Here is a 57,671-nt window from a genome sequence, read left to right on the forward strand (position 1 = left end):
AATATGCAAGGTCTATGGTTGACCACTCGCTTTTGATTACGATTAATTCAATTAAATTGCTTGATGGGGACGAAAAACTCCGAGATGCAAATTTGCCGCTGCTGCTTGACGATAAAGCATATTTTGAAAAATTGTCGGAGCGTTTTGAGGACGGTTCGTGGGATGAAATAAAAAGATTTGCCGAAACTTTTGTGAAAGGCAGACTTAAAACTCCTAAAGGATATAAGGATGACCCGATAAAAAATTCGATAGCAAATTCCCGTGAGGATGTCAAGAAATCGGTTGAAAGTATTTGCAATATCTTTATGTGGAGCAGTGAAGAAATAAAAAACGAGATTGGTTATTTAAGCAAAACAGTTGCTGAGCTTTTTGAGGTAGTGAAAGCGTATTTAAGCAAATTTTCTGAAATGAAGTATGCAAAGAATATTCTTTCCTTTTCGGATGTAGAGCTTTTGACCGTAAAATTACTTGCCGAGCCTTGCGGTGACGGATATACAAAAACCGAGCAGGCAAAGGAAATTTCAAAGCGTTTTGACCAGATTATGGTCGATGAATTTCAGGATGTAAACGATGTTCAGGACCTTATCTTTAAATGCGTAAGTACGGACGAAAACAATATGTTTGTTGTCGGCGATGTAAAACAGAGCATTTACGGATTCAGACAGGCAAAGCCCGAAATTTTTATTGACCGCAAGGATAAATACAATAAATATGACCGAGAAAAAGAGATTTTCCCTGCGGCTATAATTCTTGATATGAATTTCAGAAGCCGCAAAGAGGTTTGTTCGGCAGTCAATTTTATCTTTAAAAATCTTATGACGAAAACTTCGGCAAAAATGGATTACGGTACTGACGAATATCTGAATGTCGGTGCGTCATATCCGCCGAGTGACGGCTGTAATTTTGAAGTTGACTATATTCAATATGAAAGTTCGGACGAAAGCGTAGAGAATGAGGCTGTATTTATAGCAAACAAAATTCTTAAAATGAGGGCAGAGGGATTTACCGTAGGCAAAGATAAAAAGCCTCTTGAATACGGTGATTGTGCAATTCTTTTGAGAAGTACAAAGAGTACGGCGACTGACTTTGTAAATATTTTAAACAGCCTTGGTGTGCCTGCAAGTTCAGAGATAAAAGAGAGCTTTTTTGATGCGAACGAAATAAAGGTTATGCTTAACTTTTTGCGCTGCATAGACAATCCGTCGCTTGATATTCCTTTGCTTTCTGTAATGTGCAGTCCTGTTTACAGCTTTACCGTTGACGAACTCGCAAAAATCAAAGGCAACAACAGGCATACTAATTTGTATTCGGCAGTTGCCGCTTACGCTAAAAATGACAGTCGCACAGCCGAATTTTTAAGGGAACTTAATTTGCTCAAAACATATTCCTGCACCTGTTCCGTTGATGAACTGTTGGACAGAATTTATGAGCTTACTTCTTTTTCTGCAGTCATTTCCGCAATTGACGGTTCAAAAGGCATAAAAAATCTTAATCTTTTAAGGGAATATGCCCGTGGCTTTGAGTCGGGCGGTTACAGGGGATTGTCGGCATTTATAACATATATGGATAAGCTGATTGAAAACGGTGCCGACCTTGAATCGTCATCGGGTGCAAACGGTGAAACCGAAAACACAGTAAAAGTAATCAGTATTCATAAATCTAAAGGTCTTGAGTATCCTGTCTGCTTTATTGCCTGTTCATCAAAAAAGTTTAATAAAACCGATTTGAGCGCAGATGTGCTTATTGACAGTAAGGCAGGTCTTGGCATAAGGAGAGTTGACGGATTTTGCAGATACAATACATTGCCGAGAATGGCGGTGGGAGTGGAAATATCGGAAAACGAAATTGCCGAGGAGATGCGTGTTCTTTATGTTGCGCTAACCCGTGCAAAAGAAAAGCTGATTGTAATATCATCGCAAAAAGACCCGAAAGATTATCTTGTAAAATTAAATTCAAAACTTGCAGGCGGTGTAATTGACCCGTATGCGGTTATGAAAGCAAGGTCAATAAGCGACTGGGTGAGTATGTGTGCGCTTGTTCATCCGCTGCATAACGAATTGAGAATGAAATTGCAAATAGGTGAATCGGATTTAATGGGCACGGCATCGGAAGATTTGCCGTGGCAGATTAATTTTATAAGTCCGTCTGATTTTGTAAGTGAAACAGATGAACGAAGTAATGATGCAAAAAATAATTCCGATAACGAAATATACGATAATTCCGTAATAGATTTATTAAAAGAGAGAACAGGTTTTGTATACAGAAATCAAGCTGTTCTAAAAATTCCTCAAAAAGTCAGTGCCTCTGAACTTGCCCATAATGAGGGCGACAGCTTTGATAAAATTTTTCTTAAACCTGCATTTATGTCTAAGGGGAATACATCGGCTGTTGAAAGAGGTACGGCTCATCATAAATTTTTGCAGTTTTGCAATTTTAAAGATGCTAAAAATGATTTGCAGGCAGAACTTGACCGACTTTTATCCGAAAATATTTTGACGCAAGAGCAGTTTGACGCCATTAATAAAGATGAAATTCAAAAATTCCTTGACGGCAGTCTTGCAAAGCGAATTACAGCTTCGCCGTTAATTATGCGCGAAGAACGCTTTACCGTAAATATCAAAGCAGGTATGCTCGACAGCACGCTTGAGGGCAATTCTGCCGACACAAGAGTGGTAATGCAGGGAGCTGTTGACCTTATTTTTAAAGAGGATAACGAACTTGTTGTGGTTGATTATAAAACTGACCGTGTTCGTGATATAAGCAGATTGAAAGAGCTTTATGCTAAGCAGTTAAATCTTTACAAACTTGCGGTAGAGGAGTTTACCGACTATAAGGTAAAAGAATGTATAATTTATTCAATTCACCTTAACGATTATATTTCGGTCGACTGCTAAATAGACAATTAACGGGAAATATGGTATTATTTTACAGGGTGATATTTTGAAACTGACAATACTCGGCACAGGGTGTGCCAGCGTAACCGACTGTTACAATACTTGCTTTGTGCTTTCGGATAACGGGCAGAATTTTATGGTTGACGGCGGTGGCGGAAATACGATTTTTAAACAGCTAAAGTCAGCGGGAATCAACTGGAAAAGCATAAGACATATTTTTATTACACACAAGCATATGGACCATTTATTTGGTATAATGTGGTTTGTACGAATGATTTGCCAACATATAAACCGCAATACATATGAGGGAGAGGCGTATATTTACGGTCATGACGAAGTAATAAAAATCATCGGAGAAATTGCAAATCTGCTTTTACTTAAGCGTGAGCTTGATTTAATAGGAGATAAACTTCATCTTGTAACCGTTGAGGACGGAGAAGAGCTTGATATAATAGGGCACAGAGTGCGTTTTTTTGATGTTAGGTCAATTAAGACAAAGCAGTTTGGTTTTACCATGTATTACGGCGACGGTAAAAAACTTACCTGTTGCGGTGACGAGCCGTTCCACGACTGCGAAAAAGAATATGTCTATGGCAGTGAATGGCTTTTACACGAGGCTTTTTGCCTGTATTCGCAGGCGGATATTTTTAAGCCGTATGAGAAAAACCATTCCACCGTTGCAGACGCCTGCAAACTCGCAGCAGAGTTAAAAATAAAAAATCTTATTTTATATCATACGGAGGATAAGAATTTGCAAAACAGAAAAACTTTGTACTATAACGAGGGCAGAGAGTATTTCAGCGGAAATCTGTATATTCCGAATGACCTTGAAGTGTTTGATATTTTGTAAAGTGTTGGTTTGGAATGAATTTTGAAAAACAGTAAACTTTTATAGTTGCTTTGCGAAGTATTCTGCTAAACAATAATTTCAAAAAACTTTTAACTAAAAAGACATTTAAAATCAAAGCAAAAATAACGGCTGCTGCAAATTTTGCAACAGCCGATTTTGTTATCAGTTAGCTTTTTGTGGGAGTTTTACTCGTGACATTATCTTACCGCAGGCAAGAATAAGTAAAATTTCAGGAATACATTTAACAGCCTGACTGATAAGTCTTGCTGAAAGGTAAATGAAATATGACTTGCCCGAAGAAGTGCCATACAAGAAGAAGAGCCAATATGCGGAAAGGAAGATTTCAACAGCAATGCAGTTGATAACCCAAGCAATGACTACCTTTGGAACAGTTACTTCGTTCTTATAGAGAAATAAACCGTAAATAAGGCCTGTAAGAATACCGTTGATTGTAAAACCGGGGAAGTAAGCACCGCCTGTCGGATTCATAATGAATGAAAGAACATCACCAAGCATACCGACAATCATAGCAGGTACAGGGCCAAACATCGAGCCTGTAATTGCTATCGGCAAAAATGCACCGCTTAATTTTACATTGTTGCCAAAGAAAGGCAAGGTGCTGTTGCCGATGAATCCGAGGATGATTCTAAGAGCAAGCAGCATTGCAATCATGGCAAGTGACTTAACTGACTTTAGTTCTGTAAAAGAATTATAGAACTTTTTAGAAATTGACATATATTTTCCTCCTAAAGATTTTTTCGGTGTTGCTTTAGGAGAAAAATAAAAGCGGACAGAAATTCTGCCCGCTATCAGTCCCAAAGTAACAGCGGGATGCGAAACTTGTACCGCAGGATACCCTTTCGTTTTTGTGGCAACTCCCCGTCCACAAAACACTTTACGCACAAATTTCTACTCTGTTAAGCAAAAATGCTTACGAAGTACATTATATCACTATGTCGAAAAAAGTCAAGCCTTTTCAGCTTTTGAATTACGCTTTTTTGTAAAAGCCGTATTCATACGAACAATCATATTTGAAAGCGGCTTGTAAATAATCATAGCTATAACTGCATCAACTATACCTTTAAATAAGGTAAAAGGCACATTAAAGATGATTAAAGATTTGAGCAATGTGTCTGAAGACGGAAGAAGTAATTTGTACATATTTACAATTACATTCATATCACCGCCTGCCCATAACTCGGCATAAACAGGATAAACTATAAAGTAGTTTGTAACTACGCTTAATACAGCCATTGCAAATGCACCTGCTACGCAACCGATTAAAGCGCCTTTTTTAGTTTTGTTATACTGATAAATAATGCCTGCAACAAACACAAAAATAGCACCGAGTATAAAGTTTGAAAATTCGCCGACAAACATTGAACTTGATACAGGTAAATGAATAAGATTTTTAAGCAGGCAAATAATTATGCCGTACTGCGGGCCCAACACAAATGCGCCGATGAGTTCGGGCAGATCCGAAAAATCAAGTTTTAAGAATGACGGTACAAGCGGAATAGGAACTTCAATGTACTGAAGTGCAATGGCAACGGCAGTTAAAAGTGCCGTTACGGTGATTTTGGTTGTCATAATTTTTTGACTGTTTTGTGCTGTTCTCATAGAACACACTCCTTAGAAATAAATTCAGATGTCCCGAGAAAATAAAAATCCCCGCTACTGCCGTAACGGGGAAATTTTCTGCACAAAAGGTTCAACAAAGCTAAAGGCAATGTTGATTGTTTGCGTTTCTTCTTTCATCCGGACTATACCGTCGGTGTCTGAATTTCACAGACTCGGCAAGCAAATTGCTTGTTCGTGGACTTTTACCACCGGTGGAGAATTTCACTCCGCCCCGAAGACAACTGTTAATTATATTATAATCCTTATGTTTGATTTGTCAATATGAAATAAGATTTGTTTATGTAATGCACAATTTATGAAACAATCATTTATTATATTAATTTATATTGACAATGAATTATTTATACCTTAAAATAAAATTAACATATTGTGAGGTGAGTGTATGAAAAAATTTCTGATTTTTTTAATTTCAACTCTTATTATACTTGGCGGCTGTCAGAGTAACAAGGTTAATAATGATGTATATTTTGATAAAATTGCAAGTGTTTTTTGGCTAAAACCTGATGAAAATGAAGTCAATTTTAATAAAGAAGATTCAGAGAAAATACTTGATATTCTCTCTAAAGCCGAGTTGTCATCGGATAACGAAGAAAGGGACGGCGGGTTATGGCTTAAGGCATATACTGATGATAACGAAAAATACAGTATTACGATATGCAGTTATAAAAATATCAGTTTTAGTTTTGATTCGGAGCACAAGTACAAAATATCCGAAAGCGATTACGATACTATAAACAATTTAATAGATTTATACAGGTAATATTAAAGCCAATTAATCAATATGCGATTAATTGGCTTTTGTTATTAATTATTTATGCCTTTTAAGAGTTCTTAAAAACTTTTTTTCATCATCTGTAACCCGTCTGCTTTCAATGCACTTTTGAATAGCTTTATTAAAAGTAGCGTCATTAAGGTTATTGTTCAGAAAATATTTATGAGTTTTTTCTTTTTGCTTTGCATATGCTGTTGCAAGCATCCATGCTTGCGCCATTAAAATATAATATTTATCACTGTTTACGCTGTCACAACGAGCAAGCACATCGTCTATAAATTCACTCTCAAGGTAATAATTAAGCATAATTACAAATGCAAAGCGAATGTACCACTCATTTTTGCTTTCTAAGTAATTTGAAAGGAAGTCAAAAAATTCCTTTTTATATTTATTGACCTCCTTAAGTCCCGCACAAAAGCCGTCACAAACTGCCCAATTATTTATTTTGGGGACAAAAGCATTTACAAGAGAAACAAAATCGTCAAAACTTTCGGTTTTTATCAGTCCCATAACAAGGGCGGAGATAATACGCTGCTCATAATATTCTGTTTGAGAAATATCAAGAAATTCCCGTGCATTGCCTTTTGAAATTTCTTTTGCAATTTTGCGCATAATCGGCATACGAATTCCAATAATGCTGTTGCTTTCGGTATCGGGAACAAGCGAAGAATGAAAATCTCTGTATTTTAAATCTGCATTGCTTTTAAGGTACTCGGTAAGATTATCGTAGTCATCCGCTGACCAATTGTCAAGTGTAAACATCAGCGTTCCTCCGGTTTCAGGGTATTCTGAATTACCTTGCGTCTTACCTTTTCAATCTTTTCTTTTGCATTACTGTTTTTTATGCTTTTCTGCCATGACGGAATCTGAATTAAGCCGACTATTGTGCCTATTCCGTATGCAATATGGAGCATAGGGAAGATGAACGGCAAAAGTACAAACTGCGGCTGAACATTTTTCATTGTACAGCAACCGACTGTATTTACAATGTCAAACATTCCGTAAACTGCAAGCAAAACATATAAAAACAGCGGAAGTCCGAGAAATGCGAGGATAGAACAGGACAGCAATGCCATTACGAAAAGAAACGGAGCAAAATGAAAATAGGAAAGACAACCCGGACATTCCGATAGGGTAAGTCCTATCCACCTGCCGTTTGAATATTTTTGATGAACCATATATTTAAGGTTGTTTCTTGCGTGCTGATATGACACGATGTCAGGGCAACAGCACATCTTATAGCCTGCTTTTCTTATGCGGTAGTGAAACTCATTATCCTCTGTTCTTCCGAGATTTTCGTTAAAACCGCCGACTTTTGCGATTACTTCTCGTCTGTAAGCAGCGTGAAAAAGGCTGTCGAGGTATTCTTTTTGTGCAGACGGTCTGCGATATGAGGCTACCGAACTGCCGAAAAGCGAGTCTTCGGCAGCAAGTAAAGTGAGTTTCCATGAAGAGATGTCGGATGTAATGTTTGGTCTGCCGCCGCCGACTACATTCTCACCGTCTTCAAGATTCATAATATTTCGTGATACAAAATCTTTTGGAATACGGGCATGGGCGTCAACTCTTATTATTACATCGCCACGGGCAGTCATCAAAGCGGCATTCCATGAACTCGCCTGATTTTTTTTCATACACTGTACAATGGAAATATTGCGGAATCCGTAACCGGTTTCTTTGAATTTTTCCATCATTTCATAGGTTTTGTCGGTGGACATACTGTCAACAAATACAACCTCTATTTTGTTGTGAGGATAGTCCTGTAAAGAAATATCCTTAAAAAGTCCGCTAAGAGCGTCCGCCTCGTTGTAGGCTATCATACACAGAGAAACTATCATAGTTAATTCCTGCCTTTTTCAATTGATATAAGCCACTTTGCAGAGGTAGCAAAGGAAGTTGAAATATAAGGTAATACATAAAATGCCGGAACCACAAAAAAGCAAAGTGCAATCCAGCCGGCAAAACCGAAATACAATTTCATTGTGTTGCCAAAGTTTTTAACAAACATTTTTACGCCTTTGCCAAAGCAACAAAATACATTTGAATTTGAATCGTCAATAAATAAAAACATAGCATAATTTATGAAGAACAAATAAACAAATGAAATCAAAAGTACCGATACAGCGCCGAATACAATATTTAATACGGCAGTTATAAGCGTAGTAAGAGCGGTATTGCTTGTTTTAAGCGAATCTGTAATCATAGTTACAAGGTAACCGAAGTCAAATGCGAAAAACGCCAAAGACAGAATTACAACAAAAATAAGATTAAGCAAGATAGTCTTAAAATACAATTTAGGTGATTTAAAAAAGCTGAATATTTCCCAAAAGCTCGGTATTTCATTGTGAGCAACAGTATAAACAGATTTAAAAAATCCGTTTATAAGAGGTGTTAAAAAGAACATTACAACCAAATCTATTATGCTTATAAGAGTAAAAGTAAATTCTTTTCCCGATTTTGCCATACCTGTGGCAGTATCAAGTGACTTTGTAATTAACTGAACTATACTTCCCATACTGTATATTGCAATCATTACGGCAGATATTGTAAGAACCATTGCAATCAGAATTATCCATGAGCCTTTTAAGGAGGTCAGCGCCTGATTTTTTATAAGTTTTTCTTTATTCATAAAAAAATCCTTTGTTAATTAAAGTGTGTCTATACAACAATATAATTTATTAATTTTCGTTGTCAGAAATACCGCAGTACATTCTGTACATTGCCTCAAGGCAGATTTGTGCGTGGGTAAAGAATTTTTCTTTATCAATGCTTTCGTCTGCATTGTGCATATTAACCTCATCATCTTTAAAAGCAGGGCCAAATGCAAGACCTTTACCGCCGAGTTTTCTTGCGTAAGTTCCGCCGCCTGTGGTGTAAAGTTCGGGTTCTTCGCCTGTTACTGCTTTATATGCGCCCGAAAGGAGCTTAACAAGCTCACTGTCCTTTTCAATGTAAAGAGGTTTTTCGTGGTTAAGTACCTTAACATCTAATTTATTATGTTTAGCTGCATATCTGAACTGTCTGTAAACACTGCCGCCTGTAATTGAAACGGGATAGCGAATGTCGAATGCGGCTCTTGCCTCATTACCCTCAATATGAATATAACCGAGGTTTACGGTAAGGTCACCGGAAATACTGCAATGAGTTTTAAGTCCGAGGGAACAACCGTCGGTTTCGTTTCCGAGGGCAATATCAATAAAGTCACAAATCGTACCGATTTCGGTTGATGTATATGCCTTTGCAAGAAGTTCAACAAGCGCTGCTGCGGCATTAAATCCTTTATGCGGTTCGCAGGCATGAGCGGCTTTACCGCGGCTGATTACCATAAGACCGTCAATTGTTGAGTTGAATTCAAAATTACCCTCTGTCTTTTTTGAAAGTTCAAGAAGATTTTGCTCATCATAGTTTGAAGAATCAAGCAATGCATAGGCAATATCGGGTACGGCGTTTATTGCTTTTCCCGAATGTAGCTGTGAAAGTACGGTTGCGAGGTTTCCTTTTGTGCTTACTTCAATCTGTAAAATACCTTTTTCGGCATAGCAAATACCGTAATCGCTGTCGGGAGTGAAAGAAAGGTCGGGAACAGGCATTTTTTCAAAATAGCCGTCAATATCTTCCATACCGCATTCTTCGCTTGTACCGTAAATGGCACGGAGAGTATTTACACCGTCAATACCCTCTTCTTTTAAAGCTCTAAGACAGTACAATGTAACGAGTGCGGCACCTTTGTCATCGGCTATTCCTCTGCCGTAAAGTCTGCCGTCCTTTTCTGTCAGAGAATAGGGGAGTACGCTCCAATTATTGCCTGCGGGTACAACATCAAGATGGCTTAAAACACCGCAAAGTTTACCCTTGCTGCCAAGCTGAATGTGCATACTTTCGTCGGTAACCTGTTCGCCTGTAAGACCAAAGTCATTTGCTCTCTTGAGCATAAAATTTATTGCATTCTGACATTCTTCGGGCTTTTCGTTTGCAACCGATTCAAAGCCTATGAGCGTGTTGAGATCTGCAAGAAGTTCGTCTTTATATTTTAATATTTTGTCACCAAACATCATTTTAAAATCCTCCGAATGTAATTATTTCCTCTTTTTTATTAATCTGAATATAATTATTGATAAAATGTAAACAGCAAATGCTGCGGCTGAAAGTACAGAAATAAGAATACCTGTGGAAAGTCCCGGAGTTTCGTAAACAAACTCAATACTGCATTTTGTATTTTCGGGAATATAAACAGCCATAAGTCCGTTATTTACTTTTTCTATATCTGTTTTGTTACCGTTTACATATGCCGTAAAACCGTCACTGTAAGGAACGCTGAAGAAAAGTAAATTTTCGTTGCCGTCCGTATTATCAAACTCGGCAGTAAAGCCGTTATTAGTGTATTTAAATTCCGAACAAGAATTATCGGCGTGGCTTTTACAAATCTTTGTATAGGTGTCTTTATCGTAAGAATAATCGTTAACCTTACTTGTAAATTTTTCGGGTGTTTTACTGTACAAATATTTATAATCTTTATCGGAATATCCTGTAACAGAGGCATATTTTTGCATCTGCTCACGGCTTAAAACCATTGAGTACAGAATAGCCTCGGTTTTGTGAGAATTTGTAATAAGGTCAAATTCTTCGTTTGTAATGAAAGAATCATAGGTAAAGCCCATCGGAATGTAGCAGGTGTTTTCGTAAATTCTGAAACCGTTTTCCGCTTTTAAGAATTTCCAGTAAGGCATTTTTGTTTTGCCGTCTTTTTCTGTAAATGACTTTGAAATATCGGCATCGTCACCCATATAATCAAAAAGATATTTACAGCTTAATAAAGAGCGTATGCCGTACATATTTGTTTCGGGGCGTGAGGCAACATCTCTGGTCATTCCGAGAGAATCGTAGAACTCCATAATTGAAGGTGAAACCGAACTTTGGAAACAATTGATGGATTTAATCCGCCAAAACATTGCCGTGTTATCGGGACATTCGTAAAAATCACTTCTTACGCTGTCATCGTCAAGGTCTTCGATATGAATAGTGTCACGCTTGTTTATTATATTTTCTTTTATCGGCTTTATGGTAGAACTGTATGCGGTTCCTGAGCCGATAATAAATCCGCTTGTGAGCAGAATTGTAAAGCAAAGTGTGATGGTTGTTGTAATATAAAATGCTTTTGTATGGAAACCGAATTTTTTAAATATAAGCACAAATCCTAAAATGCAAACAACTGCAATGAGTGCGTATATCCAAAATCTTCGTGTGTCGCCCGCAATACCGATTGACCATTCATCTGTTTCGACATCGTTTGTTGTAACGGTGGTAATTTTGGGCATAAATCCTATAAGAACCGTCATAGCAAGGGTGATTCCCGTTGACCATCTTACAGCCCTGCCCCAATCGGACTGATGACTTTCAAATGCACGGATTGTGGCAAGTGTGAGCATCAGTACAAGCATATAGTACCATCTTGCATAGTAAATTGAGCTGTTGAGCATTTGGAAAGCGGAGTTTAAAACAGGGACAAATGCCATAATTATAAGCAGACTGATTATTTTCTTTATCCAGTCACGCTTTTTTAATTGCAGATAAGCAATTGCTCCCGTCATACCGACAAGCGGCAGCCAACCTGCGACAGAAGCCCATTTACAGTTTGAATCGGGCGTAAATGTCGGGAATGCAGGCATATCGGCAGGGAAGAAAAAGCTTGCAATCGACAGCCAGTACCGTTGCGGACTGCTGTGAACAAGTGCGTCCCAACCGTTTGGCAGAGTGTTGAGTCGAGGATTGCCCATAATGCCGAGAACCGACGGCAAAAGTATGAAAGCAGACGCAAGAAAACCTGTTAAAACCTCTACCGCAAGAAGTAAAAATTCTTTTATAGAAAATTTATATGTTTTTGTAAACACAAGCATAAGGAAGTAGATAATCACAAACAGAACTTGTCCCGTAAAGAAGTAGTAATTAACTACGCAGGCGCAGAACACTGCCGGAGCAAAAATGCCACGCTTTTTATCAAATAAAAATGAATCCAATGCCGCAAGCAGTAACGGAAACATTATCATAGGTTCATGAAAATGGAAAAAGAATATATTATAAATCGAAAAACCCGAGAATGCATACAGAAGTCCGCCGATAACGGCAAATTGCCCATGTCTTACATATCTTTTCAAATAAAGATATGCCGAAAGCGAGGCGAGCGATAATTTCAGAATTAACAACGGGCCTATAAGATAGGGAACAGCCTCACTCGGAAACGGAATTGTCAGCCAAAAGAACGGACTGCCCAACAGATAAAAGCTGTAACTTGAAATTAAATCGGAACCTAAGTCCGTAGTTGTATTCCACCCGAGATTACCGCTTTTTATCGCATCGTGTACCATTTGGTAAAACGGAATTTCCTGTACATTAAAGTCGCCGTAGTAATAAAACACTCCGCCGTCAAAAATAATAAACGGAATAATAAGCACACAGGCAGTTACCAAAGCTATCAAAAAAGCCTGTAATCCAAAGTGATGATTTTTATTTGTGTGTCTTTCAAGTTGCCTGCCCATATTATCCTCCATAAAGGGTTAATATTAAAATCAAAATTCTTTACAAAGCCTTTAAATACGGCTATAATTATATTAAAATTTATACTTAATATTTATTATACCACATTGTATGGCAATTTGCACTATATTTTTGGAAAAAACAGGAGAAAACAGCTATGGAACAGTCGAATTTTTATGCTATGATGTCAAGAATGAAATACATAAATCGCTGGGGACTTATGAATAATACAAAATATGAGAATTTAAGCGAGCACAGTTTGCAGGTTGCAATGATTGCGCACTGTCTTGTGCTTATTCATAACAAAAAATTCGGCGGTAATCTGAATGCTGAAAGAGCAAGTATTCTTGCGATTTTCCACGATACCACAGAAATTATTACAGGAGATATGCCGACACCGATAAAGTATTTTAACAATACAATAAAAGATGCATACAAAGAAATTGAAAATGCCGCCGCCGACAGACTTTGCTCACTTTTGCCCGAAGATTTCAGAAAAGATATGGAAGAAATTATAAAACAAAGCGGTAAAGATGACCTAAAACTCAAAAGGTTTGTTAAGGCAGCCGACCGATTTTCTGCTCTTATAAAGTGCATAGAAGAACTGCGTATGGGAAACGAAGAATTCAGAGAGGCTAAAAACGGCATAGAAAAATCAATTTCCGATATGAATATGCCTGAAGCAGATGTGTTTACAAATGAGTTTTTACCTGCATTTTCACTTTCTCTTGACGAAATGCAGTAAAAAAACCTCTGATATTTACATAATTTTACAAAATTATAAAATATCAGACATAAAATTCTTATTTAGAATTAATTATTGTGCTTATATGGTATAATTATTAAATTAGTTATGCTCGGATTGTAACATAATTAAATCTTTGTTTTTCGGAGGAATGTTATGGCAAATCACGATAACAATAACGAAATAAAAGAAGGTTTTGTCGATATAAGCTCTAATAAGCAGGTAAATAAAATTTACAAAAAGAGGGGCAGAGCAATCAGAATAACATCAATTGTTCTTTCAATTCTTTTGCTTATCGGCGGCAGCGGACTTCTTTATTATTATTCGGTTCTTAATTCCCTTAAGTTTGTTGATATTTCGGATAATAATTCAACGAAAGCCACTTCAAGTACATTGCCTACATCTGACGGTACTTTCAGTAAATCGCAGCTTAGCAATGACGAATTGCTTGAAGATTCAAAAGTCCTCAATGTTATGCTGTTCGGTGAGGATAATGCAAAGGGAGAGAAATTCGGCCGAAGCGACTCAATGATTATGTTGTCTATTGACAACCGTCACAAAAAGCTTAAGATGACTTCTTTCCAGCGTGACAGTTATGTATATGTTGACGGTTACGGTTATGACAAACTTACAAATGCCTATGCTTACGGCGGTCCGAAACTTACAATTCAGACTATTGAATCGAACTTCGGCGTAAAGGTTGACCGTTATGCGGTTGTTGACTATGCAAGTTTTATTGATATTATTGATGTTCTCGGCGGTATTGACCTTGAGCTTACTCAGGACGAGATTGATTACATCAACTATCAGCTTTACAAGAACAAGCAGTCGGATACCCGTACAACAATAACTGACGCACCGGGCAAGGTTCACCTTACAGGTCAGCAGGCTCTTTGGTATGCAAGAAACAGAGGTCTTGATTCTTCCGAAGAAGGAATCGGTATTGCCGGTGATGACTGGGACAGAACATCACGTCAGCGTAAGTTACTTGAAACAATGTTCAACGATATGAAAGACGCTGACTTAACTCAAATAATTTCAATCGTAGGTAAGGTTGGCCCTCTTGTTACAACAAACCTCAAGAAAGATGAAATTACAGCGCTTGTATCACATTCAATGACATACCTCACATATTCGGTTGAACAATACACAGTACCTGAAGAAGGTCAGTGGTATTATATGAATGATACTCCGGTAGGTTCGGTAATTGCATTCTCGGATCTTGAAACCCAGAGAAAACTTTTTGCGGAGTTTATTTATGAGGAGCTTATAACAGGAAATACAACCTCAACAAGTTCAAATTAATATCTAACATAGGTGCTGCATCCTAAACGGGTGCGGCACTTTTTAATTTATAGATTTAAGTTTACATATCTGTCCGGAAGAAATCTACTAAGCAAAGCACTTGCGTATTCATTGCACTGTACAAAAAACGCTTTAGCAACAATTAAGCTTGCTAAAGCGTTTTCTTTATTAAACTACCGAATAAATTTTGTAACCGTCAATTTCGGTTTCAAGTTTATAGAAATAACTTTTGTTTTCTTCTGTCGAGTAATATTTCTTTAAGTAGTTTTCTTTTTTATAGGTGATGTAGTTGTCAATAACATAAACATTTTTTATACTTATAGCCGCCCGGTACACACTGTCTGCTCCCTTTTTGTTGAGCACCGAATTATGATGCATATATCCAAAGCTGTCAACATTGCTCAAATATGAGGATTTAAAGCCCCACATAGGATGGACATAGTTTGTTGAATATTTTGTGTATTCAATTGCAGTCTTTGTATCAAGTATATAGAATCTTTCGGGATGTCTTTCAACCTCAACATACAGTCTGCTAGGTCGGCTTTTGGTATCTATGTTGTTGTGCAGGTGTGACTGATAAACAAGGCAGTTTACAAGCAACAGTGTTACAACAAGCATAGCCGATACAAAGAAAGTTCCTTTTCTTGCGGCTTTCAGCATTGCATTACAACCGTCTTTAAACGCTGTAAAATCTATGCTGTACAAAAGTACGCAATAAGCCATTATCCACGAAATATATACAGTGTAATAGTAACTGTTGAACAAATATCTCAGTAAAGAGTTTGAAACAATGAGCTGTAAAGTTATCAGGATAGGGAAGAACATATGAGTTTTCTTGTGAAAAACAAGGAACAGTGTAACGAATATAATGTAGATTATGATAAGCATTGCGTCATTATCAAACGAGGCAAGACTTACTCCGCTTGATGAAAGGAAATCCACAAAGCTGTCCCAAATTGTAAGATTGTTGTTCTGCTTTTGCAGTGAATCAACAAGTTTTAACGCATCAAGATTAATCGGTGTGCTTTCATCGTAATAACCGTCTTTGAGAAGTTCGTACTCTGTTTTTGTTATTCCCACATTGCTAAAAGCCTCTTTGTTCTTGCTGTAATCGGGATAAGGAAAATTAGCGATTTTCTCTGTCAGTTGATGGTATTCATAGTTGCCTTTTAAAGTATCGTTTTGAGTATTGACTGCTACGGAGTAGTTATGCAGAGCAAAAGTCAAAACCGTAATAAGAACGAATAAAATGAGAAAAGGTCTGAAATACCACATAAACTTATGAAATTTGATTTTATATTTACCTTTTGCAATAAGGTCGGCAATAAGATAAACAATCGCAAACGCCAATGCAACAAAGAAAAGTTCAAAGCAGTAGAACGAGCCAATCAAAATTTCAATTGCGCCAAGCAGGCACATAAATCTGTATCTTTTTCGTCTGATTGCATTAAACATAAGCAGAAAACCCGCAGTAAGCATAATAGCGGATGTCTTTTGACTTGCTATGTCTGCATAGTGGTTAAGTGCAAATAAAATGTTTAAAAATACAGAAAATACAATTCCTATTTTGTATCCGAATTTATCGGTCAGCGCATAGGTGATGGATGAAAAGGCAAGCCAGCCGAATATTACCTGTGCAAATACAAAAATATTGATTGTGGAAAAAATATATTGAATACTGCTTACAGCAAATGCGAGTAAGTAGTTGACTGTATTGTTGTACGGTATGTGATAATGTGAAATAAGCAGAGAATTTTCATAGTCTTTGTAAGAGTCGTATGAAAACGAAGAAACATATATGCAAAAAACCATTATCAAAGCATTTACTGCAAAGGAAACAAATAATTTATTTTTAAATAATTTAATAAAAAATTTTTTCATAAATGATTTATCCTTTTAATGTTTTTGTGTCTGTGGTTATCAGCGAATACCCCTGCTCTTTTGCTCATTTATAATAAGCTGAATGTTAGCCTGCTCATATTCGTTAAATGTTACATTCTTAGAAAACTCCGAAGAAGTGTAGCGTGGTGTGTACCATGACTGTGAATTAAAGTAAGCGGAAAGCTCCGGGTCGGAGAATATCCAGCCTCTCTTAGCGTAAATTTCATTGAGTGCAAGCTCAAGATCGTTGTCGCTAAGGTCTTTTACTTCTGACTGACTTATATATGAAGAATCGCTGTTTGCAAAGATAAAATCGTTTTCGGTCGCAGAACTCTGACTTGATTCTTCGGGTGCTGTGGTTTCGGGTTCAACATACTCTTCGCCGAGTGAAATATCAAGTGTAATTACAGTGCCCGGTTTTGCCTTTGTGCCTGATTCGGGACTTTGAGAAATTACATATCCCTCGCTGTAAAGTGTGCTGTAAAGGTGATTGCCCTCCGCAACCTTAAAGCCTTGCTCCTCAAGTTTATTTTTAGCGCTTTCGTAGTCATATCCGATAACTGAAATAATCTCTTTTTCCGCAACGGTTGTAGGTTGAGTAGTCGGTGCAACCGTCGTAGGGGGCACGGTAGTTGCCGCTGTTGTTATCTCGTCTGCCGTGGCAGGCTTTGTATTATTGATTTTTTCAGCAAAAATCTCATTGTAAACAATGTATCCGACAAAGCCGAGAACTGCAAGTATAATAATTACGCTGACCGTGATTATTGCAATTGTAGCGCCCTTTTTGCGTGGCTTTTCGTCCGTCTCTGCATTTTTTGCGTTTTTAGATTTATAATCAATCGGAATACTGCTTTTGATTTCATTCTTTTCGGGTTTCTGCTTTACAGGTTCCGGTTTCTTTGTTTCGCTTTCCGAAACGGTATTTTTTACAGGTTCTGCCTTTTTGCTGTCTGTATCGTCAATGTCATCAAAGAACGAACCGTAATCCTTAGTAGATGCTTTTACTTGGGTATCGGGCTTTTTTGTTACCTCGTACTCGTCAAAAACATCGTTTGAAATAGGAACATCGGGAGCAAACGAATTTTCTTTTTCAGCAGTCTGCGGTTTAATTTTTGCGGTATCTTCCGAATTTGTTTCCGTAACCTTTGCTTCATCTTCCTTAACAACAGGTACATCGGGTTTATTTTCAACAGGTTCTTTTGTTTCTTCCGGCTGTGTGGATTTTTCTGTATTGTCTTCTGCTTTTTTGTCCTTTTCGGCTTTTTCTGCCTGTTCAAAAAGCGTCGGCACTGCGCCCGTTACTGCGGGAGTTTCTTTTTCTTCCTGTTTTTCCTGTGTTTTTTCGGGTTCTGCAGTAAGTTTTCCGCAAGACGCAAGCAAAGCGTTTTTCATATTAACGGCATTTTTCCATCTGCTTTCGTTTTTCGGCTGAATAGCTATAACGATAATACTTTTCAGCTTTTCGTTGCCGTTTTTAGGAGCGGTAATTGCCGTACCGTCGGTACGCATTTTAACAGCTTCCGATTTAGTTGTAAGACCGCCCTCGAAAGGTAAAGCCTTATTGTTTGCAAGGCAGTACATAATAAGACCTACGGAGTAAATATCTGTAGTAAGGTCAGGATTTCTGCCTTCTGCAACTTCGGGTGCTGAGAAGTCAAGGTCAGATGCTTTACATTCAAAATCGGAAAAACCTCCGAGCTTGTACTTACCGTCTGCGGTTACAAAAATATTTTCCGGGCGGATATTGCCGTGAAAAATATTTTTTTCTTCGAGAAACATAAGAATTTCAGCCATCTGCAAGCCGAAATCGGTAATTTCGTCGTCAGTAAAGTTTTTACTGCGCATTACTTTTGAAAGAGGTTCAAGTTCCTCTGTAGCAATATACATATCTGCTTTTTCTTTTGACGGATTATCATAAAGATAAGCGCCAAAGCAGGTGAAATATTCTTTTTTATCAGCTATGGAATTGAGAAAATTAACTTCATCTTCAAAAAAATCGGCTTTCTCATTGCTGTAGTGATTACCGTATGCAAAAATATGGAACAGGTTAGCGAAAACCTCGCCGCTGCTGTCTTTTTTTACAATTCGATATTTATTTTGCCCTTTCTTTTCGGAAACAAGCGAAGTAATTTTCCAATCTTTTAATTCTTCCGGTAATTTAATACCTCTGGCCATTTTTACACATCCTATCTATTACACAAATGTATTGTTTTCATATACCTTCAATACGGCACACTTCCGTATTATGCTATTATATCATATTACAGGATTTTTTTCTATATTTTTTTCTGAATAGTTTATGAATATTTTGTAAATAAACTTGTAAATTTTTACAAAAAACAGAGCTTTGATTCAAAAACTCAAAGCTCTGTCATATTTTGTATAAAGAAAAATAATTAGTTCTGTTCTAAATGTTTGGATAATATTAATAAATTATGGTTTATTGCACGAGTTAAGCAAAATAATTTAAAAATTTAGGTCAAGCCTTTTTAAAGGCTTGCGGGTTTGGACAGCGCACATAATATTTTCAAATATAGCAATTTATCGGGCACAAACAGCGTAGCTGTTTGCGTGCTAAGACTAAGTTTGTTAAAAGAGGCGATAGCCTTTTAGAAAATAAATGATTAACTTTTTCATTATATAACAAGTGCTTTTTCTTGTTGCTGTCGCATTTAAAGGCTAACGCCGTTGTGTTTAAGCCGCCAAACAGCAGGCTGTTTGGCTATCGTTAGATTGCGTAAGCGAAAAGTATTTGTGGGCTTTGCCCACACCCACGACCTTTGAAAAGGTCGACCAAACTTTTATAATTGTTTGGTAAATTATTGCAAAAGAACCAAATAATTTAAAATCTTTAAAATTACATTTTTATTTTATAAATACCTTTTCTTTTTGATTAACTCCCAATACACCGCCCGCACAGCCGCAGATAAGCATTGCGCCGAGTTTAATCAGAGAAAGAGGGGTAAGTACGGCTTCGCTTTGCAAAAGCCCGATTACGGTAATAATTACAAATACCGCCGCTGCTGTGAGTAAACCGCATATTAATCCGGAAGATTTATTGACTTTTGCACAGATAAATCCGCCGCAGAATACCGACATAGCTGTGACTGCCACCATTATGTAGTCGGTAATATCGGCAGGCAGTAACCCCGAGGTTATTATCAGTACGGAGAACAGCGACATAAGTATAATTTCCGTAAGTGCGGATGTAAGTACACCTACAAAAACCGATTTTATGAGTTGTTTTTTATCAGACATAAAAATTCCCCCGAATAATATAAATATTAATATACTCATATATATTCGAGGGAAAGTTATTTAATTCAAAAACTAAGTGAATGAAACGAAAAGATTAGATTACTTGTCCTCTTCGTCCTTTTTCTTTTTACCGAAAAGGCCTTTTTTCTCAGTCTTTTCTTCTTTATCAGAAGATTTCTCTTTTGCGGGAGCTTCCTTAACTGTATCAACAGTAGAGATGCACCACTTTTTAAATTTCATTTTAACTCTGTCGGAACCTGTTTCAATAATGATAGCGTCCTCATCATCTTTAATTGCAACAACTCTGCCCATAATGCCGCCGATTGTTGTAATTTCATCACCGATTTCAAGAGAGTTTCTCATCTGTGCTTCTTCTTTTTTCTTCTTTGAGCTTGGGCGCAAAATAAAGAAGTACATTGCAGCGAATACCAAAACCCAAATAAGAATCATACCGTATGTACCGAAAGCGTTGCCCGAAGCAGCGTCAGCAAGTACAACCTGATTTAAAAAATTCATAGCAGTCATTCCTTTCATACATTACATTGATTATAACAGCTTTATATTAATCTTGCAAGAAGTTTTTTAAAAAATATCGGTATTAAATTCTTACTCCGAGAATATTGCGATATTTATTGTAAAATTCTGTGAAAGTGCCGTTGTCAAGCTGTTCTCTGATAACTGCCGTAAGATTATTATAAAAGTACAGATTGTGAAGAACGGCAAGGCGCATACCGAGCATTTCACCGCTTTTGAGGAGGTGTCGTATATATGCTCTTGAAAAGTTTTGACAAACAGGGCAGTCGCAATGCTCGTCAATCGGGCGTTCGTCAACTTCGTATTTTGCGTTGTTAATGTTGCGCACACCATCCCATGTAAACAGCTGTCCGTGTCTTGCGTTACGGCTTGGCATTACACAGTCAAAAATGTCAATGCCTCTTGCGATTCCCTCAAGAATGTTTACGGGAGTACCTACGCCCATAAGGTATCTCGGTTTGTCTTTCGGTGCATAAGGCTCAACTGCTTCGATGATTTCATACATTTTTTCCGTAGGTTCTCCGACAGCAAGACCGCCGATTGAATAGCCCGGAAGGTCAAGGTCTGCAATTTCTTTCATATGGTTAATACGCAAGTCTTTGTAAATGCCGCCCTGATTTATGCCGAAGAGCATTTGCTCACGGTTGAGTGTATCTTCAAGCGAGTTAAGACGGTTCATTTCTGCTATACATCTTTTAAGCCAGCGTGTTGTACGCTCAACGCTTTTCTTTGTATAGTCATACGGAGATGGGTTTTCTACACACTCGTCAAAAGCCATTGCTATAGTAGAGCCGAGGTTTGACTGAATACGCATACTTTCTTCGGGTCCCATAAAAATTTTTCTGCCGTCAATATGAGAGTTGAAGTAAACGCCCTCTTCTTTAATATTTCTTAGCTTTGCAAGTGAGAAAACCTGAAATCCACCGCTGTCGGTGAGGATAGGACCGTCCCAACGGGTGAATTTGTGAAGTCCGCCCATTTGTTTGACTTTTTCGTCACCCGGCCTTAGGTGCAGGTGATATGTGTTGCAAAGCTGAACCTGACATTTAATCTGTTTTAAATCAAGTGCGGAAACAGCGCCTTTGATTGCTCCGCAGGTGGCAACATTCATAAATGCAGGAGTTTGCACGGTGCCGTGAGGTGTAACAAATTCGCCTCGGCGAGCGTTTCCCTCTGTTTTAATAATTTTTAACATATTATAGAAATCTCCTTTTAATTCGCAATAATAATGTTTTTGATTAAGAAATGAACATTGCATCGCCGAATGAGAAAAATCTGTATTTTTCTTTAACGGCGGTTTTGTACGCATTCATCACATTGTCATATCCTGCAAATGCGCTTACAAGCATAATAAGTGTGCTCTCCGGGAGGTGGAAGTTTGTGATAAGTCCGTCAAGCACTTTAAACTCATAACCCGGATAAATGAATATATCCGTAAATCCCTCGCACGGCTTAATTTCTCCGTAGAATGACGCAACACTTTCAAGAGTACGGCAGGAAGTTGTGCCGACTGCAATTACTCTGCCGCCGTTTTTCTTTGTTTCATTAATAAGTTTTGCGGTTTCTTGCGGAATTTCGTAATGTTCGCTGTGCATTTTATGCTTTGTTACATCATCTACCTTTACGGGACGGAATGTTCCCAGACCGACATGCAGTGTAACATAAGCAATATTTACGCCTTTATCCTTTATTCTTTGCATAAGCTCTTTTGTAAAGTGAAGTCCTGCTGTGGGAGCGGCGGCAGAACCCAATTCGTGACTGTAAACTGTCTGGTAACGCTCTTTGTCTTTAAGTTCCTCCGTAATATAAGGAGGAAGCGGCATCTGACCGATTTTGTCAAGTGTGCTGAAAAAGTTTTCGTCACATTCAAAGTCAACTATTCTGTTGCCGTCATCTTTTACTTCTGCAACGGTAGCTTTTAAAAGTCCGTCACCAAAAGTAAAAGAAGCGCCCTCTTTGGCTTTTTTACCAGGTTTGCAGAGAGCTTCCCAACGGTTGCCTGTAATCTGTCTTAATAATAAAAACTCGACTCTCGCACCTGTTTCGTCCTTGATACCGTAAATTCTTGCAGGCAAAACCCTCGAATCGTTTGCCACAAGCAAATCTCCGGGGTTTAAGCTGTCTATAATATCGTAAAAATGCTTGTGGTCGATTTCACCTGTGTTTCTGTCAAGCAGCATAAGTCTTGAACTGTCACGGGGTTCGACGGGGGTTTGAGCGATAAGTTCTTTCGGTAAATCGTAATAAAAATCACTTGTTTTCATTTTTAGTTCCTCTCAAGAAAAAACCTCGAAAATGAGGCTGAAAATTTATAAAAATTGTGTTTGTGATTGCAAAAATAATTGACATTATAAATATTAAATGATATATTATAATTTAATATGAGCAGTTTGTGCGTTTGTTCGACAAAGCTCGGCATTGCAAAACACACTGTCTTAATAATATAATATTTTATCAAATAAGGCAACTGCTTTTTATAAAAAATATTTCATTCGGAGGAATTGTTGTGAATCAGAAGAAATTTAAAGTTGGTATTATCGGTGCAACAGGTATGGTTGGTCAGCGTTTCGCTCTCCTTCTTGAGAATCACCCATGGTTTGAGGTAAAGGTTCTTGCGGCAAGTGCAAGAAGTGCCGGTAAAAAATACGGTGATGTAGTTGAGGGAAGATGGCATATGACAAAGGATCTTCCAGAGAAATATAAAGATATGGTAATTGTTGACGCAGAGAATGTTGAAGAGGTTGCTTCACAGGTTGACTTCTGTTTCTGCGCTGTAAATATGAAGAAAGACGAAATCAAAGCTCTTGAAGAGAGATATGCAAAGGCAGAGTGCCCAATCGTTTCTAATAACTCGGCACACAGATTTACTCCGGATGTTCCTATGGTTATTCCTGAGATCAATGCAGATCACCTTGAGATTATTGACGCTCAGAGAAAAAGACTCGGCACAAAGAGAGGCTTTATTGCAGTTAAGTCTAACTGTTCACTCCAGAGCTATGTTCCTGCTATCCACCCACTCAAGGAGCTTGGCGTAGATAAGGTTCTCGCTTGTACATATCAGGCAATTTCAGGTGCAGGCAAAACATTTAAGACATGGCCTGAAATGATAGATAATGTTATTCCTTACATTGGCGGCGAGGAAGAGAAGTCAGAGCAGGAGCCACTCAAGATTTGGGGTCACATTGAGAACAACGAAATCGTTAAGACAGACGATATTGCCATTACAGCTCAGTGCATTCGTGTACCTGTTTCAGACGGTCACACAGCTGCTGTATTTATGTCATTTAAAGACGGCGTAAAGAAACCGTCTGTAGAAGAAATCATCAAGATTTGGAAATCATACAAGGGCAGAGCACAGGAGCTTGAGCTTCCGAGCGCACCAAAGCAGTTCTTACACTACTTTACAGAGCCTGATCGTCCACAGATTAAGAGTGAGAGAAACCTTGAGAACGGTATGGCTATTTCTGTAGGCAGACTCAGAGAAGACACACAGTATGATTACAAGTTTATTTGTATGTCACACAACACATTAAGAGGTGCAGCAGGCGGCGCAGTATTGCTTGCGGAACTTCTTTGCGCTGAAGGCTATATGGACTGATTTAAGCCGTCAGCTTTATAAATTTAATTTTAAATTAAAAATCTTAAATGGAGGTAAATTATGGGAAATCACATTTTCACAGGTTCCGGTGTTGCTCTTGTAACACCTATGAATTCTGACGGCAGCGTAAATTATGATGTACTTGAGCAGTTGCTTGAATTCCATGTTGAAAACGGTACAGATGCCATTATCGCTTGCGGTACAACAGGCGAGGCAGCAACTCTTTCGGAGGAAGAACACTGCAAAGTGCTTTCTTTCGTGTCAGAGAAAATCAACGGAAGAATTCCTGTTATTGCAGGCACAGGCAGCAATGATACTTCAACTGCCGTTATGCTTTCAAAGTCTGCCCAAAAGACCGGTGCAGACGCACTCCTTTGTGTAACTCCATATTACAATAAAACTTCACAGGCAGGTCTTGTAAAGCACTTCAATGTAATTGCGGATGCAGTTGACCTTCCTATCATTCTTTATAATGTTCCTTCAAGAACAGGCTGTAACATTCAGCCAAAGACATATGAGGAGCTTTGCAAGCACCCTAATATTGTTGCTGCAAAAGAGGCAAGCGGCAATATTTCACAGGTTGCGCTCATTCGTTCACTTTGCGGAGATAATCTTGACATTTATTCGGGTAATGACGACCAGACAGTTCCGTTTATGTCACTCGGCGCTTTGGGTGTAATTTCAGTATTTGCAAACATTTGCCCTGCCGAAATGCATAAGATTTGTCAGCTTTGTCTTGAAAATGACTTTGCAGAGGCTCAAAAGCTCCATTTCCACTATCTTGAGCTTATGAACATTATGTTTAACGATGTAAATCCTATTCCGATTAAGACAGCTATGAACCTCTTTGGTTTTGACTGCGGTGAGTGCAGACTTCCGCTCGTTCCTATGAGCGCAGCAGGCTATCACGATCTTAAGGATTGCCTTGCTAAGTACGATCTTCTCGGCAAGCACGCACAGTAATTCGTACAAAAGGGGAAGTTTAAAATGGTAAATATAGCTCTTGTAGGCTGTAACGGAAAAATGGGTAAGGCCGTTACTTCGGCTGTTCAGTCAAGAAATGACTGTGAAATTGTTTTCGGTGCAGATCCTTTCGGCACACCTGCATACGATTATCCTGTATTTGAGAGCCTTGCCGTATCAGACAAAAAGGCTGATGTTATTATAGATTTTTCAAATCCTGCATCTCTTGACGATATTCTCGCATATGCGCTTGAGAAAAAAATTCCTTGCGTACTTTGCACAACAGGTTATTCACCGGAGCAGGTTGAAAAAATAAAAAAAGCGTCTGAAAGTGTAGCTGTTTTCTATTCGGGAAATATGTCGCTCGGTATCAATCTTCTTATTGAGCTTTCAAAAGAGGCTGCAAAGATTCTCGGTGCGGCAGATTTCGATATTGAAATCATAGAGAAACACCACAATCAGAAAATTGACGCTCCAAGCGGTACTGCACTTATGATTGCAGACGGCATTTCCGACACACTTGCAGAAGAACCGCAGTATGTTTATGACCGCCATTCTTACCGCAAAAAGCGTTCTAAGAATGAAATCGGTATTCACTCTGTAAGAGGCGGTACTATTGTTGGCGAACACGAGGTTATTTTTGCGGGTCACGATGAGGTTGTAACTATTTCACATCAGGCTCAATCAAAAGAGGTATTTGCAGTCGGCGCAGTAAATGCCGCTGTTTATCTTGCAGATCAGGGCGCAGGTATGTACAATATGGGTAATCTCCTTGCCGCAAAGCTCGGCTGATTATTTTAACTTTAAAACGGCACTTTTTATCAGTGCCGTTTTTTTGGCTTTTTATAGTTGGGGGATAATTATGGTTTAGCTGATTGCTTGTCGAAACAATTTGCTAAACCATTATTTATTATTTTTACCCCAACATTTAGAATATAACAGGTTTGTTTTTTAAGAAACTGTTATCCGATTGCAATTTTGCAAACTTGCAGATTGTAATAATGTTATAAAATTTACGATAACAGGGAAAAATCTGTCGAAAACACTTTACTTTGCTAATGTGATAATGCTATAATATAGTGTAGCTTTTCGCTAAGTTAAATTATGGAGGAAAACATTTATGAAAAAGATTTCAGCTTTATTACTTGCAGGTGTTATGGCGGCAACTGCTCTTGCAGGTTGCGGCGGTTCAAATTCAACAACCGCTAAAGGTTCTTCGGAAACTGAAAACGATTGGACTTATATTCAGAATAAAGGCGAATTTGTAATCGGTATTACATATTTTGAGCCGATGAACTATATGGACGAAAACGGCAATCTCACAGGTTTTGAAACAGAGTTCGCTACAAAGGTTTGCGAAAAGATGGGCGTTACACCTAAGTTCCAGAAGATTGACTGGGATTCAAAGGAAGTAGAGCTTAATGCAAAGACTATTGACTGCATCTGGAACGGTCTTACAATTACAGAAGAGCGTCAGGAAAATATGAGCATTTCAACTCCGTATATGGAGAATAAGCAGGTTATGGTTGCTAAGGCAGACATTGCGGATCAGCTTACATCGGCAGATGCACTTAAGGGTAAGACTGTCGTTGCAGAGAAGAAGTCAGCAGGTGAAGAGGTTGCCCAGAGTGATGAATTCTTTACAAGCGCCGATTATGTTTCGGTTGACTCACAGGCAAAGGCTTTGCTTGAGGTTAAGTCAGGCACAGCTGATGTTGCGGTTATCGACTATGTAATGTCAATCGGTACACTTGCAGAGGGTTCTGATTATTCAGACCTCAAGGTAGTTTCTGACAAGGCTTTCTCACCTGAACAGTACGGTATCGCACTCCGTAAGGACAGCACAGAAACTCTTGCAAAACTCAATGATGCTATTCAGGCTTGCGCCGACGACGGTTCACTTGAGCAGATTGCAGAAAAATATAATCTTCAGGATTTACTCCTTGTAAAGGCAAAATAATTATGAACCAGTTTATAAATGTTACAAACAGCCTTTTAGAGGGTTTTGGACAAAACTGCCTTATCTTTATAGTGACAATTCTTGCGGCTATGCCGCTTGGACTTATTGTTTCTATGGGTTCAATGTCAAAATTTAAACCGATTAAGTGGATTACAAAAACTTTTGTGTGGATAATCAGAGGCACACCTCTTATGCTCCAGCTTTTTGTTGTGTTCTATGTACCACCGCTTATGACAAACGGCGGATTCAATTTTTCGAGAATAAATGCGGCGCTTATAGCATTTATTATTAACTATTCGGCATATTTTTCTGAAATATACCGTGGCGGTATTGAGTCTGTGCCAAAGGGACAGTATGAGGCAGGACAGGTGCTTGGTATGACTAAGCCGCAGATTTTCTTTAAGGTTGTGCTTATGCAGGTTGTAAAGAAAATCACAGCACCGATCGGCAACGAAATTATTACGCTTGTAAAGGATACATCACTTTCAAGCGTTATCGCTATTCCTGAAATTTTGATGATGGCAAAAGACTTCTCAATGCAGGGACTTATTTGGCCGTTGTTCTACTCGGCGGTATTTTACCTTGTGTTCTGTGGTGTTTTAACAATTCTTTTCTCGTTTATAGAGAAAAAGCTCGATTATTACAAAGGTTAAGGAGGGGCAGTTATGTCATTGTTAAGCGTTGAAAATATCCGTAAAAGCTACGGCAAAACTCCCGTCCTGAAAGACATCAGTTTTTCGCTTGAGAAAGGCGAGGTGCTTGCAATTATCGGTTCTTCCGGTTCGGGCAAAACCACACTTTTAAGATGTCTTAATTTTCTTGAAACTCCGCAGTACGGCAAAATCAGTGTAGGGGATAAGGTGCTTTTTGACAGCAATGATTCCGGCAAAAACAGTGAGTCGCAAATTCGTAAAAACAGACTGCATTTCGGACTTGTGTTTCAGTCTTTTAATCTTTTCCCGCAGTACAGCGTAATTGACAATATTATGCTTGCTCCACACCTTGCGGCAAAAGAACAGATAAAGCAGACAGGCGAATATATGGGTGCGAAAAATTATAAAGACGCACAAAAAATTATCCGAGAAACTGCATTGACCTTGCTCGAAAAAGTGGGACTTTCGGAGAAGAGCGAATCGTATCCCTGTAACCTAAGCGGCGGTCAGCAACAGCGAGTTGCCATTGCAAGAGCGCTTGCTCTTAATCCTGATGTTTTGTGCTTTGACGAGCCTACATCGGCGCTTGACCCTGAACTTACAGGCGAGGTGCTCAATGTTATTAGAAGTCTTAAAACTTCTGACAGTACAATGATTGTTGTTACTCATGAGATTGAGTTTGCAAGAGATGTTGCAGATAAAATTATCTTTATGGCTGACGGTGTAATTGCCGAGCAAGGTACACCCGAACAAGTAATCAATAATCCGCAAAATCCGAGAACACAGGCATTTTTATCAAGATTCAATCATTAATCTACCTATTATAAAAACGCTCCGACTGTTTAATTGCAGTCGGAGCGTTTTGCTTTGCAAGTTATGGGGTTAGTACACGCTTTTACTTAAATGATTATAAAACATTTTGAACAGAACTACTTTATAAGTAATTAAATTCAATTTCAAGCGGAGGTTCTTCTATACTGCATATGGCAAATGAATGATTTTTAAATTCAAAGTGGGTGATATAGCAATTCTTCTCCTTGTTATTTTCCGAAACGGTAATGGTATCTTTATTTATATTAATTTCAAAACTGTTGAGAGGTGTTCGCAATCCCTTGCCGCTCTGCTTTATATAACTTTCTTTAATCGTCCAAAGTTTGTAAAATGCATTGCTTGTATTTTCCGAATGAATAATATAATTGTATTCATTTTCGGTGAAAAATCTTTTTGCAACGTCAAGGCGAGGTTCTTTAATGATTTCAACATCACAGCCTATCTCCTTATCGGAACTGACTCCGAAAGCAAAGTTACCGGAGTGAGCCGCATTAAAGAAAATTTTATCAACATACGGTTTGCCGTTACTGCCGTAATAAATTGAATTTATGTCAATATTATTCTCATTGAGAATTTTATTTATAATTAAACCTGCTCCGAGCGAGCGTTTGCGATCGTCGGCAAGTTTATATCTTAGTATCTTTATTTGCCTTTCTTTAGGTAAAAGAGAAATTTTACCGTTATCATTCAAGGGGTCGCAAAGAACTGAAATATCAGCTAAATAGAGCTTTATCAATGTTTTCACCTCATCTTTTAGTGTAATTATAGTATTATTTTTGTTTTTAGTCAATCGTAATAGATATATTATTCTGTTTATGAAAAATACAACTTTGTTAAAAAAGTCAAAATTTTGTTCTAAGCATCCTTTTATAATGGTAAAGATGATTAACTAATGCAAAAAGCAAATGAAGAAAATGTAAACATATGTTCTAACTATTGTGATATATAGACAAAAATATCAACTTTAAATTAGTTGATATGTACATTTGAGTAGCATATTGTACAAATAAATATTTTAAAAAATGTTGACTTTCACGAACTTTTGAGTATAATAATAATTGTCAAGTAAATAGTCCGCTTGACTATCGGCTGATTAAACAGTCACATTACTCGAGTAAAATTAATTAAGTCGAATTTAAGTCTAGATTTTGCCAAATGGTAAATGGCGCACGAAAAAATAAAAATTGATATTTTTAAAGGAGGAAATTTTTATGACACCAATCCTTAATTTACACGACATTGATGTAACCAAATTCCTCGCCGTGCTCGATACCTGCGAGGGCAATGTATATCTCGTTACAAGCGAAGGCGACAGATTAAACCTTAAGAGCAAACTTTGTCAGCTCGTTGGCTTAACAAAGCTTATTGAGGGCGGCAGAATTGCAGAGGCAAGCATCATCTGTGATAATAAGAATGATGAAAGCAAACTTTTCAGATTCAATTTCTTTGGTGATACAGCAGATGCCAAGGTTGGCTGATAACCCGAGTTACATTGATAATACCGTGTTTTCACGATAATTTCAAAACTTCATAAAAACTGAGGACAGCCGCAGCAATGCGGCTGTTTTTTGGTATATAAGCAAATCGGGCAAAACAAGCATAATGTTTTGCCCATGATTTTTATTTTTATCAAAAGTTGGAGTAAATATCAGTCAGTGAAAAATTTGACGAACTTTTATAATTATTTAATAATAACCGTGCGTTAAACACTAATCTTACTTATTAAAGAAAAGTTTTATATCGTCCTCTACAGAACCGATACCGCTTATTCCGAAGTTTTCTACAAGTACATTTAATACATTTGGAGAGAGGAAAGCAGGGAGTGTAGGACCGAGATGGATGTTTTTGACTCCGAGGTAAAGCAAAGAGAGAAGAACGATTACGGCTTTTTGCTCATACCAGGCAATATTGTAGATAATTGGAAGTTCGTTAATGTCATCAAGACCGAACACTTCTTTTAGCTTAAGTGCAATAACCGCAAGCGAGTAGGAATCGTTGCACTGACCTGCGTCGAGAACACGGGGAATACCGTTTATATCGCCGAGATTAAGTTTATTGTATTTGTATTTTGCACAGCCTGCGGTGAGAATTACCGTATCTTTTGGCAATGCTTTTGCAAATTCGGTGTAGTAATTTCTTGATTTTGCTCTGCCGTCACAGCCTGCCATTACAATGAATTTCTTGATGTCGCCGTTCTGTACAGCCTCTACGATTTTATCGGCAAGAGAAAGTACCTGATTATGAGCAAATCCGCCTACAATCTCGCCCCTTTCAATTTCAACCGGAGGTTTGCATTTTTTTGCAACTTCAATGATTTCCGAAAAATCTTTTATTTCTCCGATTTCGCCGCCGATGTGTTTTACACCCGGATAGCCCGCTGCGCCTGTTGTAAACATTCTGCCTTTGTAGCTGTCCTTTGGCGGTACAATACAGTTTGTAGTCATAAGAATTGCGCCGTTAAAGCTCTCAAATTCCTCTTTCTGTTTCCACCACGCATTGCCGTAATTGCCGACAAAATGGCTGTATTTTTTGAAAGTAGGGTAGTAGTGCGCAGGCAACATTTCCGAATGAGTGTAAACATCTACTCCTGTATCTTTTGTCTGTTCTAAAAGCATTTCAAGATCTCGAAGATCGTGACCCGAAACAAGAATTGCAGGGTTACTGCGTACACCGATGTTGACTTTTGTAATTTCGGGATTACCGTATGCGGAAGTATTGGCTTTGTCAAGCATAGCCATTCCGTCAACGCCGAATTTACCTGTTTCAAGTGTCAGTGCTACAAGGTCGTCAACGGACAGTGTATCGTCAAGCAACATTGACAGCGCTCTCTGTAAGAAAGCGTCAAGCTCTTCATTGTCTTCCATAAGAACATTTGCGTGTTTGCTGTATGCCGAAAGTCCCTTTAAACCGTAGGTTATAAGTTCCCTAAGACTTCTTATGTCTTCGTTTTCTGTGGCAAGTACGCCGACTGTAGCCGCTTTTGCCGCAAATTCACTTTCATTTCCGTTCCATAAAGATGCGCTTGGAAGTGCTGATTTATCGGAAACTTCTTTTAACAAATTCTCTTTTACTTTGAGGGTTGTTTTAATGCGTTCAACGATAACATTTTTGTCAAAATTTGCGTTTGTAATTGTTGTGAAAAGGTTGAGAGTAATAAGATGATTTATGCTTTTGTCAATCTGTTTTCCCTCTGCTCTGATTTGTGTGGTAACTGCCGAAATGCCCTTTGTAACATATACGAGCAAGTCCTGCATATTTGCGGTATCAGGCTTTTTGCCGCATACTCCGCTTACTGTACAGCCTGAACAATTAGCTGTTTCCTGACATTGATAACAAAACATTTTATAATCCATAGTTGCCTCCAAAATATTTATTTATACAGTTGTAAGTTGTTGTAATTACTTACCTTGTGGTATAAGTATAATATTTTTCGGTCGGCAAATATGTTGTTACGGCAACGAAATTAAAATTAACATTATTTTATAAAATTGTTAAAAATTAAGTTATATTAAATCGGCGAGTATTGTGTTTGAAACCAAAAAGCCTTTCGGAGTAAAAGAAAAAGAAGTGCCGTTGTGTTCCATAAAACCGTTTTTTACATACAAATCAGTTTTTTTGAAAAAACTCTGCGGCAACGGAGTACCGTATTTTTTGGCATATTCTTCGGTATCGAGTCCCTTTTTCAATCGCAAAGACAGCATAATATATTCTTCGGCATTGCCGCCCTCGCCGTCATTGATAATTTTGTTTGCTTTAAAATTCTCTATACTTCTGTCATAAAAAAATCTTTTACCGTTAAAGAACGAATGTGCGGACGGACCTATTCCGATGTACTCGCCGCACTCCCAATAGCTTGAATTATGTCTGCTTTCAAAACCTTTTTTTGCAAAATTTGAAATTTCATATTGCATATATCCGTATTGTTCAAGCAATTCAACTGTATATAGGTAGAGTTCGGCCTGCTCGTCATCGCTCGGAAGATTTAATTTTGATTCTATTTGCGCAAATTTTGTGTTTTCCTCAATTTTCAAAATATACGATGAAATATGAGTAACTCCGCATTGAGCGCAAAAGTCAACGGATTGTTTCAGAGTTTCCTTTGTTTGCAGAGGAATGCCTGTCATAAGGTCAAGTGAAATGTTGGTAATTCCCGCAGCTTGTGCAAGCTCTGCCGTATGTTTTGCGTCTTCGGCGGTGTGTATTCTGCCGAGCTTTTTTAATTCGGCGGGTACTGCGCTTTGCATACCGATTGACAAGCGGTTAAAGCCTGTACTTTTCATTAAGGCAAAATCAAGTTTTTTTCCGCTGTCAGGGTTTACTTCAACCGTGATTTCCGCATTGCTTTCGAGTGTAAAATTTTCTTTTACAGAACTAAGAATATCGCAAAGCCTTTCCGCTCCAAGAACGCTCGGAGTGCCTCCGCCGATATATACGGTCTTTACAGTTCCGTTAAAGTGATTGCTCCAATATTTTAATTTTTCTTTTAAAGCAATAACATAGTCGTTATATTCATATTCGCCCGCCCTTGTGCTGTAAAAATCGCAGTAAGGGCATTTGCTTTTGCAAAATGGGATATGCAGATACAGTCCGATTGATTTACTCATAATAATCTCCGTAAAAGAATTTGAGGCAGAAGTAAAACTCCTGCCCCGATTTGGAAGGTATATGAAAAAATAGGAAAAAACAAAATATAAAATGAATTTATTACCTTCATCAATTATATATTACAATAAAATTACAAATTTGTCAAGCTTTTGTAGCAATTGATTTTTTATATACCGTAAAACAAATATTTTTCTTCCGTTTTATTGACATATATATAATAAAAATAGTAAAATATAGTATTGTAGAAAAGTATGTAAAAATGATTCCGAAAGGATTGTAAAAGATGAGTTCATTAAACGAAGAAATCAGCAAGCGCAGGACTTTTGCGATTATTTCGCACCCTGACGCGGGTAAAACAACACTTACAGAAAAACTCCTTTTATACGGCGGAGCAATCAATCTTGCAGGCTCTGTAAAGGGCAAGCGTACTGCAAAGCACGCAGTATCGGACTGGATGGAAATTGAAAAACAGCGTGGTATTTCCGTTACTTCTTCTGTTTTGCAGTTTAAGTATAACGGCTACTGCATAAATATTCTTGACACCCCCGGACATCAGGATTTCTCCGAAGATACCTACCGTACACTTATGGCTGCCGATTCGGCGGTAATGGTAATTGACGGTTCAAAGGGTGTTGAGCGACAGACTATCAAACTTTTTAAGGTTTGTGTAATGCGCCATATTCCGATTATTACATTTATCAATAAGATGGACAGAGATGCGAAAAATCCTTTTGATTTGCTTGAGGATATTGAAAATGTACTCGGTATTCATACCTGCCCTGTAAACTGGCCTATCGGTTCGGGTAAAGAATTTAAGGGTGTGTATGACAGAAATTCAAAGAAAATTCTCGCATTTACCGCTAACAACGGTCAGAAAGAAGTTGAGAAAAACGAAATCACTCTCGATGACCCGAACATTGATGATGTAATAGGTATGTACCACAGACAGGATTTGTTTGATGATATTGAACTCCTTGACGGTGCAGGCGATGACTTTGACCTTGAGGCTGTAAGACGAGGCGAGCTTACTCCCGTATTCTTTGGCTCGGCTCTTACAAACTTCGGCGTAGAGCCGTTCCTTGAGCAGTTTTTAAAGATTACAACCTCACCTCTTGCAAGAGAAACCGTTGACGGCATTGTTGAGCCGATGTCTGATTATTTCTCTGCATTTGTATTTAAAATTCAGGCAAATATGAATAAGGCGCACCGTGACAGAGTTGCGTTTATGAGAATTTGCAGCGGCAAGTTTGAGAAAAATATGGAGGTTTACCATCTTCAGGGCAATAAAAAAATGCGTCTTTCTCAACCGCAGCAGATTATGGCGCAGGAGCGTGAAATAGTGGAAGAGGCATATGCAGGCGATATTATCGGTGTGTTTGACCCGGGTATTTTCTCTATAGGCGATACAATCTGTTCACCGGGAAAGAAAGTTCAGTTTAAGGGTATTCCTACCTTTGCACCCGAGCATTTTGCTCTTGTTCGTCAGAAAGACACTATGAAGCGTAAGCAGTTCATAAAGGGTACAAGTCAGATTGCGCAGGAAGGTGCAATTCAGATTTTCCAGGAACTTGACGCAGGTATGGAAGAAGTAATTGTAGGCGTAGTAGGCGTGCTACAGTTTGATGTTCTTAAATACCGCCTTGAAAACGAATACAATGTTGATATTATTATGGAAAATCTGCCTTACGAATATATCAGATGGATTGTAAATAAAGATGTAAATCCAAAGGAACTTGACCTTGCGTCAGATACAAAGCGTATACAGGACTTAAAAGGCAATCATTTGTTGCTGTTTACAAGTTATTGGAGCATTGACTGGGCGCTTGAGCATAACAAGGGACTTGAATTAAGAGAGTTTGGCACTGACTGGTAATGCTGTACGATAAATTAAAAATGTATTCCGAAAGCGGAGTATATCCATTTCATATGCCGGGACATAAACGCAATCCTATGCTTTGTGACGGCATAATGCCATATGTAATTGACCTTACAGAGATTGACGGCTTTGACAATTTGCATAATGCGGAGGGTTGTATTCTTGAAGTGCAGAACCTTGCGGAGAAATTATATAATGTAAAGAAAGCGTTTTTGCTTGTAAACGGCGCAACGGGCGGAATATTGTCTGCTGTTCGTGCCATGACCGACAGGGGAGATAAGGTGATTGTTGCCCGTAACAGTCACAAGTCTGTTTATAATGCGCTCGAGCTTTGCGGATTAACCCCAAAATATATTGTGCCGAAAGTTGATAAACAGTTTGGTATAAACTGTTCGATTACACCGTCACAGGCAGAAAAAGCAATCAGGGAAAATCCCGATGCAAAGCTGTTGATTATTACTTCGCCGACCTATGAGGGAGCGGTATCCGATATAAAAGAGATAAGCAGAATTGCGCATTTACATAATGTGTCGGTACTTGTTGACGAGGCGCATGGGGCGCATTTTCCGTTTTCAAAAAGTTTTCCGAGTGAGGCAGTGGCAAGTGGGGCGGATGCAGCGGTTGCAAGTTTGCATAAAACCTTGCCGTCACTTACACAAACTGCGCTTTTGCTCGCTTCAAACGAAGAATTAATCAATCCTCTTGCCGAAAACCTTGCAATTTTTGAAACCAGCAGTCCGTCATATGTTTTTATGTCGTCAATCGAAAAGTGCCTTGATTTTTGTAAGAATACAAAGGCTTTTGATGAATATATAATCAGGCTTAATTCTTTTGACGAAAAATGCCGAGAATTGAAAAATATAAAGGTTCTTTGCTGTGGCAATGATAATATTAAAAATCATAATTTTTTTGATTTTGATATTTCTAAAATTACCGTGTCCGTAAAAGGACTGAATATTAATGGTGTTCAGCTTGCGGACAAACTTAGAAACGATTTTAAAATTGAGCCTGAAATGGTATGCTCGGACTATGTTTTACTGATTACGACAGTTTGCGATACTGATGAGGGTTTTGCAAGACTTGTAAATGCGTTACAAATCATTGACAGCGAATGTTCTGCAAAAGAATTAAACTATAATAATCTGTTTCTTTCACAGCCTCGCATAGCACTGAATCCTTGTGATTGCAGCGGCAAAAGCGGAGATTTTTACAGATTGAAAAACAGTATTAATAAAATTTCACTTGAGTATGTGTGGGCATATCCGCCCGGGATTCCGATTGTGGCAAAGGGCGAAGTTATAACTCAAGAAATTGTCGATACAATTTTTATGCAGATTAAAAACGGTATAAATGTGTATTCTACCAAAGGCAAAGTCCCGAAAGAGATACTTTGTTGTGAATGATTATATTTAATGAGCAGTAGGAATACTGTAAAAGTATTATTGAATAGTTTAAAAATAGAACCTATAATTAAAGCCTGTCGATTATACTGAATCAACAGGCTTTACGCTTAAAATATTAATTACAAAATAAATTTAGTCTTTGGATTTTCAAACTCTGCTTTGCGAATTTCAAAGGCTTTTTTTACATCGTCTTCAAATGCGAGTGCGGTGTTTTCGGCGCCCATAAGTTTTAATAATCTTTTTGTAAATGCGGGGTTATTTACAAGGAGCGGTCCGAGCTGTGCCGTGGCAATTGCATTGTTCACCATAATGCCCTCTTTATCGGACTCTTTATTAATGCCGATTCCCTTAATACATTTGACAAAGAAACAATCGGAATTATCACCAAACCAATATGTAAACTGGCTTCTGAAACCGAGAATTTCTGTTCCGTCTGCCATTGTGCCGTGGTTAAGACCGTTAAATCTTGTGTATTGCTCACGCTTTGCGGTAAACGGAAAAATATTAAGCGCAGGGATTTTTCTGCCGTCATAGTTTTCTATCTCTTTAAAAAGAATTTCTCCCGAATTGCCCGTGAAAAGCATAGGAGTGCCGTTGTCAATCAATTCTTTGAGTCTGTCACGGTAGGGGAGCAGAGCTTTTATTATAAGCTCTTGATTTTTTTCGTTTGACGGTGCAAGATAAATTAAATTTGGCTGTTCGCTTGCAAAAAGCGGTTTGTCACCAAATGCGGTTGAAATAAATTCAGCGTTCGGCAAACATTTTTTCAGATATTTCATATTGCCCATATCGCCGAAAAGATTGCATATTTCAGGGAAAAGAACTTCTATTTTCATTGTTTTGCACCCCTTTCAGCCATTCTGTCACTGATTGTATTTTTTGAAATTGCGGCGTAAGATGTTGTGTAAACATCATAAAGGAAGAAAATTGTATCTGCTTTGTCAAGGTCAACTTCATTTGCCGCATCGGACTCTTTTTCAACACAGGTAATTTTTTCTTCGGGAACGCCTGCAAGCAGAAGTCTTACCTTGTAGTCTGTACGGCGAACACCGCTGCAAATTACCTGTGTAATTGAATCGTCATTTAAAAATTCAAAGTCGGTATCGTATATCCAAGCTGTGTTTTCGCTTGTTTCTTCGGCGTCGCCGAGGTCGTCAAGCATAAGTACAACGGCTTTTTTGCCTGTGTGATTTTTAATGGAAGAAAATACTCTTGAGCAGGCTACGGGGTTCTGTCCCTTTGCAACACTCATAATAACCTGCTTGTCGCCGATTTTTTCTTCGTCATAACGGCTTTTTACAATTTCAAGTTTTTCAACGGATTTCTTAAGCTGCTCTGCGCTAAGACCAAATTCGGAGAGAACGGCAATCGCACCTGCAAGGTTATAGGTATCCGTAACAGAAGTACCGACTGCTTTAAAATCAGCCTGTTTGCCCTTGAGTGACATTGTAATTCTTCCGGTGCTTTCGTTTACCTTTGTAACATCGTAATCGGCTTTTGGCGAACGGAAACCGCATTTTGTACAGTGAGCCGAACCGATATGATGATAACGGCGGAAGTCATATTCAAGTCTGCTGCCGCACTCGGGGCAAAGCGGAGTGTCGATGATTATTGTATTCTCATTGAGAACCTCGTTGTCCTGCTTCTCAATGCCGAAATATACTCTGTCATTGCCTTTGGCAAGTCTTGCACTTACAAGGTCGTCTGCATTTAAAACAAGTTTTGTCTGCTTTGGAATGTGCTTGTCCAGAATGTCGAATATAAATTCAGAATGAGCATTACGCTTGTAAGAATCTCTGAAAAGGTTTGTGCAGAGTAAGTATGTCGGATGAACATACGGATATATAAGTCTTGAACTGCGTTCATCAAGCTCAAGTACAGCAAGGTCTTTTACTGTTTTGCCTCTCAAATTAACGGCGGAGATCAAGGTTGTTGCCACACCGCCGAGAATGTTACTGCCGGCACGGTTATTTACAGGAGAATACCCGTTGTCTGCAAGAATATCGTTAATCATATTTGCAGTTGTGGTTTTGCCGTTTGTGCCGGTTATGCCGATGATTGTTTTCGGCTTGTCCATTCTGCCGAGAAAGTCGGGGCAGATTTTCATAGCAAGTACGCCCGGCATATGAGTACCGTTGCGGTGCATTACAGAAAGTGCCACAGTCGCAAGCTTTGCGGCATAAAGCGCCGCAAAAAATCGAATACCTTTCATTTATAAAGCTCCTTTTATTACTGATTATAAATTTTATTATAGCAAATTGAGCATAATAGTGCAAGGTTACGAGTACATAAAACAGACTAATAAATCACAATAATTTTATTATATTTTTAAAAATCTTAAATGTTTGACAATCTGCAACAAAAAATCTTTGACATTTAACGAAAATAATGTTATTTTATATATAGTGAAAGTTTGACAATATATTAAACTTAACTTTGTGAAGATATAGATATTTTTTATAAAAGGCGGTATAATCTTATGGCTGAAATAAGTTTGTTGAATCCGCAAAATTCAAAAGCGGTATTCAAGAGCCTGACAAAAGAAAGTATAAACGACCTTTCGCTTGATTTTATTTGTAAGGCGCTTACCAAAAGTGAATATGAGCAAAATGTTATAATGAAAATTATGACCGAAATTACAGACGATGCAGAAACCGTGAAATATAGGGGAGATGTGTTTGACGATTTTCTAAGATTCCCGAAACTGCGTGATTCTCTTGCTCAACTTCTTGAAGAACTTAACGATTTGCGTGACATTTCAAGATTTCAAAAGGACACGGAGGCATCTTCTTTATGGAAGTTGATTAACCGTCTGCGAGAGATTGACGGTTATGTTAATTGCATTACAAAAATAAAAGAATGCCTTGAAAGTCTTGATATAAAGTCGGAGGGATTGCTTACCCTGAAAAAAGAAGTTACCGATATTTATGCCAACAGCGGTTTTCCGCAGTTAAAAGCCGACATTAACGAAACCTTTGCCAAGGTGCAAAAAGTAAAGAGCATTACGATAGGAGTAAATCTTGATGATTTGTTAAGACCGAAAAATGCGGGAATTTTGTCGCTTAACGATAAGGCTTTTACATCTTCGGGACTTATGCAGCATTTTATGAAGTTTACCAACAACGGAGATGAAATTCATTTCGGTACAGATATATCGGATATTAAGAAATTTCACCCGTCAAGTCCGAAGTTTAAGGAAAATGATATAGGAATCGGTACTCTTGACGCAGTGCCGACAAACGGTAATCCTCATATAACCTCAAGCGGATTGACAGGCGCCGATCCGCTTTCGGACAGCCTTAAAAAGGCGGTAACCGATATTATGAGAAAAACAGTCCGTGACATTCAGAGCGTGCTTACAAAGTATGTAAATATCAGCGGATACACGCTTTCTGCGCTTATGCCTGAAATCGTTTTTTATATAAGGTGGGCAGAGCTGGTTGAAAAAATCAGAGCAAAAGGACTTGATATGTGCAAGCCCGAAATCCTGCCGTCGGAAAACAGAGAGATTTTTGCTAAAGGCGTGTATAATCTGAAACTCGGCATAAAGCGTGTGAACGGAGAAGAATTTAATATCGTGGCAAATGATATTGATTTTGACGACGAATCAGGCAGAATTTATATTCTTACGGGTCCGAACAGGGGAGGAAAGACCACTTTCACTCAAGCTGTCGGTCTTGCTGTTTTGCTTGCTCAAAACGGTATTTACGCACCTTGCCGTGAGCTGAAAATCAGTCCTTGCGATAATATTTTTACGCACTTTCCGGCAGACGAAAACGACACAGTTGACCTGGGCAGACTTGGCGAAGAAAGCAAAAGACTTGCGGAAATTTTTGATATTGCAACCGAAAACAGTATGCTTTTGCTTAATGAAAGCCTTGCAACAACAAATGTATCGGAGGGTTTGTTTATTGCAAAAGATGTCGTGCGGGCAATGCGTTACCTCGGAGTAAGGTCTGTGTTTAACACACATATGCACGATTTGGCTAAAAACCTTGACGAAATGAACACCAAAACAGAGGGCAAAAGTATTGTACAAAGCCTTGTAACGGGAGTTGACAACGGTGAACGCTCGTTTAAAGTTTATATTTCACCGCCGCAAGGAAGCAGTTATGCAAGAGATATTGCAAAAAAATACGGTGTAACTTTTGAACAGATAAAATTAAATATTGATAAAACATAATCGGGGATAATTATGTTGAAGAAAGCTGTCGCAGCGGAAGTTTTAATGAGAAGTTATATATTTCGGCAGACACATATACAATAAAAATTTCTGCATACGAAAAAGTAATGGGAAAGTACAGCGTTGACTTTACTTTTACGCCGTTTTATGAATCTTTCTCCGAAACCGAGGAGGGTTCAAACAATACTCTCGAAACCGCAAACAATGCGGAAACCGAAACCATTTACAGCGGACTTTTGACAGAAACCGACAAGGTGGATATTTTTAAATACAGTTTTGACAAGAAAGCAATGCTTGCGGTTTTGGCGACATCTCATATGGACAGTGTGAATGTATATCTTTTAAATGAAAAGGGCGAGGTTATTAACAGTAAAACTCTCGGTAAAGATGAGAAATATACATTCGTAACATCTGTGGCAAAGGGCGGTACTTGCTATGTGGCATATGTCAGCGCAGACAACGCTACGGGCAGTTATGAAATTGATACAACAAAGGCTGTATTCGGAGATTTTAACAGCGACGGTAAGATTGATGTTAATGACGCAACAATTTTGCAAATGTCTATTTCGGGCGGACATAAATTATCCGACTTAAAGGTATGTCGGCAGATTTGGACGGTGACGGTCTTATTATGATTACGGATGTTACATATCTTCAAATGAAAATCGCAGAATCCGCCGACAGAATGTAAGTTTAATCGAATAATATTTGCTAAAAAATACTCGCCGTTTTATGCGGCGAGTATTTTGGCATACGGTTGCAGATAGGGTAAATTGACAGTAGAGCAGAAAAGTAAGAAAAATCGGTTCTTTATCGAAAGTTGGGATAAATTATGGTTTTGCTGATTGCTTTATCAAGCAATTATAAAAGTTTGGTCAACCTTTTTAAAGGTTGTGGGTGTGGGCAAAGCCCACAAATACTTTCCGCTTACGCAATCTAACAATAGCCAAACAGCTTGCTGTTTGGCGGCTTGAACACAACGGCGTTAGCCTTTAAATGCGAAAGCAAAAAGAAAAGACATTCACTATATAATGAAAAAAGTTAATGATTTCTTTTCTAAAAGGCTGTCGCCTGTTTTTTCAAACTCGGTGCAAGCACGCAAACAGCGTGGCTGTTTGCGCCTGATAAATTGTTGTATCGGAAGATTTTATGGGCGCTGCCCAAACCCGCAATTTTTGAAAAAATTGAGTAAACTTTTTTTGTTTTTGGAAGGATAATTTAGCGTTAGCTAAATTTCAATCCCCGACCGACACTCCACTAAACCATAATTTATTTATTACCCCAATATTAAAAATAGAACCTTAAAATAGAACCTATTTATCAAAAGTTGGTATATAGTCAAAAAAGCACTCGTCTTTTGACGAGTGCTTTTTTAATGTTTTTTGGAGCGGATGACGGGGCTCGAACCCGCTACCTCCACCTTGGCAAGGTGGCGCTCTACCAGATGAGCTACATCCGCATAATAAAAAGGGCAAAGGTATAAAACTTTTACCCTTTGGTGGGAACAATAGGACTCGAACCTATGACCCTCTGCTTGTAAGGCAGATGCTCTCCCAGCTGAGCTATGCTCCCATAAAGTTATTGTTATTTGTAAAAGCACCTCTTACGAAGTGCTTTTACAAAATTTGGAGGCGACACCCAGATTCGAACTGGGGAATCGGAGTTTTGCAGACTCGTGCCTTACCACTTGGCTATGTCGCCGAAATGCTGTAATCTCAATCAGCGATATTGATTATATCAAATACGGATTGATTTGTCAAGCATTATTTAAAAATTATTCAAAAATTTTTTACGAATTAAAAAAGCGGGTTTATCTGTTTATAAGTTTGCCGATATTTTTAAGTGCGATTGAAATTGTGCCGTCGTTGTTGTTGATAAACTCAATATATCTGTCATCATCAAAATATTCTACGGGTACGGTTATTTCTATGCCTGTATCGGTTTTTATTTTCTGACTTTTGCTGGCTCTTACGGCAGATGTTTTTTCGATTTTTAAGTCTTTGGGTATTTCTTTTTCTTCGATTTTCTTTTCAAATGCCTCTTGCATAACAGGTGACTCCGAAAAAATATTTTCGGCAAGTTCCTGCGTGGAAATGGTGTCGGATTCCTCGCAGTTTTCGACAATGTAGCTTTTTGCCTTTGAAACGGCGACTGCCGAGTTTACTCCGTATTCTTCGGCGACCTCGTTTGCGGTTTCCCTTACGATTTTTACAGCCTCTTTTGCGGAAACGCCCGATGAACATTCGAGCAGTATTTCCGGAAGTACATATACGCTGTTGCCGTCGATTTGGCGCTTTTTATCCGAAAAATGTATTTCTCCCGTTTTCATATTTATAATCGCATATGAATCTATTTTTTGCGACGGGGCAGGCAGGATAGCGTAATGCTTCATAATTTCGTTATGAATACCATTTTCATCTGTAATTACCTGATGAGTATAGGCGGATTTGTTGGTTATAAGCAGAATTGCAAAGTAGTCGGAATCGTCATTTATATAATCTGCCGCAACAAAATCTATTGCGTCAAGTTTGTCGGAAAGAGAAATATTCTCATAAAGAACATTGGCAATTTGTGAAGTGAAATCTATAAATTCAAGACCTTTGTTGCCGTATTCCGTCAGCGCCGCCGCAAAACCGCTGTCGGTATTAAAAGTACCGCTTTTTCCCGCGGAATCCTTGTGAAGTTTTTCAAGGTGCTTTTGAAGAAATGTGCTTACCGTATCATCTGTACAGTCAAGTTCGTTTTGAGAAAAAACGCTCATTCCCGAATTGAAGTCAAGTATATGTAAAACAGCTCTTTTAATAATCATATCATTTTCCCTAATCTGTGTAATATTTTGTTAAATAAAAACGAATATCGAATAATCAGGCACAAGCCGCCGACATTCCGTTGAAAATTATTATATTCTCATATTAAATAAAAATCAAGAGATACAGAAAAACCCGCACCGAAAGTTATAAAAACAACTCCTCGGTGCGGGTTTGGTTTGGCGTGCCAAAAGGGATTCGAACCCCCAACCTTCTGCTTAGGAGTTCATTCCGAAGCGTTATTTCCAAGATAAACAAACCTCAACTTTTCCCATCCTAATGCGGTTTTCAGCAGGAAACATGGACGGTAAAGTCCGACAAAGCACCGCTTTTTAAAAAAACAAAAGTTAAGGTTCTCGCAATAGAAGGCGTCAAGCTCATAGTAGAACCCGTAACAGAATGAGAGGTAAATAATGTTAGGACTTATTATTTTAGGAATTATCCTTTTAATCCTGCTTATAGTAATCGTAAGCAATGTAAAAGTAGTACCGCAGGCACACGCATATGTAATTGAAAGACTCGGAACATATCATGTAACATAGTCAACAGGCTTGCATGTAAAAATTCCGTTTATCGGCAAGATTTCAAAGAAAGTATCATTAAAAGAGCAGGTAATTGATTTTCCACCGCAGCATGGAGTGAATAAAACGATACCTTCTTGTAAATATTAAAAAGTAGGGAAATATCGCAGAATAGAAATAATCAATAACAATTACTTATTTAATATTTTTAACATCTGAGCCATTGGGCTCTTTTTTTATGCCTAAAATTCTTGTAAACTTGTTTTTTCGTGTTACAAGAATGACTGATGAGGACGGTAGAATAGAGAGGGTGAGAGATGTTGAGAATATAGTAAAGATGCATATGAGATTCTTTAAAAATGTTAATTATAAATAAGAGGCAGATTCATTTTTATATTTCTGACTAATCGCCGACTCAAATCACGCCAAATGTGCCATATTAGATTCTTCAAAAGTAGTCAAGTAGTAGTCGGTAAGAGGGCAGACTGCTTTCAAAATCAACCGTATAACGATAATTTTATTATAGCATACAATCGTATGATAACGATAATAATTATAAACTTTTAGGTTTTGCACATGAGTTGCGAACTTTTATTGGACAAGGCAGATAGACACGCATAGGAGAATAATAATCGGTGCTTTTAGATTTCATCATATTCAAAATAAATCTAATGCCGTAAATACCCATTGCATATACTGGTGCGTTTACCGTAGTGAGCGGAGGGTTTGTATATCCCGAAAGCTCCGTGTTATCAAATCCCATAACAGAAATATCCTCAGGAATTTTGTAACCGTTTTCTTGCAGAGCTCTCATTGCACCGATTGCAATAGGATCGCTTGCCGCAAAAATAGCTGTGGGGAGATTTCCTTTGCTGATCATTTCTGACATCATTTTATAACCGGATGATGTTGAAAATTTGTCCTGCATAATAAACCCATCATATTTAATGTTTAGTTCATCGCAAATGTCTGTGAAAGTGTTGAGTCGTTTATCAGGAAATATCGTTCCGTCCTCAAGCTGTTCAATGCCTCCGATAAAGCCAACTGTTCTATGGCCTAAATCATATAGATATTTAATTGCATCGGACACTGCCTGACGAAAGTCGAGCGATACGGATGTGATTTCAATATTCTCAACGGTCATATCAAGAAAAACAATTTTATTATTCAATGAATGCAGTAATTTTATTTCTTGTTTACTAAACTTCCCGAGGCAGATTATGCCATCAACATCGCAGAGTACATTCTGATAGTCATTGTCTGTTTTAAATGTTCGTACAATACTTATATTATTTTTTGAACAGTAGTCCTCGATACCCTGTCTCATCAAAAAGTAATAATTATCTTCAATTTCCTGTTTGAAAGAGAACCATTGTAGAATTCCAATGCGACATGAAGGTGCTGATGTAACCCTTTTTTTCTTTACATAATTAAGTTCTTTAGCTGCTGCAAATATTTTTTGCTTCGTTTCAAGCGAGGTGCTGAGGGTAGTGTCGTTATTAAGCACTCTTGAAACAGTAGCAACTGATACATTTGCCTTTTTGGCAACATCTCTGATTGTAGCCAATTGAATCACCTCACTACCATTATAGTGAAATATTACCAAAAAATCAAGTCATGTTTAGTAAAAAACGGAGAAAGCAAAAATGTTTACCAAAAACTATTGACAGTTTACGAAACAAAAAGTATAATTTAGTTAACATAAAAACAAAAGAAACATTATTATTAAATAATAGCGAAATCTTTTGTGCAGGTTGTCACGGCGTTTCATTTAAAATTAAAAGGAGGAAAAATTATGAAACAGACATCATCACAACCAAGACTTGATGGCAAAATCCCAGGTAGAATCAAATACACCTTTGCTTTTGGTGCCCTAGGCAAAGATATGATTTATGGTATGATTGCCACATTTTCAATGATTTATTTCACAGACATCATCAAGGTCAACCCGGTATTTATCGGCGTAATGTTCTTTGTTGCAAAGTTATGGGATGCCTTTAATGATTTGTTTATGGGTATGATTGTTGATAACACACGCAGCAGATGGGGTAAATTTATTCCATGGCTTGTAATAGGTACGCTGGTTAATTCAATTATATTTGTTGTTTTATTCACAGACTTCCACCTCAATGGCGTTGGACTTTGCGTATTTGCAACAGCAGCTTACATACTCTGGGGTATGACTTACACAATTATGGATATTCCTTATTGGTCAATTATTCCTAACCTCACTTCAAATCCTGAGGAGAGAGAAAAAGTTTCGGTACTTCCGAGAATCTTTGCAAGTATCGGTCAGTCACTTGTTATTGCAGGCTTTGGTGTTCAAATTATTGAGGCTCTCGGCGGCGGCACAACAAATCAGGCAGGTTATCACAGATTTGCAATCATAATTGCAATTGTATTTATTCTTACAATCGGTATTACAGTAATCAACCTTCCGAAAAAGAGAGATGATTCTGTTCCGGAAAAGAAAGTTAAGTTTAAAGATATTTTCTCAATCATCGGCAAGAATGATCAACTTCGTTGGGCGGTAACTCTTATCTTCCTTTACAACATCGGCATTCAGTGTATTATGGGTGTTGCTACATATTATTTCAAATATGTTTGCGGCAACGCAGGAATGATGTCATCATTTATGATCAGCGCATCAATCGCAGAGGTTGTAGGTCTTATCGTATTCCCTAAGGTTGCAAAATTTCTTTCAAGAAAAACTTCGTTCCTTCTTGCGTGTCTTTTACCTGCATTTGGTCTTGTAATGCTTTTGCTCGTAGGTATTTTTGCTCCGCACAATGTTGTGCTCACATCAATCTCAGGTGTTATTGTAAAACTTGGTACAGGTCTTGAACTTGGTTGTGCAACAGTATTCCTTGCAGATGTTGTTGATTACGGTGAATTTAAGCTTGGAACAAGAAATGAAGGCGTTGTATTCTCACTCCAGACGCTTATCGTAAAATTCACAGCAGCTCTTACAGCACTCGGTATTGGCGCGGCACTTGGAAGCACACAGTATATTCCGGGACAGGAACAGTCATTTGCAACAGTAGCATCAATCAGTACACTTATGTGCATTGTTCCTGCGGTTTGTATGCTTATTGCTTATGTTGTTTACAGAAAGAAATATAAACTCAATGACGGTATGATGAAGAAGGTTATAAACACAATCAGTGCAAGAAGAGAAGGCAAGATTGATATGACACAACAGCTTGATGAAAGCGGTAACACAGAGCCTTCTATGTTCCTTCCTACAGTTGCGGAAAAGGCAGGTAAATAAAATGATTGATACTAAAACAGCAATTGAAAAAATTACAAACGGCGAATTTGATAATCTTTTCACTGATATATATATAGATTCATCAATGATTGATTATCAGAAAAAAAGATATGTTCATGCAATTGAGCAGTATGAAACAATTTATTGCCCTGATAAAGTAGCAATATTCAGTGCTCCCGGCAGAAGTGAGGTTTGCGGTAATCATACAGATCACCAGCATGGAATGGTGCTTGCAACATCCATTAATCTTGATACTATTGCTGTGTCGGCCAAGAATAACAATGATGTTGTAAGATTTGTTTCTGACGGTTATGATATGATTACTCTCGATATAAATGACCTCGAAGTTAATAATGATGAGGCAGGCACAACGGTCAGCCTTATCAGAGGTGTTCTTCGTGGACTTAAGGATCATGGATACAAAATTGGTGGATTCAATGCTTATGCAACAAGTGATGTACTTGTTGGTGCAGGACTTTCATCGTCAGCAGCTTTTGAGGTAGTTGTCGGAACTATTATTTCCGGCTTATATAATGATATGAAAATAAATTCAGTTGAGATTGCTCAGATTTCTCAGTATGCTGAAAATGTATTTTTCAAAAAGCCGTGCGGACTTATGGATCAAATGGCTTGTTCAGTCGGAGGAATGGTTAACATTGACTTTAAAGATCCGACAAAGCCAATTGTTAAGAAAGTACCTACCGAATTTGAAAAATATGATTACAGTCTTTGTATTGTTGACACAAAGGGTGATCATGTTGATCTTACAGATGATTATGCTATGATTCCCTCGGAAATGAAAAAGGTTGCAAATTTTCTCGGAGAAGATTATCTGAGAGATTGTGATTCAAACGAATTTTATATTCACCTTGGCGAAATTCGTGAGGCTGTTGGCGACAGACCGGTACTTCGTGCAATTCATTTCTTTAATGAGGAGCATAACGTTAAAAATGCCGTTTCGTCACTTGAAAACGGTAAGTTTGTTGAATTCCTTGACGCAATCAGAAAATCCGGTAATTCATCGTTTAAGTATCTTCAGAATGTATATACAACAAGAGATATTCAACATCAGAACATCTCGGTAGCCCTTGCACTCAGCGAAAGCCTTCTTCGCAATTACGGCGTGTGCCGTGTTCACGGCGGTGGATTTGCAGGTACAATTCAAGCGTTTGTCAAAAATGAATTTGTAAGTAATTACAAAGAATTTATAAATAAAATTTTCGGAGAAAACTCATGCCATGTTCTCAAAGTGAGAAAATACGGCGGAATAAAAGTAATGTAATTATGTAGGTTTTGTTTTTATTAAGGAGGACAAAATGAAAATTCTTGTTTTAGGCGGTGCCGGATATATCGGTTCGCATACAGTTTACAGACTTATTGAAAGCGGTAATGAGGTTGTTGTATTCGATAACCTTGAAACAGGTCATATCGAGGCGGTTCATCCCAAAGCAAAATTTTATAAAGGCGATCTCAGAAACAGAAGTGAAATTGACAGCGTTTTTGATAAAGAAAAAGGTATTGATGCTGTAATTCATTTTGCAGCCAATTCACTTGTCGGTGAAAGTATGACCAACCCTCTCAAATATTATGATAATAACCTCAACGGCACAAAGGTTTTGCTTCAGTCAATGGTTGCTCACGGAATTGACAAGATTGTATTTTCATCAACAGCGGCAACATACGGTGAGCCTGAGAGAACTCCTATTCTTGAAACCGATCCGACAAATCCGACAAACTGCTACGGAGAAACAAAAAAATCCATGGAGAGAATGTTCTATTGGGTTGAAAAAGCACATGGTTTAAGATATGTTTCTCTCAGATATTTCAATGCATGCGGAGCACATATCAGCGGAAAAATCGGTGAGGCACATAATCCTGAAACCCACCTTATTCCGATTATTCTTCAAGCGGCGCAGGGTACCCGTGACCACATAAGTATTTTTGGTACTGATTATCCCACATCTGACGGAACTTGTATTCGTGATTATATCCATGTCACTGACCTTGCACAGGCTCATATTCTTGCAGTTGAATATCTTATGAAGGGCGGTAAAAGTGATATATTCAATCTTGGCAACGGTGTAGGTTTTTCTGTTCGTGAGGTAATTGAAAAAGCAAAGGAAGTTACACAGAAAGATATTAAGGTTGTTGAAGAAAGCAGAAGAAGCGGCGATCCTGCTGTATTGATTGCATCAAGCGATAAGGCGAAAACTGTACTTGGCTGGAAACCTGAGTATGATGATCTGGGAACAATTATTAAAACAGCGTGGGAATGGCATTCAACACATCCAAACGGCTATAGTAAGTGAGGCGGTATTTATGAAGAACAGCGTTTACGGCTTAATATTAAGACTTGTTTCATACGGAATCAATACAGGGCTTATTGAAAAAGAGGATATAATCTACACGCAAAATAGGCTTTTATCGTTGTTCCATATGGATGAACCCGATGACAGTTGTACTTGCCTTACAGCAGATAACGAGGATACTCTTGAAGAAATTTTGTCGGGACTTCTTGATTATGCATACGAAAAAGGAATCATTCCCGAAAATACAGTAACATATCGCGACTTATTTGATGTGAAACTTATGGCTTCACTTGTTAAGCGACCGTCAGAAGTAATAAGAGAATTTTGGCAGAATTATAGCGTTTCTCCTAAACTTGCAACCGATAGCTACTATAAATTCAGCTGCGATACCGATTATATAAGAAGATATCGTATTAAGAAAGATTTAAAGTGGAAAACATCAACCGAATACGGTGATATTGATATCACGGTAAATCTTTCAAAGCCTGAAAAGGATCCGAAAGCTATTGCAGCGGCAAAACTTCAAAAACAGTCGGGCTATCCGAAATGTTTGCTTTGTAAGGAAAATGAAGGATATGCCGGAAGAGTAAATCATCCTGCAAGAGATAATCACAGAATTATTCCGCTCACCATTGACGGAGATAACTGGTTTATGCAATATTCTCCGTATGTTTATTACAATGAACATTGTATTGTGTTTAACGGTGAGCATACACCAATGGTAATCAATGATTCTACATTCAGAAAACTGTTTGATTTTATTTCACAGTTTCCGCATTATATAATCGGTTCGAATGCTGATTTACCGATTGTAGGCGGTTCAATACTTACACATGAACATTTTCAGGGTGGCAGATACAGCTTTGCACTTAATAGGGCAGAGGTTGAAAGAAAGTTTATTGTTAACGGCTTTGATGATGTGGAGTGCGGAATTGTAAAGTGGCCTATGTCAGTTGTAAGATTGACAGGTAAAAACAAGGACAGCATTATTTCATTATCTTCTTATATTCTAAAGAGTTGGAGAGCGTACACGGACGCAGATGTTGGCATTTTTGCCGAAACAGATGGTGAAATTCACAACACTATCACTCCGATTGCTTTTACAAAGGATGGAAAATTTGTTATTGACCTCGTTCTCAGAAATAATATCACAAGTGAAGAACATCCTCTGGGAGTATTTCATCCTCATGCGAATTTGCATCATATTAAAAAAGAAAATATCGGCCTTATTGAAGTTATGGGACTTGCAGTATTGCCCTCAAGGCTTAAAGATGAAATGGCTATTTTAAAGGATGCTATTCTTAATCACAAGGATGTAAGTGAAATTCCGAAAATCAGCAAACATTCCGAGTGGGTAAATGAATTTGTTTCGCAGTATGATGAAATCAATGAAAATAATGTTGATTCAATAATTCAAAATGAGATAGGAAAGGTATTTCTTAATGTTCTTTTGGATGCAGGTGTATTCAAAAGAACTCCTGAAGGACAAAAGGCGTTTGATAAATTTATAAAGACGCTGTAGTAAAGGAAGTGCTAAAATGTCAAAGGTAAGGGTAGTAAATTTTGAACCTACATCCAAAGGTGAAAACACTCATCTTTATACAATAGAAAATAACAGCGGAGCAAGCGTGACATTATGTGATTTAGGCGCAAGTGTCGTTTCGATAAAAGTTCCCGACAAAAACGGTAGTATTAGAGATGTAGTTCTCGGCTATGAGCACATTGGCGGTTATGAATTTGACGGAACATACTTCGGTGCTACTGTCGGAAGATGTTGCGGAAGAATTGCTTACGGCAAGTTTACTCTTAACGGAGAAGATTATCAGCTCTCTGTAAACAATGGGAGTAACCATCTACACGGCGGATTTAACAACTTTAGCCGCAAAGTGTGGCTTGCGGTAGTTGATGATAAAGTTCCAAATACAGTTCTATTTATGCTTGATAGTCCCGACGGTGATGAGGGCTATCCCGGAAATATGAAGGTCTTTGTACGCTACACCTTTGATGATGAAAATGCACTTACGATAAAATGGTCGGCAGTTTCTGACAAAGACACAATATGTAATCTGACCAATCATTCATATTTCAATCTTAACGGACATAAAAGCGGTAAAGTTACAGAAAATCACAAGCTGAAAATAAATGCAAATTCCTTCATACCGATAAATTCAAACCTCAATCCCACAGGTGAGATAACTCCCGTTAAGAATACATCGCTTGATTTTACCGAACCCAAGTTAATTGGAAATGGTATTGACAGAAAAAACAAGCAGATTGGTTTTGCAAACGGTATTGATCATATGTTTGTGCTGAATCATTCTGATGAAGAATTTGTGCTTGCAGCTGAAGCTGAGGGTATTGATAGCGGAATCACATTAAAATGCTATACTTCTCAAAAAGGTGTTCATGTATATACAGCAAATTATGTCGATGTTTTGTCCAATATGGGAAAGGATTCAGCAACATACGGAGAAAATCCAGCGTTTTGTCTTGAAACCCAGGGCTTTCCCGATGCTGTAAATCACAAGAGTTTTCCTACGACAATATTAAAAGCGAACGAAAACTATACACAAACTACAAAATTTATTTTTGGTATAAACAAATAAAATGAGCTGATTTCTAACTCCTTTAAAAATAAAATCTCTCTAAAATCAAGGACCACCTATTTTTTTCTTGGGTGGTCCTTAATTTTTAATCTATGAGGATGTTTCAAGTTTTACAGTATTACACCGTCTTAAAAATATTCTGTTTTAGCGGTTATGTGCCGAGCTGTGGAATAAAAGCAGTGAGGATCCCATTTTGTTTCTGCTATAAAATACATAGCAAAGTTCTCGTTGTCCTTCTAATAGACAATCGCCCAGTCGGGCGAGTAATTACTCGCCGGAGTTTCAAGAACAAAACCGCCTTTTTGAGCTTAGTGTATAGCATTACATTCGGATCATCGTCAAGAGCTTTTGCAAACTTCCATTCACCTTCACTGTCAAACTTATATTTCAAGTTCATAGCTTTTTTATGAGCTGGATTTGGTGTAAACAGATACTTTATCTCGTCCTCATTGACAATCTTATCTACCTCGAAAATGTCCTTTTCAAGAGCACCAACGCCCTCAATTAGTTCGGCTGTCAAAAACTCCTTACTCTTGAATTCTTTGAGCAGCTTGTTAATTGTTTTAATCGCTTCTTCAAGATAATCCTGATTGTTAATTTTGTTCCTTGCTTCTGCTGATAAACCTTTTATTATTCTTATGATAGCCAATCTCGGCAACATTGTATTTGCCATTATCACATTTACAAGGTCAAAAGGGCATAGAGGTAGTGTGCGATTGTCGCTCGCCACCTCTAAATGAACAAATTAACAGGGTAACGACCGCCTTGTCTATTAGCAGGATTTTTGGCTCGATTTTTTCCGCCATTAGCAGAGAGGGCAATTTCATTAGCAAAACAGCGATTTTTTTGCTAATTTTTATTAGCAAGCCGTCCACCTGAAAGGCGGACGACATTAGTCCTAAATTCCATTAGCAGACGGAGAATTTGCTAATGAAAATTTGTGATTTTTTCGTTTTTGCTGTTTCTTCGTAAAAATGAAAAAACGCCGGAAACCCTTGATTTCACTGGGTTTTCCGGCGGAGTTTTTGGCGTTCCCGAGGTGATTCGAACACCCGACCTACCGCTTAGGAGGCGGTCGCTCTATCCAGCTGAGCTACGGAAACATCTTTAAAATCTATTCAATTATGGACTTAAACTAACTCATTGTCAATCACTTTTGTTCCAAAGGCGGTCGTTGTAACTGATTCTTAGGAGGCAGACGCTCTATCCTGCTGAGCTATTGGCACATATCTGTTAATATTCTATTATAAATATTTTGCTTTGTCAAGAAAGTTTAACAATAAAACAGTTGAAGTTTGTCGGCTTTAAAATTAAGTATTGTTTGAAAATCCTTTAAATTATACTGTTAGTGATAAATACCAATCACTGTTGATTTTTATATGAGAAATTATGAGGAAAGTGTTAAATTTTTTATACTAACTTTAATATGCGGAATTTTAATTTTTACGGCAGGCTGTAATTTCGATGATTGATGTGACCGTATATACCTTTGAAAATAAATCTACTTTTAAAATCGCTCATAACAATGATAAATCAGACAGTATGTCACAGGACGAGTTATATATTCCACCGACAGAAGTTGATGATGTAATAAATAACGGCACAAAAATATTTAGCGGCTGTTTTGATTCATTTGCTTATGACAATAATTTTGCGTATTTGAAAATCGGTAATACTTATTATGTAGTAGATATAGCAAATGAAGTGAAAAACGAATACAGTGACGATGAGTTTTCTGAAATGTATCCCGATTATGAAAATTTTAATTGGTATGATGCATAACAGTTATATATTCTCTTTATTTAAAAATCATAACCGACATTAAACCGATATTGAGTTTTTTATCAATGTCGGTTTATTTTTTGTTCTGTTAATAATTAAAAAAACAATTAGCAAAGTACTGAAAAAGGGACTTTGTTCATTAAAATCAGTTAAATTAGAACAAATGTTCTAAAAACTCTTGATTTTGTGATTTTTTCTCTCTATAATATTATATAGAGAACCAAGCCCCGTTGGTTCTTATTTGATGAATAGTAAGCGGAAAGGATGTTAATATGAACAATTATCTTGAATGGTCAAAAGAATACAGGGCAGAGGCAGACAAAATGCTGTCTGTTGTTGATAAATATAAAAGTATGTTAAAAACTAAAAGTTTATTAAATAAAAAGGAAATCAATGAGAAAATTTGCAGATACAGAGGTTATTACCTTGAGTGCCTTGATATTGCAAATTTGCTTGAGGCAAGATATAAGGGGGTAATGTGATGAGAAGTAAACTTATACATTTTTCCGATTTAAATTCCGATAAGATTTGCTTTGAAAAAAGCCTTATGGACGGCGAAACCAACAGCGAAAACCGTCAGAAAGTTTTAAAAATACTAATGAATGTCATAGAGAATGACCTTACCGACAGACAGCGCCATTGCGTTTTTGAGTATTATTTTAACGGAAAAAAGATGAAAACTATTGCAAGCGAACTTGGTATAACTCCTCCCGTTGTCACAAGACATATTCAAATGGGAGCGGCAAAACTCTATAAAATTGCAAAATATTATATGTGAATATTGAATTTTGGTTGGGTTCTAAATGTTGGGGTAACATTAAATTATGATTTAGCGGAGTGTCGGTCGGGGATTGAAATTTAGCTAACGCTAAATTATCCTCCTAAAAGCAAAAAAGTTTACTCAATTTTTTCAAAAATTGCGGGTTTGGGCAGCGCCCATAATATTTTCCTATATTACAATTTATCAGGCGCAAACAGCCACGCTGTTTTCGTGCTAAAACTAAGTTTGTTAAAACAGGCGACAGCCTTTTAGAAAAGAAATCATTAACTTTTTCATTATATAACGAATGTCTTTTCTTGTTGCTATCGCATTTTTAAAAGGCTAATGCCGTTGTGTTCAAGCCGCCAAACAGCGAGCTGTTTAGCTATCGTCAGATTGCATAAACGGAAAGTATTTGTGGGCTTTGCCCACACCCACGACCTTTGAAAAGGTCGACCAAACTTTTATAATTGCTTGATAAAGCAATCAGCTAAACTTATAATTTGCCTCAACTAAAGAATCTGAATTTTAAAATTTGGCAGATACCATTGTAAAGCCTCTTCGTAGCTGTATCCGTCATTACAAAGATAATTTATTCCGTTAAGGCTTACACCGTAATATTCCCCGTCATCGGCATTTGCATAGCTGTCCCAAGGGGAGGCAACAGCGGTAAGGTACGGATATTCGCTGTTTGTTGAAGTTTTGCCGTTGGTAAAATCGCAAAAAGGTATATAAAACGCTTTGCCGTCTGCGCAGAGCGCTTTTTTATATACGGAAGATACGGCGGATTTGATTTTATTGTAATTTTCTTTAACGGAATTTTCTGCTTTGCTTTCGGGCAAACATATGTCAATATCCGACAAATCGTAACTGTCGGGAGATACATTATAATTCGTATAAAGAATTATTGTTAATGCTTTTAAGGTTTCTTCGCAGTAATTTTCATTGTATTTTGCCGCTACCATACCGCAAAGGTCAGATTCGGTGAGCGGCGATTTTTCTGATTCGGAATTTTTTTTTGCGACAGATTCGGTTGTAGTTTCAACTATGGTTTCGTTTTTTGACGGTTCGTTTGCGGTAACGGGCTCTGTTGCTTTATCCGCAGTCGAATTTGAAGTGACAGCGGTTTGAGGCGACGAGCACTTAGAGATTATTATGGGCAAAAAAGCCATTGTAAGCAAAAATATTATTATAAATATAACTTTTGTTCTCATAAATTCCTCTCTTTTCGTATAACTTTGCAAAAGTGAATTTTTACTTTAATAATTCTTGACATAAGCGTGTAATTGGCTTAAAATAATATATGTAAAAAATTCGGCTAAAATAACCGTTATATTGTTTGAAGAAACGGAGATAAGTATGAAGATTAAATTATCATGGATTCCATTTATCCCTGCCGTTCTTGCCATGGTTGCGCTTAGACTTTTAAGTGTATTCGGTAATGACGATACAGGAACGATAAGCGGAATGAACGCATTGTTGTTTTCTTATTTAGCAGTTGGCGTTGCACTTGTTCTTTTTGTGCTGTGCATATTTTTTAATATTTTGGACAAAAAAACCGCACCGGTTTATGAGTCAAAACGAAATGTGCCCGCGGGTGTTTTTTCGGTGCTTTCCGCCGCATTTGCGCTTGCATATTCCGTAATGACCATTTTGACAAGAAAAGACAGCGAGTATTTGCTGATGTCTATTATTTGCGCATTCCTTGCAATGCTTGCCGCTATCGGACTTGTTTTTATGGCAAGAACTCATTTTACGGGTTTTGCTCCGGTGTCTAATATTGCTTTTCTGTATATTTTCCCGACACTCTGGGCAGTTTCGGAATTGATTTCGTGTTTTCTTGAGGCAACAAAACTTTCAGTATCGGCATCCGATATGTCGCTTTTGTTCTGCTTTATTTTTCTTACCTTAAGTTTGTTCCCACAGGCAATGGTAATTTCAAAAATTCCCGGAAGAAACCCTGTTAAAGCAACATTTATCTATGGCTTGCCGTCAGTCGCTTTCGGACTTTCGTACGGTGCGTTCCTTATAGCACGAGTTATTTTTGACAGTGCAGACGGTATGGCTCTTATTGCAGGTGTAATGTTTATTTCTTTCGCTTTGTATCAGCTTTTCTATATTATTGAGCTTACAAGAGGCGCACTTAAGAAAGATGATGTGCAGATTGTAGATGCTTTTACAGATGATGACGATACAGCCGATAACAGCGGCAAGAGTGACGAACTTGTTTTCTCAGATGAAGAGAAAAAAGACGAGGATTATGCTCAAAACGCTACTGCAGATACCGATGATTTTATTATGGGTTATGAGGCTGACGACGATGTTCCGAATATTTCCGCTCCTAAAGTTATCGGCGATAAAAATTCGGAAGACGATATTACAGGCGGATTTTTCTTTGGCGTAGGTGTTGATGATGACGATGATGATTCGTCACATAGTATTTTGGAAACAAGACGACAGAAGAAAGAAGAAAAACTTATGGGCGAGATTGACAAGTTGCTTGCAGAGCTTGACGAACAGCAGCAGGAACTTAACGACAAGAAATAAGTTTTGAAAATTAATGCTTGACATTTCAATTCGGCGGTGTTAATATTAAGTAAAATAAAGAACTTCGATAAGGACACGGTTTAAAAACCTACTTTTTCAGAGAGCGAAAATGTTTGCTGCAATTTTTCGCATAAGTAATTTTAAGCTACCACCTTTGAGTCTGCACAGGAAATGGTGCGGCGTATGACTGCGTTAAGGTTGTAAAGAGGGCATAGTTATTATGCCAAAGTTGGGTGGAACCACGAAGTATATTCGTCCCGATATTCCTTTTGGAATATCGGGCTTTTTATTTCTTATGATTAAGGAGAATGAATATGATTAATGTTGAATTAAAGGGCGGTACAGTCAAGGAATTTGAAAGCGGAGTAACTCCTGCTGAAATTGCAAAATCTATCGGTATGGGACTTTATAAGTCTGTATGCTGTGCAAGAGTTGACGGCAATGTTGTCGACTTGCGTACACCTATTACAAAGGATTGCAGAGTAGATCTTCTTACTTTCGATGAGCCTGACGGTAAAAAAGCGTTCTGGCATACTGCATCACACATTCTTGCACAGGCTGTTAAGCGCCTCTATCCAAGTGCCA

The 57,671-nt window shown here is 37.9% G+C and carries 48 protein-coding genes, 4 tRNA genes, 2 pseudogenes, 2 riboswitches and 1 other annotated feature (2 of these 57 cut by a window edge); of the genes and pseudogenes, 28 read left to right on the forward strand and 26 right to left on the reverse strand.

From position 1 onward, the window contains the following. Together addA and KGF34_RS00280 are read left to right on the forward strand one after the other, a co-directional pair. On the forward strand, positions 1–2,894 hold the 3' portion of the coding sequence (gene addA, locus KGF34_RS00275) for a helicase-exonuclease AddAB subunit AddA (RefSeq protein WP_252559403.1). 643 nt of this gene lie to the left of the window's left edge; the window shows 2,894 of its 3,537 coding nt (coding positions 644–3,537); its start codon lies beyond the left edge, outside the window; its stop codon occupies positions 2,892–2,894. Positions 2,895–2,940: 46 nt separating this feature from the next. Continuing rightward, on the forward strand, positions 2,941–3,744 hold the full coding sequence (locus tag KGF34_RS00280) for an MBL fold metallo-hydrolase (RefSeq protein WP_252559405.1): 804 nt from the start codon (positions 2,941–2,943) through the stop codon (positions 3,742–3,744). A gap of 162 nt (positions 3,745–3,906) precedes the next feature. On the opposite strand, the gene KGF34_RS00285 is transcribed toward KGF34_RS00280, so the two are convergent. Beyond that, entirely contained in the window at positions 3,907–4,479 is a 573-nt protein-coding gene (locus tag KGF34_RS00285; protein WP_252559407.1) for a folate family ECF transporter S component, read from the reverse strand. An 87-nt stretch (positions 4,480–4,566) separates the two neighbouring features. Further along, a riboswitch (THF riboswitch) is annotated at positions 4,567–4,663 on the reverse strand. 47 nt (positions 4,664–4,710) lie between these two features. Then, positions 4,711–5,364: an ECF transporter S component gene (locus tag KGF34_RS00290; RefSeq protein ID WP_243240593.1), complete on the reverse strand. Its 654-nt coding sequence runs from the start codon at positions 5,362–5,364 to the stop codon at positions 4,711–4,713. Positions 5,365–5,486: 122 nt separating this feature from the next. Further along, positions 5,487–5,608: riboswitch (FMN riboswitch) on the reverse strand. 159 nt (positions 5,609–5,767) lie between these two features. Between KGF34_RS00290 and KGF34_RS00295 the strand changes: the two genes are divergently transcribed. Continuing rightward, complete coding sequence (locus tag KGF34_RS00295; protein WP_252559410.1) at positions 5,768–6,145, forward strand: hypothetical protein; 378 nt, start codon at positions 5,768–5,770, stop codon at positions 6,143–6,145. Between the two features lie 48 nt (positions 6,146–6,193). Here the strand turns inward: KGF34_RS00295 and KGF34_RS00300 are convergent, their stop codons facing one another. From KGF34_RS00300 to KGF34_RS00320, 5 genes are read right to left on the reverse strand one after another with little or no spacing between them, the layout of a single operon-like run. Continuing rightward, positions 6,194–6,919 carry a DNA alkylation repair protein gene (locus tag KGF34_RS00300; protein ID WP_252559413.1) on the reverse strand — a complete coding sequence of 242 codons (726 nt, stop codon included), beginning with the start codon at positions 6,917–6,919 and terminating at the stop codon, positions 6,194–6,196. After that, a complete protein-coding gene (locus tag KGF34_RS00305) occupies positions 6,919–7,995 on the reverse strand; it encodes a glycosyltransferase family 2 protein (protein WP_252559415.1) in 1,077 nt (358 codons plus the stop codon). The genes KGF34_RS00300 and KGF34_RS00305 overlap by 1 nt, the downstream gene beginning before the upstream one ends. Positions 7,996–7,997: 2 nt before the next feature. Beyond that, positions 7,998–8,786, reverse strand: a complete 789-nt coding sequence (locus tag KGF34_RS00310; RefSeq protein WP_195410568.1) for a hypothetical protein — start codon at positions 8,784–8,786, stop codon at positions 7,998–8,000. Positions 8,787–8,835: 49 nt separating this feature from the next. After that, on the reverse strand, positions 8,836–10,212 hold the full coding sequence (locus KGF34_RS00315) for a Sapep family Mn(2+)-dependent dipeptidase (protein ID WP_252559417.1): 1,377 nt from the start codon (positions 10,210–10,212) through the stop codon (positions 8,836–8,838). A 21-nt stretch (positions 10,213–10,233) separates the two neighbouring features. Further along, a complete protein-coding gene (locus tag KGF34_RS00320; protein ID WP_252559420.1) occupies positions 10,234–12,690 on the reverse strand; it encodes a YfhO family protein in 2,457 nt (818 codons plus the stop codon). Positions 12,691–12,845: 155 nt separating this feature from the next. On the opposite strand from KGF34_RS00320, the gene yfbR reads away from it, so the two are divergent. Together yfbR and KGF34_RS00330 are read left to right on the forward strand one after the other, a co-directional pair. Then, a complete protein-coding gene (gene yfbR / locus KGF34_RS00325) occupies positions 12,846–13,433 on the forward strand; it encodes a 5'-deoxynucleotidase (RefSeq protein WP_022235068.1) in 588 nt (195 codons plus the stop codon). Between the two features lie 156 nt (positions 13,434–13,589). Beyond that, positions 13,590–14,738 carry an LCP family protein gene (locus tag KGF34_RS00330; protein WP_186935108.1) on the forward strand — a complete coding sequence of 383 codons (1,149 nt, stop codon included), beginning with the start codon at positions 13,590–13,592 and terminating at the stop codon, positions 14,736–14,738. A 168-nt stretch (positions 14,739–14,906) separates the two neighbouring features. Here KGF34_RS00330 and KGF34_RS00335 read toward each other — a convergent pair whose 3' ends face one another. From KGF34_RS00335 to queA, 6 genes are all read right to left on the reverse strand, one after another. Then, complete coding sequence (locus tag KGF34_RS00335) at positions 14,907–16,550, reverse strand: hypothetical protein (protein WP_252559421.1); 1,644 nt, start codon at positions 16,548–16,550, stop codon at positions 14,907–14,909. Between the two features lie 108 nt (positions 16,551–16,658). Then, positions 16,659–18,794, reverse strand: a complete 2,136-nt coding sequence (locus tag KGF34_RS00340; RefSeq protein ID WP_252559423.1) for a YARHG domain-containing protein — start codon at positions 18,792–18,794, stop codon at positions 16,659–16,661. 690 nt (positions 18,795–19,484) lie between these two features. After that, positions 19,485–19,877, reverse strand: coding sequence for a TIGR04086 family membrane protein (locus KGF34_RS00345; protein WP_022235072.1), 393 nt, complete (start codon positions 19,875–19,877; stop codon positions 19,485–19,487). A 99-nt stretch (positions 19,878–19,976) separates the two neighbouring features. Then, on the reverse strand, positions 19,977–20,393 hold the full coding sequence (yajC, locus tag KGF34_RS00350; RefSeq protein ID WP_186935105.1) for a preprotein translocase subunit YajC: 417 nt from the start codon (positions 20,391–20,393) through the stop codon (positions 19,977–19,979). 82 nt (positions 20,394–20,475) lie between these two features. Next, on the reverse strand, positions 20,476–21,606 hold the full coding sequence (gene tgt, locus KGF34_RS00355) for a tRNA guanosine(34) transglycosylase Tgt (protein ID WP_252559425.1): 1,131 nt from the start codon (positions 21,604–21,606) through the stop codon (positions 20,476–20,478). A gap of 43 nt (positions 21,607–21,649) precedes the next feature. Further along, positions 21,650–22,675, reverse strand: a complete 1,026-nt coding sequence (gene queA / locus KGF34_RS00360) for a tRNA preQ1(34) S-adenosylmethionine ribosyltransferase-isomerase QueA (protein ID WP_252559427.1) — start codon at positions 22,673–22,675, stop codon at positions 21,650–21,652. Between the two features lie 242 nt (positions 22,676–22,917). Between queA and asd the strand changes: the two genes are divergently transcribed. The 6 genes from asd to KGF34_RS00390 all read left to right on the forward strand — a co-directional run bounded on the left by asd (position 22,918) and on the right by KGF34_RS00390 (position 28,398). Continuing rightward, entirely contained in the window at positions 22,918–24,009 is a 1,092-nt protein-coding gene (gene asd / locus KGF34_RS00365) for an aspartate-semialdehyde dehydrogenase (protein WP_354667448.1), read from the forward strand. 60 nt (positions 24,010–24,069) lie between these two features. After that, positions 24,070–24,972 carry a 4-hydroxy-tetrahydrodipicolinate synthase gene (dapA, locus tag KGF34_RS00370; RefSeq protein WP_252559429.1) on the forward strand — a complete coding sequence of 301 codons (903 nt, stop codon included), beginning with the start codon at positions 24,070–24,072 and terminating at the stop codon, positions 24,970–24,972. 24 nt (positions 24,973–24,996) lie between these two features. Then, complete coding sequence (dapB, locus tag KGF34_RS00375; RefSeq protein WP_252559431.1) at positions 24,997–25,764, forward strand: 4-hydroxy-tetrahydrodipicolinate reductase; 768 nt, start codon at positions 24,997–24,999, stop codon at positions 25,762–25,764. A gap of 328 nt (positions 25,765–26,092) precedes the next feature. After that, positions 26,093–26,932, forward strand: a complete 840-nt coding sequence (locus tag KGF34_RS00380) for a transporter substrate-binding domain-containing protein (RefSeq protein ID WP_249376553.1) — start codon at positions 26,093–26,095, stop codon at positions 26,930–26,932. A 2-nt stretch (positions 26,933–26,934) separates the two neighbouring features. Beyond that, a complete protein-coding gene (locus tag KGF34_RS00385) occupies positions 26,935–27,585 on the forward strand; it encodes an amino acid ABC transporter permease (protein WP_022235080.1) in 651 nt (216 codons plus the stop codon). A gap of 12 nt (positions 27,586–27,597) precedes the next feature. After that, positions 27,598–28,398 (forward strand): amino acid ABC transporter ATP-binding protein, encoded by an 801-nt coding sequence (locus tag KGF34_RS00390; RefSeq protein ID WP_271229656.1) that lies wholly within the window; start codon positions 27,598–27,600, stop codon positions 28,396–28,398. Between the two features lie 121 nt (positions 28,399–28,519). On the opposite strand, the gene KGF34_RS00395 is transcribed toward KGF34_RS00390, so the two are convergent. Then, complete coding sequence (locus KGF34_RS00395; RefSeq protein WP_252559433.1) at positions 28,520–29,152, reverse strand: 4'-phosphopantetheinyl transferase superfamily protein; 633 nt, start codon at positions 29,150–29,152, stop codon at positions 28,520–28,522. 475 nt (positions 29,153–29,627) lie between these two features. On the opposite strand from KGF34_RS00395, the gene KGF34_RS00400 reads away from it, so the two are divergent. After that, complete coding sequence (locus KGF34_RS00400; RefSeq protein WP_022235083.1) at positions 29,628–29,894, forward strand: hypothetical protein; 267 nt, start codon at positions 29,628–29,630, stop codon at positions 29,892–29,894. 237 nt (positions 29,895–30,131) lie between these two features. Here the strand turns inward: KGF34_RS00400 and hcp are convergent, their stop codons facing one another. Both hcp and hemW read right to left on the reverse strand, forming a co-directional pair. Then, positions 30,132–31,769 carry a hydroxylamine reductase gene (hcp, locus tag KGF34_RS00405; RefSeq protein ID WP_249376548.1) on the reverse strand — a complete coding sequence of 546 codons (1,638 nt, stop codon included), beginning with the start codon at positions 31,767–31,769 and terminating at the stop codon, positions 30,132–30,134. Between the two features lie 150 nt (positions 31,770–31,919). Further along, positions 31,920–33,020, reverse strand: coding sequence for a radical SAM family heme chaperone HemW (hemW, locus tag KGF34_RS00410; protein ID WP_252559434.1), 1,101 nt, complete (start codon positions 33,018–33,020; stop codon positions 31,920–31,922). 284 nt (positions 33,021–33,304) lie between these two features. Here hemW and KGF34_RS00415 point away from each other — a divergent pair, with 284 nt between their 5' ends. Then, positions 33,305–34,894, forward strand: coding sequence for a peptide chain release factor 3 (locus KGF34_RS00415; protein WP_252559442.1), 1,590 nt, complete (start codon positions 33,305–33,307; stop codon positions 34,892–34,894). Beyond that, complete coding sequence (locus KGF34_RS00420) at positions 34,894–36,300, forward strand: aminotransferase class I/II-fold pyridoxal phosphate-dependent enzyme (protein WP_249376542.1); 1,407 nt, start codon at positions 34,894–34,896, stop codon at positions 36,298–36,300. The genes KGF34_RS00415 and KGF34_RS00420 overlap by 1 nt, the downstream gene beginning before the upstream one ends. Positions 36,301–36,419: 119 nt before the next feature. On the opposite strand, the gene KGF34_RS00425 is transcribed toward KGF34_RS00420, so the two are convergent. Both KGF34_RS00425 and KGF34_RS00430 read right to left on the reverse strand, forming a co-directional pair. Then, positions 36,420–37,136: a hypothetical protein gene (locus KGF34_RS00425; protein ID WP_252559443.1), complete on the reverse strand. Its 717-nt coding sequence runs from the start codon at positions 37,134–37,136 to the stop codon at positions 36,420–36,422. Continuing rightward, the gene (locus KGF34_RS00430; protein WP_022235089.1) at positions 37,133–38,512 is read right to left on the reverse strand and encodes a Mur ligase family protein; all 1,380 of its coding nucleotides are present in this window, start codon (positions 38,510–38,512) and stop codon (positions 37,133–37,135) included. Before KGF34_RS00430 ends, KGF34_RS00425 begins: the two co-directional genes overlap by 4 nt. Before the next feature lie 267 nt (positions 38,513–38,779). Here KGF34_RS00430 and KGF34_RS00435 point away from each other — a divergent pair, with 267 nt between their 5' ends. Beyond that, positions 38,780–40,483, forward strand: a complete 1,704-nt coding sequence (locus KGF34_RS00435) for a DNA mismatch repair protein (protein ID WP_252559445.1) — start codon at positions 38,780–38,782, stop codon at positions 40,481–40,483. Positions 40,484–40,590: 107 nt separating this feature from the next. Continuing rightward, positions 40,591–41,118: a hypothetical protein gene (locus tag KGF34_RS00440; protein ID WP_252559446.1), complete on the forward strand. Its 528-nt coding sequence runs from the start codon at positions 40,591–40,593 to the stop codon at positions 41,116–41,118. 748 nt (positions 41,119–41,866) lie between these two features. Here KGF34_RS00440 and KGF34_RS00445 read toward each other — a convergent pair. The 4 genes from KGF34_RS00445 to KGF34_RS00460 all read right to left on the reverse strand — a co-directional run bounded on the left by KGF34_RS00445 (position 41,867) and on the right by KGF34_RS00460 (position 43,292). Beyond that, a tRNA-Gly gene (locus KGF34_RS00445) sits at positions 41,867–41,942 on the reverse strand. A gap of 37 nt (positions 41,943–41,979) precedes the next feature. After that, positions 41,980–42,055 (reverse strand) — tRNA-Val (locus KGF34_RS00450). Between the two features lie 54 nt (positions 42,056–42,109). Next, positions 42,110–42,184, reverse strand: a tRNA-Cys gene (locus KGF34_RS00455). Between the two features lie 109 nt (positions 42,185–42,293). Beyond that, entirely contained in the window at positions 42,294–43,292 is a 999-nt protein-coding gene (locus KGF34_RS00460; RefSeq protein ID WP_252559448.1) for a nucleoid-associated protein, read from the reverse strand. Positions 43,293–43,591: 299 nt separating this feature from the next. Here KGF34_RS00460 and KGF34_RS11795 point away from each other — a divergent pair. Continuing rightward, positions 43,592–43,693 (forward strand): annotated as a pseudogene (locus KGF34_RS11795) (NfeD family protein); the annotation flags it as partial. Between the two features lie 10 nt (positions 43,694–43,703). Further along, positions 43,704–43,922, forward strand: a pseudogene (locus KGF34_RS00465) (SPFH domain-containing protein); the annotation flags it as partial. 442 nt (positions 43,923–44,364) lie between these two features. Here the strand turns inward: KGF34_RS00465 and KGF34_RS00470 are convergent. After that, positions 44,365–45,387: a LacI family DNA-binding transcriptional regulator gene (locus KGF34_RS00470; RefSeq protein ID WP_252559450.1), complete on the reverse strand. Its 1,023-nt coding sequence runs from the start codon at positions 45,385–45,387 to the stop codon at positions 44,365–44,367. A gap of 219 nt (positions 45,388–45,606) precedes the next feature. Between KGF34_RS00470 and melB the strand changes: the two genes are divergently transcribed. The 5 genes from melB to KGF34_RS00495 are packed head-to-tail and all read left to right on the forward strand — an operon-like array spanning position 45,607 to position 51,997. Beyond that, entirely contained in the window at positions 45,607–47,082 is a 1,476-nt protein-coding gene (melB, locus tag KGF34_RS00475; RefSeq protein WP_186934505.1) for a melibiose:sodium transporter MelB, read from the forward strand. 1 nt (position 47,083) lies between these two features. Further along, positions 47,084–48,364, forward strand: a complete 1,281-nt coding sequence (locus tag KGF34_RS00480) for a galactokinase family protein (RefSeq protein ID WP_195410589.1) — start codon at positions 47,084–47,086, stop codon at positions 48,362–48,364. Between the two features lie 34 nt (positions 48,365–48,398). Then, positions 48,399–49,391, forward strand: coding sequence for a UDP-glucose 4-epimerase GalE (gene galE / locus KGF34_RS00485; protein ID WP_178586092.1), 993 nt, complete (start codon positions 48,399–48,401; stop codon positions 49,389–49,391). A gap of 10 nt (positions 49,392–49,401) precedes the next feature. Next, the gene (gene galT, locus KGF34_RS00490; protein WP_195410591.1) at positions 49,402–50,913 is read left to right on the forward strand and encodes a UDP-glucose--hexose-1-phosphate uridylyltransferase; all 1,512 of its coding nucleotides are present in this window, start codon (positions 49,402–49,404) and stop codon (positions 50,911–50,913) included. A gap of 16 nt (positions 50,914–50,929) precedes the next feature. Continuing rightward, complete coding sequence (locus tag KGF34_RS00495; protein WP_252559452.1) at positions 50,930–51,997, forward strand: aldose epimerase family protein; 1,068 nt, start codon at positions 50,930–50,932, stop codon at positions 51,995–51,997. A gap of 202 nt (positions 51,998–52,199) precedes the next feature. Here KGF34_RS00495 and KGF34_RS00500 read toward each other — a convergent pair whose 3' ends face one another. Further along, entirely contained in the window at positions 52,200–52,670 is a 471-nt protein-coding gene (locus KGF34_RS00500) for a hypothetical protein (protein WP_252559454.1), read from the reverse strand. Positions 52,671–53,023: 353 nt separating this feature from the next. After that, positions 53,024–53,100, reverse strand: a tRNA-Arg gene (locus KGF34_RS00505). Between the two features lie 361 nt (positions 53,101–53,461). Here KGF34_RS00505 and KGF34_RS00510 point away from each other — a divergent pair. The 3 genes from KGF34_RS00510 (at position 53,462) to KGF34_RS00520 (ending at position 54,557) form a co-directional block, all read left to right on the forward strand. Continuing rightward, the gene (locus tag KGF34_RS00510) at positions 53,462–53,779 is read left to right on the forward strand and encodes a hypothetical protein (protein ID WP_252559455.1); all 318 of its coding nucleotides are present in this window, start codon (positions 53,462–53,464) and stop codon (positions 53,777–53,779) included. 272 nt (positions 53,780–54,051) lie between these two features. After that, a complete protein-coding gene (locus tag KGF34_RS00515) occupies positions 54,052–54,261 on the forward strand; it encodes a hypothetical protein (RefSeq protein WP_022235317.1) in 210 nt (69 codons plus the stop codon). Next, positions 54,261–54,557 carry a sigma-70 family RNA polymerase sigma factor gene (locus tag KGF34_RS00520; RefSeq protein ID WP_186935083.1) on the forward strand — a complete coding sequence of 99 codons (297 nt, stop codon included), beginning with the start codon at positions 54,261–54,263 and terminating at the stop codon, positions 54,555–54,557. Before KGF34_RS00515 ends, KGF34_RS00520 begins: the two co-directional genes overlap by 1 nt. A 494-nt stretch (positions 54,558–55,051) precedes the next feature. On the opposite strand, the gene KGF34_RS00525 is transcribed toward KGF34_RS00520, so the two are convergent. Beyond that, positions 55,052–55,753, reverse strand: coding sequence for a hypothetical protein (locus KGF34_RS00525; protein ID WP_252559457.1), 702 nt, complete (start codon positions 55,751–55,753; stop codon positions 55,052–55,054). A 145-nt stretch (positions 55,754–55,898) separates the two neighbouring features. On the opposite strand from KGF34_RS00525, the gene KGF34_RS00530 reads away from it, so the two are divergent. Together KGF34_RS00530 and thrS are read left to right on the forward strand one after the other, a co-directional pair. Further along, positions 55,899–57,086 carry a hypothetical protein gene (locus KGF34_RS00530; RefSeq protein WP_252559459.1) on the forward strand — a complete coding sequence of 396 codons (1,188 nt, stop codon included), beginning with the start codon at positions 55,899–55,901 and terminating at the stop codon, positions 57,084–57,086. Between the two features lie 55 nt (positions 57,087–57,141). Further along, positions 57,142–57,349, forward strand: a binding site (T-box leader). 51 nt (positions 57,350–57,400) lie between these two features. Continuing rightward, a protein-coding gene (thrS, locus tag KGF34_RS00535) for a threonine--tRNA ligase (RefSeq protein WP_252559466.1) crosses the window boundary here: on the forward strand, positions 57,401–57,671 show its start. The gene runs 1,673 nt beyond the window's last position; only the first 271 of its 1,944 coding nucleotides appear in the window; it begins with the start codon at positions 57,401–57,403; its stop codon lies beyond the right edge, outside the window.

It is taken from the genome of Ruminococcus sp. FMBCY1 (assembly GCF_023921805.1).
Classification (GTDB): Bacteria; Bacillota; Clostridia; order Oscillospirales; family Acutalibacteraceae; genus Ruminococcoides; species Ruminococcoides intestinale_A.

Excerpts from the sequence above, each read along its gene's own strand:
- hemW (WP_252559434.1), bottom strand. The coding sequence starts at position 33,020 with ATGAGTAAATCAATCGGACTGTATCTGCATATCCCATTTTGCAAAAGC.
- galT (WP_195410591.1), top strand. The coding sequence starts at position 49,402 with ATGAAGAACAGCGTTTACGGCTTAATATTAAGACTTGTTTCATACGGA.
- KGF34_RS00400 (WP_022235083.1), top strand. The coding sequence starts at position 29,628 with ATGACACCAATCCTTAATTTACACGACATTGATGTAACCAAATTCCTC.
- KGF34_RS00460 (WP_252559448.1), bottom strand. The coding sequence starts at position 43,292 with ATGATTATTAAAAGAGCTGTTTTACATATACTTGACTTCAATTCGGGA.
- KGF34_RS00435 (WP_252559445.1), top strand. The coding sequence starts at position 38,780 with ATGGCTGAAATAAGTTTGTTGAATCCGCAAAATTCAAAAGCGGTATTC.
- KGF34_RS00315 (WP_252559417.1), bottom strand. The coding sequence starts at position 10,212 with ATGATGTTTGGTGACAAAATATTAAAATATAAAGACGAACTTCTTGCA.
- KGF34_RS00295 (WP_252559410.1), top strand. The coding sequence starts at position 5,768 with ATGAAAAAATTTCTGATTTTTTTAATTTCAACTCTTATTATACTTGGC.
- yajC (WP_186935105.1), bottom strand. The coding sequence starts at position 20,393 with ATGAATTTTTTAAATCAGGTTGTACTTGCTGACGCTGCTTCGGGCAAC.
- galE (WP_178586092.1), top strand. The coding sequence starts at position 48,399 with ATGAAAATTCTTGTTTTAGGCGGTGCCGGATATATCGGTTCGCATACA.
- KGF34_RS00440 (WP_252559446.1), top strand. The coding sequence starts at position 40,591 with ATGGGAAAGTACAGCGTTGACTTTACTTTTACGCCGTTTTATGAATCT.
- KGF34_RS00305 (WP_252559415.1), bottom strand. The coding sequence starts at position 7,995 with ATGATAGTTTCTCTGTGTATGATAGCCTACAACGAGGCGGACGCTCTT.
- KGF34_RS00420 (WP_249376542.1), top strand. The coding sequence starts at position 34,894 with ATGCTGTACGATAAATTAAAAATGTATTCCGAAAGCGGAGTATATCCA.
- KGF34_RS00385 (WP_022235080.1), top strand. The coding sequence starts at position 26,935 with ATGAACCAGTTTATAAATGTTACAAACAGCCTTTTAGAGGGTTTTGGA.
- KGF34_RS00310 (WP_195410568.1), bottom strand. The coding sequence starts at position 8,786 with ATGAATAAAGAAAAACTTATAAAAAATCAGGCGCTGACCTCCTTAAAA.
- KGF34_RS00480 (WP_195410589.1), top strand. The coding sequence starts at position 47,084 with ATGATTGATACTAAAACAGCAATTGAAAAAATTACAAACGGCGAATTT.
- KGF34_RS00525 (WP_252559457.1), bottom strand. The coding sequence starts at position 55,753 with ATGAGAACAAAAGTTATATTTATAATAATATTTTTGCTTACAATGGCT.
- KGF34_RS00495 (WP_252559452.1), top strand. The coding sequence starts at position 50,930 with ATGTCAAAGGTAAGGGTAGTAAATTTTGAACCTACATCCAAAGGTGAA.
- yfbR (WP_022235068.1), top strand. The coding sequence starts at position 12,846 with ATGGAACAGTCGAATTTTTATGCTATGATGTCAAGAATGAAATACATA.
- KGF34_RS00340 (WP_252559423.1), bottom strand. The coding sequence starts at position 18,794 with ATGGCCAGAGGTATTAAATTACCGGAAGAATTAAAAGATTGGAAAATT.
- KGF34_RS00415 (WP_252559442.1), top strand. The coding sequence starts at position 33,305 with ATGAGTTCATTAAACGAAGAAATCAGCAAGCGCAGGACTTTTGCGATT.
- KGF34_RS00500 (WP_252559454.1), bottom strand. The coding sequence starts at position 52,670 with ATGGCAAATACAATGTTGCCGAGATTGGCTATCATAAGAATAATAAAA.
- dapB (WP_252559431.1), top strand. The coding sequence starts at position 24,997 with ATGGTAAATATAGCTCTTGTAGGCTGTAACGGAAAAATGGGTAAGGCC.
- KGF34_RS00320 (WP_252559420.1), bottom strand. The coding sequence starts at position 12,690 with ATGGGCAGGCAACTTGAAAGACACACAAATAAAAATCATCACTTTGGA.
- KGF34_RS00345 (WP_022235072.1), bottom strand. The coding sequence starts at position 19,877 with ATGTCTGATAAAAAACAACTCATAAAATCGGTTTTTGTAGGTGTACTT.
- melB (WP_186934505.1), top strand. The coding sequence starts at position 45,607 with ATGAAACAGACATCATCACAACCAAGACTTGATGGCAAAATCCCAGGT.
- KGF34_RS00300 (WP_252559413.1), bottom strand. The coding sequence starts at position 6,919 with ATGTTTACACTTGACAATTGGTCAGCGGATGACTACGATAATCTTACC.
- KGF34_RS00390 (WP_271229656.1), top strand. The coding sequence starts at position 27,598 with ATGTCATTGTTAAGCGTTGAAAATATCCGTAAAAGCTACGGCAAAACT.
- KGF34_RS00510 (WP_252559455.1), top strand. The coding sequence starts at position 53,462 with ATGATTGATGTGACCGTATATACCTTTGAAAATAAATCTACTTTTAAA.
- KGF34_RS00285 (WP_252559407.1), bottom strand. The coding sequence starts at position 4,479 with ATGTCAATTTCTAAAAAGTTCTATAATTCTTTTACAGAACTAAAGTCA.
- KGF34_RS00425 (WP_252559443.1), bottom strand. The coding sequence starts at position 37,136 with ATGAAAATAGAAGTTCTTTTCCCTGAAATATGCAATCTTTTCGGCGAT.
- queA (WP_252559427.1), bottom strand. The coding sequence starts at position 22,675 with ATGAAAACAAGTGATTTTTATTACGATTTACCGAAAGAACTTATCGCT.
- tgt (WP_252559425.1), bottom strand. The coding sequence starts at position 21,606 with ATGTTAAAAATTATTAAAACAGAGGGAAACGCTCGCCGAGGCGAATTT.
- KGF34_RS00520 (WP_186935083.1), top strand. The coding sequence starts at position 54,261 with ATGAGAAGTAAACTTATACATTTTTCCGATTTAAATTCCGATAAGATT.
- hcp (WP_249376548.1), bottom strand. The coding sequence starts at position 31,769 with ATGGATTATAAAATGTTTTGTTATCAATGTCAGGAAACAGCTAATTGT.
- KGF34_RS00330 (WP_186935108.1), top strand. The coding sequence starts at position 13,590 with ATGGCAAATCACGATAACAATAACGAAATAAAAGAAGGTTTTGTCGAT.
- KGF34_RS00530 (WP_252559459.1), top strand. The coding sequence starts at position 55,899 with ATGAAGATTAAATTATCATGGATTCCATTTATCCCTGCCGTTCTTGCC.
- KGF34_RS00430 (WP_022235089.1), bottom strand. The coding sequence starts at position 38,512 with ATGAAAGGTATTCGATTTTTTGCGGCGCTTTATGCCGCAAAGCTTGCG.
- dapA (WP_252559429.1), top strand. The coding sequence starts at position 24,070 with ATGGGAAATCACATTTTCACAGGTTCCGGTGTTGCTCTTGTAACACCT.
- KGF34_RS00335 (WP_252559421.1), bottom strand. The coding sequence starts at position 16,550 with ATGGTTTTTTGCATATATGTTTCTTCGTTTTCATACGACTCTTACAAA.
- KGF34_RS00380 (WP_249376553.1), top strand. The coding sequence starts at position 26,093 with ATGAAAAAGATTTCAGCTTTATTACTTGCAGGTGTTATGGCGGCAACT.
- KGF34_RS00290 (WP_243240593.1), bottom strand. The coding sequence starts at position 5,364 with ATGAGAACAGCACAAAACAGTCAAAAAATTATGACAACCAAAATCACC.
- KGF34_RS00515 (WP_022235317.1), top strand. The coding sequence starts at position 54,052 with ATGAACAATTATCTTGAATGGTCAAAAGAATACAGGGCAGAGGCAGAC.